This is a genomic window from Cytobacillus sp. Hm23, assembly GCF_051842895.1.
Lineage (GTDB): Bacteria > Bacillota > Bacilli > Bacillales > SM2101 > Nanhaiella.
On record NZ_JBPXRQ010000018.1, the window covers coordinates 1 to 57671 of the forward strand.

At 34.5% G+C, this 57671-nt stretch carries 43 protein-coding genes, 1 pseudogene and 1 riboswitch (1 of these 45 running past the window's edge); of the genes and pseudogenes, 31 read left to right on the forward strand and 13 right to left on the reverse strand.

Features of this window, described 5'->3' with window-relative positions:
* Nucleotides 1-136: 136 nt before the first annotated feature.
* Nucleotides 137-1645, reverse strand: coding sequence for an MDR family MFS transporter (locus tag ACSVDA_RS13200; protein ID WP_485883894.1), 1509 nt, complete (start codon nt 1643-1645; stop codon nt 137-139).
* An 813-nt stretch (nt 1646-2458) separates the two neighbouring features.
* Between ACSVDA_RS13200 and ACSVDA_RS13205 the strand changes: the two genes are divergently transcribed.
* The 3 genes from ACSVDA_RS13205 (at nt 2459) to ACSVDA_RS13215 (ending at nt 6223) form a co-directional block, all read left to right on the forward strand.
* Complete coding sequence (locus ACSVDA_RS13205) at nt 2459-3349, forward strand: TetR/AcrR family transcriptional regulator (protein ID WP_485883833.1); 891 nt, start codon at nt 2459-2461, stop codon at nt 3347-3349.
* A 682-nt stretch (nt 3350-4031) separates the two neighbouring features.
* Nucleotides 4032-5105: a Gfo/Idh/MocA family protein gene (locus ACSVDA_RS13210; RefSeq protein ID WP_485883835.1), complete on the forward strand. Its 1074-nt coding sequence runs from the start codon at nt 4032-4034 to the stop codon at nt 5103-5105.
* Between the two features lie 617 nt (nt 5106-5722).
* Nucleotides 5723-6223 carry a YehS family protein gene (locus ACSVDA_RS13215; RefSeq protein ID WP_485883836.1) on the forward strand — a complete coding sequence of 167 codons (501 nt, stop codon included), beginning with the start codon at nt 5723-5725 and terminating at the stop codon, nt 6221-6223.
* Nucleotides 6224-6541: 318 nt separating this feature from the next.
* Here the strand turns inward: ACSVDA_RS13215 and ACSVDA_RS13220 are convergent, their stop codons facing one another.
* The gene (locus ACSVDA_RS13220; RefSeq protein ID WP_485883838.1) at nt 6542-7078 is read right to left on the reverse strand and encodes a hypothetical protein; all 537 of its coding nucleotides are present in this window, start codon (nt 7076-7078) and stop codon (nt 6542-6544) included.
* A 145-nt stretch (nt 7079-7223) separates the two neighbouring features.
* Between ACSVDA_RS13220 and ACSVDA_RS13225 the strand changes: the two genes are divergently transcribed.
* The 5 genes from ACSVDA_RS13225 (at nt 7224) to ACSVDA_RS13245 (ending at nt 13387) form a co-directional block, all read left to right on the forward strand.
* The gene (locus tag ACSVDA_RS13225) at nt 7224-7571 is read left to right on the forward strand and encodes an NUDIX domain-containing protein (RefSeq protein WP_485883840.1); all 348 of its coding nucleotides are present in this window, start codon (nt 7224-7226) and stop codon (nt 7569-7571) included.
* 693 nt (nt 7572-8264) lie between these two features.
* Nucleotides 8265-8966, forward strand: a complete 702-nt coding sequence (locus ACSVDA_RS13230; RefSeq protein ID WP_485883842.1) for a class I SAM-dependent methyltransferase — start codon at nt 8265-8267, stop codon at nt 8964-8966.
* A gap of 628 nt (nt 8967-9594) precedes the next feature.
* A complete protein-coding gene (abc-f, locus tag ACSVDA_RS13235) occupies nt 9595-11232 on the forward strand; it encodes a ribosomal protection-like ABC-F family protein (protein WP_485883843.1) in 1638 nt (545 codons plus the stop codon).
* Between the two features lie 528 nt (nt 11233-11760).
* Nucleotides 11761-12699 carry an aminoglycoside phosphotransferase family protein gene (locus ACSVDA_RS13240; RefSeq protein ID WP_485883844.1) on the forward strand — a complete coding sequence of 313 codons (939 nt, stop codon included), beginning with the start codon at nt 11761-11763 and terminating at the stop codon, nt 12697-12699.
* A 67-nt stretch (nt 12700-12766) separates the two neighbouring features.
* Complete coding sequence (locus tag ACSVDA_RS13245; RefSeq protein ID WP_485883845.1) at nt 12767-13387, forward strand: class I SAM-dependent methyltransferase; 621 nt, start codon at nt 12767-12769, stop codon at nt 13385-13387.
* Nucleotides 13388-13459: 72 nt separating this feature from the next.
* On the opposite strand, the gene ACSVDA_RS13250 is transcribed toward ACSVDA_RS13245, so the two are convergent.
* Nucleotides 13460-14014 (reverse strand): pyridoxamine 5'-phosphate oxidase family protein, encoded by a 555-nt coding sequence (locus ACSVDA_RS13250; protein ID WP_485883896.1) that lies wholly within the window; start codon nt 14012-14014, stop codon nt 13460-13462.
* Nucleotides 14015-14126: 112 nt separating this feature from the next.
* On the opposite strand from ACSVDA_RS13250, the gene pdxR reads away from it, so the two are divergent.
* A complete protein-coding gene (gene pdxR, locus ACSVDA_RS13255) occupies nt 14127-15536 on the forward strand; it encodes a MocR-like pyridoxine biosynthesis transcription factor PdxR (protein ID WP_485883847.1) in 1410 nt (469 codons plus the stop codon).
* A 1095-nt stretch (nt 15537-16631) separates the two neighbouring features.
* Here pdxR and ACSVDA_RS13260 read toward each other — a convergent pair.
* Both ACSVDA_RS13260 and ACSVDA_RS13265 read right to left on the reverse strand, forming a co-directional pair.
* Complete coding sequence (locus ACSVDA_RS13260; RefSeq protein ID WP_485883849.1) at nt 16632-17270, reverse strand: hypothetical protein; 639 nt, start codon at nt 17268-17270, stop codon at nt 16632-16634.
* A gap of 14 nt (nt 17271-17284) precedes the next feature.
* A complete protein-coding gene (locus ACSVDA_RS13265) occupies nt 17285-17875 on the reverse strand; it encodes a matrixin family metalloprotease (protein WP_485883851.1) in 591 nt (196 codons plus the stop codon).
* Nucleotides 17876-18686: 811 nt separating this feature from the next.
* Here ACSVDA_RS13265 and ACSVDA_RS13270 point away from each other — a divergent pair.
* Nucleotides 18687-19670 carry an alpha/beta fold hydrolase gene (locus ACSVDA_RS13270; RefSeq protein WP_485883853.1) on the forward strand — a complete coding sequence of 328 codons (984 nt, stop codon included), beginning with the start codon at nt 18687-18689 and terminating at the stop codon, nt 19668-19670.
* Nucleotides 19671-19755: 85 nt separating this feature from the next.
* Here the strand turns inward: ACSVDA_RS13270 and metH are convergent, their stop codons facing one another.
* The 4 genes from metH to ACSVDA_RS13290 are packed head-to-tail and all read right to left on the reverse strand — an operon-like array spanning nt 19756 to nt 27358.
* Nucleotides 19756-23217: a methionine synthase gene (metH, locus tag ACSVDA_RS13275; RefSeq protein ID WP_485883855.1), complete on the reverse strand. Its 3462-nt coding sequence runs from the start codon at nt 23215-23217 to the stop codon at nt 19756-19758.
* Entirely contained in the window at nt 23207-25060 is a 1854-nt protein-coding gene (locus ACSVDA_RS13280) for a bifunctional homocysteine S-methyltransferase/methylenetetrahydrofolate reductase (protein WP_485883857.1), read from the reverse strand. The genes metH and ACSVDA_RS13280 overlap by 11 nt, the downstream gene beginning before the upstream one ends.
* Nucleotides 25057-26241, reverse strand: coding sequence for a cystathionine beta-lyase (gene metC, locus ACSVDA_RS13285; RefSeq protein ID WP_485883859.1), 1185 nt, complete (start codon nt 26239-26241; stop codon nt 25057-25059). The genes ACSVDA_RS13280 and metC overlap by 4 nt, the downstream gene beginning before the upstream one ends.
* A complete protein-coding gene (locus ACSVDA_RS13290) occupies nt 26234-27358 on the reverse strand; it encodes a methionine biosynthesis PLP-dependent protein (protein ID WP_485883861.1) in 1125 nt (374 codons plus the stop codon). Before ACSVDA_RS13290 ends, metC begins: the two co-directional genes overlap by 8 nt.
* 155 nt (nt 27359-27513) lie before the next feature.
* Nucleotides 27514-27632: riboswitch (SAM riboswitch) on the reverse strand.
* Nucleotides 27633-28096: 464 nt separating this feature from the next.
* Between ACSVDA_RS13290 and ACSVDA_RS13295 the strand changes: the two genes are divergently transcribed.
* From ACSVDA_RS13295 to ACSVDA_RS13385, 19 genes and pseudogenes are all read left to right on the forward strand, one after another.
* Nucleotides 28097-29020 (forward strand): sensor histidine kinase, encoded by a 924-nt coding sequence (locus ACSVDA_RS13295; RefSeq protein ID WP_485883863.1) that lies wholly within the window; start codon nt 28097-28099, stop codon nt 29018-29020.
* A gap of 2 nt (nt 29021-29022) precedes the next feature.
* Complete coding sequence (locus ACSVDA_RS13300) at nt 29023-29655, forward strand: response regulator transcription factor (protein ID WP_485883864.1); 633 nt, start codon at nt 29023-29025, stop codon at nt 29653-29655.
* 24 nt (nt 29656-29679) lie between these two features.
* The gene (locus ACSVDA_RS13305) at nt 29680-30075 is read left to right on the forward strand and encodes a GNAT family N-acetyltransferase (RefSeq protein ID WP_485883866.1); all 396 of its coding nucleotides are present in this window, start codon (nt 29680-29682) and stop codon (nt 30073-30075) included.
* Between the two features lie 311 nt (nt 30076-30386).
* Nucleotides 30387-31319, forward strand: a complete 933-nt coding sequence (locus ACSVDA_RS13310) for an ABC transporter ATP-binding protein (RefSeq protein WP_485883868.1) — start codon at nt 30387-30389, stop codon at nt 31317-31319.
* A gap of 10 nt (nt 31320-31329) precedes the next feature.
* Nucleotides 31330-32598 (forward strand): ABC transporter permease, encoded by a 1269-nt coding sequence (locus ACSVDA_RS13315; RefSeq protein ID WP_485883870.1) that lies wholly within the window; start codon nt 31330-31332, stop codon nt 32596-32598.
* Nucleotides 32595-33704, forward strand: a complete 1110-nt coding sequence (locus ACSVDA_RS13320; RefSeq protein ID WP_485883872.1) for an ABC transporter permease — start codon at nt 32595-32597, stop codon at nt 33702-33704. Before ACSVDA_RS13315 ends, ACSVDA_RS13320 begins: the two co-directional genes overlap by 4 nt.
* Nucleotides 33705-33922: 218 nt before the next feature.
* Entirely contained in the window at nt 33923-34498 is a 576-nt protein-coding gene (locus ACSVDA_RS13325; protein WP_485883898.1) for an NAD(P)H-dependent oxidoreductase, read from the forward strand.
* A 292-nt stretch (nt 34499-34790) separates the two neighbouring features.
* Nucleotides 34791-36986: a DNA topoisomerase III gene (locus ACSVDA_RS13330; RefSeq protein WP_485883874.1), complete on the forward strand. Its 2196-nt coding sequence runs from the start codon at nt 34791-34793 to the stop codon at nt 36984-36986.
* 65 nt (nt 36987-37051) lie between these two features.
* Entirely contained in the window at nt 37052-37426 is a 375-nt protein-coding gene (locus ACSVDA_RS13335) for a DnaJ family domain-containing protein (RefSeq protein WP_485883876.1), read from the forward strand.
* A gap of 341 nt (nt 37427-37767) precedes the next feature.
* Nucleotides 37768-38739, forward strand: a complete 972-nt coding sequence (locus ACSVDA_RS13340; RefSeq protein WP_320210843.1) for an ABC transporter permease — start codon at nt 37768-37770, stop codon at nt 38737-38739.
* A gap of 14 nt (nt 38740-38753) precedes the next feature.
* Nucleotides 38754-39653 (forward strand): carbohydrate ABC transporter permease, encoded by a 900-nt coding sequence (locus ACSVDA_RS13345; RefSeq protein ID WP_320210842.1) that lies wholly within the window; start codon nt 38754-38756, stop codon nt 39651-39653.
* 198 nt (nt 39654-39851) lie between these two features.
* Nucleotides 39852-41510, forward strand: coding sequence for a type 2 periplasmic-binding domain-containing protein (locus ACSVDA_RS13350; protein WP_485883879.1), 1659 nt, complete (start codon nt 39852-39854; stop codon nt 41508-41510).
* 710 nt (nt 41511-42220) lie between these two features.
* Nucleotides 42221-44050 carry a sensor histidine kinase gene (locus tag ACSVDA_RS13355; protein WP_485883881.1) on the forward strand — a complete coding sequence of 610 codons (1830 nt, stop codon included), beginning with the start codon at nt 42221-42223 and terminating at the stop codon, nt 44048-44050.
* Nucleotides 44051-44071: 21 nt separating this feature from the next.
* Nucleotides 44072-45598 carry a response regulator gene (locus ACSVDA_RS13360; protein ID WP_485883883.1) on the forward strand — a complete coding sequence of 509 codons (1527 nt, stop codon included), beginning with the start codon at nt 44072-44074 and terminating at the stop codon, nt 45596-45598.
* Nucleotides 45599-45779: 181 nt separating this feature from the next.
* Nucleotides 45780-49091 carry a cellobiose phosphorylase gene (locus tag ACSVDA_RS13365; RefSeq protein WP_485883885.1) on the forward strand — a complete coding sequence of 1104 codons (3312 nt, stop codon included), beginning with the start codon at nt 45780-45782 and terminating at the stop codon, nt 49089-49091.
* A gap of 18 nt (nt 49092-49109) precedes the next feature.
* Nucleotides 49110-50441 (forward strand): glycoside hydrolase family 30 protein, encoded by a 1332-nt coding sequence (locus ACSVDA_RS13370; RefSeq protein WP_485883886.1) that lies wholly within the window; start codon nt 49110-49112, stop codon nt 50439-50441.
* Between the two features lie 141 nt (nt 50442-50582).
* Complete coding sequence (locus ACSVDA_RS13375) at nt 50583-51518, forward strand: aldo/keto reductase (protein WP_485883888.1); 936 nt, start codon at nt 50583-50585, stop codon at nt 51516-51518.
* A 488-nt stretch (nt 51519-52006) separates the two neighbouring features.
* On the forward strand, nt 52007-52843 hold the full coding sequence (locus ACSVDA_RS13380) for a GNAT family N-acetyltransferase (RefSeq protein ID WP_485883899.1): 837 nt from the start codon (nt 52007-52009) through the stop codon (nt 52841-52843).
* Nucleotides 52844-53189: 346 nt separating this feature from the next.
* A pseudogene (locus ACSVDA_RS13385) lies at nt 53190-53593 on the forward strand (GNAT family N-acetyltransferase).
* A gap of 115 nt (nt 53594-53708) precedes the next feature.
* Here ACSVDA_RS13385 and ACSVDA_RS13390 read toward each other — a convergent pair.
* The gene (locus tag ACSVDA_RS13390; RefSeq protein ID WP_485883901.1) at nt 53709-54530 is read right to left on the reverse strand and encodes a Cof-type HAD-IIB family hydrolase; all 822 of its coding nucleotides are present in this window, start codon (nt 54528-54530) and stop codon (nt 53709-53711) included.
* 396 nt (nt 54531-54926) lie between these two features.
* Here ACSVDA_RS13390 and ACSVDA_RS13395 point away from each other — a divergent pair, with 396 nt between their 5' ends.
* Nucleotides 54927-55424 (forward strand): DoxX family protein, encoded by a 498-nt coding sequence (locus tag ACSVDA_RS13395; RefSeq protein ID WP_410625695.1) that lies wholly within the window; start codon nt 54927-54929, stop codon nt 55422-55424.
* Between the two features lie 133 nt (nt 55425-55557).
* Here the strand turns inward: ACSVDA_RS13395 and ACSVDA_RS13400 are convergent, their stop codons facing one another.
* The 3 genes from ACSVDA_RS13400 to ACSVDA_RS13410 form a co-directional block, all read right to left on the reverse strand.
* A complete protein-coding gene (locus tag ACSVDA_RS13400; protein ID WP_485883890.1) occupies nt 55558-55749 on the reverse strand; it encodes a YfhD family protein in 192 nt (63 codons plus the stop codon).
* Nucleotides 55750-56017: 268 nt separating this feature from the next.
* A complete protein-coding gene (locus ACSVDA_RS13405) occupies nt 56018-56149 on the reverse strand; it encodes a YfhE family protein (protein ID WP_214480500.1) in 132 nt (43 codons plus the stop codon).
* 103 nt (nt 56150-56252) lie between these two features.
* Nucleotides 56253-57161: a TIGR01777 family oxidoreductase gene (locus tag ACSVDA_RS13410; protein ID WP_485883892.1), complete on the reverse strand. Its 909-nt coding sequence runs from the start codon at nt 57159-57161 to the stop codon at nt 56253-56255.
* Between the two features lie 100 nt (nt 57162-57261).
* Here ACSVDA_RS13410 and recX point away from each other — a divergent pair, with 100 nt between their 5' ends.
* On the forward strand, nt 57262-57671 hold the 5' portion of the coding sequence (recX, locus tag ACSVDA_RS13415; protein ID WP_485883893.1) for a recombination regulator RecX. It continues 409 nt past the right edge of the window; only the first 410 of its 819 coding nucleotides appear in the window; the start codon lies at nt 57262-57264; the stop codon falls past the right edge of the window.

The following is a 57671-nucleotide window of genomic DNA, read 5'->3' on the forward strand; positions in this document are numbered from 1 at the left end:
TTTTACTCATAGTTTTCTCCAATCCGAAGTATTTCTCTAGTTGTGTTTCTCCATTATACAAAAATGTACCCTATAGGGAGACTTTTTTTAAGTGTCTACTCTATAGGGTACATTTTAGTATAGATGGGGCTTTAATTTAAGAAGCTTTTACTTTTTCGTTCTTTTTATCTCTTTCAATCTTTCCACTTCCTACCGATAATGCAACGATTATTCCAAGACCAATGAAGATAAGACCTGTTAAGAAGACGGTGGAAAAGGATTGTGTCCACACTGATTGAATTGTGTTAACAACTATATTACTTACATCTTCTGGCAAGTCAGGTGTCATAGGTGCAAGCATAGTTTTAAGTAAATCATCTGTTTTTCCAACTAAACTATCGAGAATACCAGAAGCAACCTTATTAGTTTCAGTTGAAGCTGCAGCAGCTAACTTTGTTTCGATTGATTTATTCATCACCGCATTTAAAACGGTGATCCCGATTGTTCCGCCAATTGAACGGAAAAAGGTTGAGGCTGAAGTAACAGCACCTAATCGAGATTTAGGAAATTCATTTTGGACAGCAATCATGAGTGTTGGCATGACAAGCCCCATTCCAAACCCCATGACAATCATATAACCATATGCTATTGATTGATTCGATTCTACTCCCATCGTACTCATTAGATAAAAGCCAGTCATCGTAATCGCCATGCCAGCAGTTAATACTGTACGGTAGCGAAGGCGAAGCAGTAATCTTCCTCCGATAATACTTGCAACGATAAGGGAGATCATCATTGGTGTCATTGTAGATCCAGCTTCTGTTGGGCTCACACCAAAAATATATTGCATAAACATTGGAACGAACATAATTGCTCCGAACATTCCTAAACCTAATAAGAAACCTAAACCACTTGTTGTTGCAAAGACACGGTTTTTAAATAACTGTAAATCTAATATTGGCTCCTTCGCCTTTCTTTCAATAAATATGAAAATAATGAGTAATATTAATGAACCACTAAATATGATATAACTAGTACTTGAAGCCCAATCAAATTTATCTCCACCAAATGTTAAACCTAGTAGTAGCAGTACAACAGATGGAATTAATGTGAAAATCCCTAAAAAGTCGATATTTACTTTTTCTTTCCTTGAAAAATCCTCTTGCTTTAAGCCGATAAAAATGAGTACAGCTGATAGTATTCCAAATGGGACATTAATGAGAAAAATCCAGTGCCAGCTAATTGTATCCACGATAAATCCACCAATGAATGGCCCAATGACTGAGCTTAAGCCGAAGATAGCCCCAAAAACACCTTGCCATTTAGCACGTTGTTCGGCTGTGAAAATATCACCAACGATTGTTTGTGATAACGGCATAATCATACCGCCGCCAATTCCTTGTATTCCTCGATAAATAATAAGTTGCTCCATAGATGAAGCAGTGGCACAGAGTGCAGAACCTATCATGAAGATAATAACTCCTAACAAATATAAGCCTCTTCTTCCGTATAAGTCGGCTAGCTTACCTACAATTGGAATGACTGTTGTCGAAGTGATTAAATAAGCTGTTGTCACCCATGCAAATATTGAAAAACCATTTAGTTCATGGATAATGGTTGGCATGGCTGTTCCAACAACAGTTTGCTCGAGTGCACTAAAAAACATCCCAATGATTAAGCCAGTTAAGACTAACTTTGTATTAATACCTTGTTGTGTGCCCAATTTTCTCCCCGCCTTTTTGTTTAATATATACAATGTGTTTAATTCATCATTAGTATGCCAAAATTAAAGTATTAATGGTAATGATGGTTAGAATGATATTATATAATAAAAGTTAAACACAAACGACCATTCGGTCGTTTGTGCAGATTTAATGAATAATGAGGATGCTTTTTTATTCTTAATGTATCGAAAATTAGAAACCAATTTATAAATGGGCAGTTATGTTATACTTTTCTTACATAAAATGTATTCATTTAAATATAACGACCATTCGGTCATAGTATATGATAATCATCTTCATAAGTCAAATATAAAGCTGTTAATACAACCTTGTTGAAATTGTATAACTATTAGGATAAGATGTAAGAAAACGACCATTCGGTCATATTAATATGAATTATTTTAAGCTTTTTTGCGTAAGGTTCTTTTCGTAATCTTTGTCGCTATTCCAAGAAAATTTGAGCTACTAAATGTTGGTTTTAGCCATTTTCAATGTTATAGAGAAGGGAAGATGCTACGAACACTATATGAATACGTGTTTAAGTTATAGTGAGAAAAACAGCCTATATGAAGTATCTAAATGAGAACCAATATATTTGCGTTTAATATGAATGATTAAACTTGTTGAACTTCTGTACAAAGCTCCTCGAAATTAACTTGGTGGCTTGAGGAGAAAATATTAATAAATTTCCTTCGTTTACGAACGAAGGCTACGATCTTCCATTTCATGATCAATAATTAGGGAGAGGAATCAAATTGAAGAGTAGAAAGCAAGAAATTGTGAATTCAGCAATGAAGTTATTTGCTAGAAAAGGCTATCATGCTACATCTATGCAAGAAATAGCGGTTCAGAGTGGAATTGCAAAAAGCTCATTATACAATTATTTTAGTTCTAAAGAAGAATTGTTAATGACTATTTTTAAGCATTACTATGACGTTCTGTTTGAAAAAGTTTCGATGGTAGAAAGAAACTCAAATCTAACTCCAAAAGAAATACTCATTGAGCAAATTAGTGTGCAACTCCAAGAAGCAGTGAATTATAAGGATTTTATGCGACTGCAAATGAGAGAACAAATCATTCAAGTCAATGATGAAATTCGTCAATATATCTTTCGTATGAGATCGCAATTTTTAAGTTGGTACAGATTGCGTTTACTTGAAGTATATGGTGATAAAATAGAAAAACATTTATTAGATTGTGTAACGATGCTAAATGGAATTCAAAAAGAATATACATTTAATTTACTTGTTGGCGAAGCAGAATTGGATGTTAAGAGGATGGGCGCTTTCATTGTGCGTAGACTTGATGCCATCGTTGAGAGCATGATGGCTGATGAAGAGCCCTTATTGACAAAATCTATTTTTGACCATGAAATGATAGGGGAACGAACTGCAAAAGAGCATTTAATAGATCAAATTATTCATAGCATTCATAAGATGAGAGAGCATATACAAGAGACGTCACTTGGAGAGACAGAGAAAGAAAGGTATGATTCGACACTCCTTGCACTTGAAGAGGAAATGAACAAGCAAGAGCTTAAAGTGGTGTTAATTGAAAGCCTCCTATTTTTCTTAAAAAACCAGCATGATTCGCTAATCAATAGTGAAGTGAAAAAAATTGAAAAACTCCTTGAGATTTATTTGTAAAGGCTCATTTCGTAAATTTTGTTGGTATTTTTTATTAAAAATGGTTAGTTGTAGAATTAAAATAAAGTCACGTTGTTTATAAAAAAGATGCGACGGTATTCTTCTTTGGATAAGGCTTTATAAAGACCTAAATTAAACAGAAAGATAAATTAAGGAGGCTGGGACATAACTTAAGTGTTTAACTAAAATTCCGAACAAAGTAATAACTTAGCGGATGAAATATACGTAGACTCCTGCGGGATGAAAAGCAACGGCTAGACCCCGCAGAGCGTAGCACGAGGAGGCTTGCCAGTTTCCCGTGGAAAGCGGAGTATATTTCAGGAGCGGCGTAACTAGAACTACAACCATTGTTCGGCTTTTATTTAGTTAAAATATTTTTGTCCCAGCCTCTTTCTTATTCCCAAATTGGGCCATATTGTGTAATAACAAGTTTGTTAATTAATCATTTTTTTAGTTATAAATAGTAGGAAAATTCCTATATTTAGCAGACTTAATTAGTTGAAAAAACAATATAAAAAATAGACAAATCCCTTTTCCGATAAAGGAGGCGTGATTTTAAAATTCTATACGACACGATAGACAATATGTTAAGTAGCACCTTCTATATATGTATGAAAAAGAAAGGACTATAATTAACTAATATCGAATGTATAGTATAAATAACAGAGAAGGTGGGATGTTGGTGTCTAGGATTATACAAGTAGGAGTTATTGGGACTGGTTTCGGTGCGAAAATTCATACGCCTATAATAAATTTTCACCCTAATTATAAAGTTTCTGCAATTTCAAGTGTTTCTAGAGGGAATGTTCAAGAAATTAGAGAGAAAACCGGTATAAATAATGTTTATACAAATTGGGAGAATATGATAAAGGATGAAAACTTGGATCTTATTGTAGTAGCATCTGCACCAGATCAACATTCACAGATGGTTTGTGAACTACTAAAAAATCATAGCGTATTATGTGAAAAACCTATGGCAATGAATGAAGAACAAGCGTTAGAAATGATCCAAACTAGGAATCAACTAGGTAGTTATGGAGCTATAAATTTTGAATTTAGATTTAAACCTGTTCGAAAGAAAATTAAGGAGATTATAAATAGTGGACTGTTAGGTAGAATAATGCATGTTAGGTATGCTGGACATATCTTAAATTATCAAGATCACCACTCCGGAAGAAAAAGTTGGAAAGAAGATAAAAAACGTGGGGGAGGATTATTAATAGCTATTGGGTCTCATATGATAGATTCATTACATTGGTGGCTAAATGATCCAATTCAATCTGTTTTAAGTCAAACGCCCATTCATGTTGAAAAATTAAATGATAGAGAAGGAAATGAGTATATTAGAACTGCAGATGACTCTTTCCAAGTCCTTGGGCAATTAAATAGTGGAACTACTGTGACAATGGAGTTCATTTCAAGAGGTAGACATATATTAAATGAATGGGAATTAGAGATTTACGGGACAAATGGAACACTTTTTATGAAAGATGATAAGGAACTATTTCTTGGTATAAAGAATGGTCCTCTAGAAAAAGTTCAAATACATATAACAGAAGCACCTTCTGACTTACCTAAAGATTGTCAATTCTTTTATGATGGGATAACTGAAACATTGAATCAAATGCTGAATTGGTTTAATAATAAAAAGACTGAAAATTTAGCAACTTTCGAAGATGGATATTATGTACAAAAAGTACTTGGTAAAATCCAGAAGTCAGCAGATACAGGGAAGAAAGAATATATAAAATTATAAAGCATGAGAATTTTCATCAATATATTCGCACATTTTTCTAAGTAACATAAGGGAGAAATGGCAACATAAAGCTGAGAATAATATGTAACCTCCCTATTCCGTTCATGAAAGGAGGGTGACTAGGGAGGTTGGCGGAAGGATCTTATAAAATATGGTATGCCAATTATTTGAATGAGCTGTATGTGTGTGCTAGGTAAATTACATCAATTTTATATACATTTTTGAATGTAAATTGCATCTGGAATAGTTCTTTATTCAACAAAATGGCGCGATGATTTAACATCGCGTTTTTTGTAGAAAAGTCAATGTGTATTTTAGAAATTTTTGGAAAAATAGGTATCAAAATATAAGCAATATTGTGGAACGAATTTGGAGAGGGCTCTTTTTTAATTATGCAATTAAATTGTCAAAACTATGTTATTTAGGGAATATTTTGAATACACACATCTAAAAGGAATCCCTTGTAAATAGACAAACAGATTTTTACATTCAAGTCATACTATAAAACATGTCCATAAAGTGGTAAGCTAATGATTCAGTGTCACGATTTAAAATACATCCCTGATATAAGATTAATCTTAGAGATGGACACATGAAAAATTTCAGGAGGTCTATACATGAATATAGATAATAACGATATTTTAATTCGATTACGATACGCGCTGGATATCAAGAATATAGAGATGGTGGAGATATTCAAGCTTGGTGGAATAAATCTCTCAAAAGAAGAAGTGCTGAAGGTGCTCACAAAAACAGAGGATAGCGACGTTTTTGATGACAATGAAGATCAAATACCATGTGATGATGAGATGTTTGAGTCTTTTTTAAACGGCTTTATCACGTTTAAAAGGGGAAAGCAAGATCCAAAGCCGGGACAGCCAGAACGACCAGCATTAACGTATGAACATGCGAATAATCTTCTTCTAAAGAAAGTGAAAATCGCTCTCTCTTTGACAAGTGAGGATATGATCGAGATATTGGAAGACGCTGGAGTGATCATAACAAAAGGGGAATTAGGTGCACTATTACGTAAAGAAGGCCATAAGAATTACAAAGTGTGCGGTGATCGGTACGCGCGGAATTTCTTAAAAGGACTAACGATAAGATACAGGGGATAAGACTTTAACCATACTTCTTGCTAAGCTTATATTACGAAGGTTAATCAACCAGGATAACCTGATTCTTTTATAAGTATTGCCATTATTTTTCTAAAAACACTGGAACATTCAGGACAATGACTGGATCCATACTTTATCACTTTTCCTTTTTTATTAAATAAAATATCATTCTGGATGACCTTATAATACGATATGGCGCATTTTTGTAATGAAACGTAGACTCTACTTAAATTTTTAATTTTTGTACATAAATTAGGGACTTTAGACTTTAAACAAAATCCCCTAATTCTTCAATCATATTAGTTTCATGATAGAAGGTTAATTAATTGAATTAGCTATATCAACCAATATTTCAGGAGTCACCTTGTCAGAAACCCTTTTATCTATACTAAGCATATATTGCCAATGATCTTTATCAAAAACTAATACATTAAATCCACTTATATTCATATGTGTGGCCTGAATGTCATTTTTTAACTTATAACAATCTAAAACATACTTATCTCTAATATGGATTTTATGCTCAACAGGTCGTACATTAATTTTGTAATGATTTTCAGGGGATTTATCACTAACAAATTCCACATCGAATGAGTCGTTTATTTCACCTTCCAAATCACTAAATCTTCCAAAATAGTGTGTGAATTCAATAGGGGGAACTCTAAGTGGTATTTTCAAGTCTTGATTAAAATGCTTTTCAACTTCATTTACAGCTTCTTCAACAGTTGTATATCCTATTTCTAAATATAATTGTTCAAGAGGTTGGGGCTTATCATTCGAATTTGCAAATACGGTACTTACAGTAAAAATTTGGAAAGAAGCAAATGATATTAAAATGTGCAAAACTCTATTCATTGAAACCACCCTAAATATTGTTAGAGGTATCTTTCCCAATGATTAGCTATATATCCCATTTAATGCGTGAGAAATAAGTTTTTTCTAAGTTATTCCACAATATGGCGCTGTTCAGTAATAATACTGAGAGCGTCTTTCTTTATGTATGGCTCTTCTCGTAAAGATTGTTTCTTTAGAAAACACAAAGAATAATTTACTTGGTATTATGAATGTAAGGACTTATTTTAATGAGACTGAGTATAGCTTAGACATAGATACAATCAACCGAGGAGATAAAAATGAAGAAGAACAAAAAGATTATGCTGTATATTTTAAGTGCTGGTTGTTGGAGATTCAGTTTATTATGTATTCCGGAGGAATAGAAATCGAAGAGACACCTGAAGAAGGAGCAAAAAGAGAAGCCATAGAAGAGTTGGGTGTAACAGTTAATATAAGTGAATGCTTTGCAATAGTTCAATATAATGGTACACAATACTTTCCCTTGCTGAGATAACAGAAGGGAACTTTGATACAGGGAAAGGTGTAGAATATACAGATAAGAATAGAAATTCAGGAACTTATCTTCCTATGTGGATTGAAATAAATCAGTTATCATCAGTTGTTGTTAAACCAAAAGAAGTTGCTAATAAAATTCAATCGGTATTCAACTAAATGGAGCTGTTAAGAATATTGAAAGCATCTTTCTTTATGTGTTGGGCAATATTATCGCATTACTTTGTTAATAGCCTTTTAATTGAATTCGGGGATTCTAATTCTAAGGTTGTTTGAAGAAGACTAGTTTAAAGATCTCTTTTTAATAGTATGAGAATCTATAATACTGTATTTTTTTCTTTTTAGGAGTATATTCCGAAGAGGTTTCCTAATTATTGAATATTAAACAATTGACATGTTGAGTAAGGACATTACAATTTTGTTGCTAATATGACGAAGATTATCTCGATTAGAGAAAATACAGTGCCTTGAAATTGTTGTAGAAGGTAATACAACGATTATAATTCCATAAATGTATTTAGATTTAAAAAAGAGTTAGCGTACTGTATCAACCAAAATATAGTGTCTAAAAGCTATTTAGCAGCAGGTTTCCCTTCGTCATAACCACAATTTAGACGTATTTTAATGATGTTGTAACACGCTCTCTCTATAGTTATAGTAAAATTTTAGTAGAGTATTTTAGGAGGGATTTATTGTGGAAAAAAAGATCTTAAATTATGAAGATTTGTTTGAAATGTTAGATGATTCATTAAGAGAACCAAAGACATTTTGGGAAAACTTTTATAAAGATAGAACAAAAGAAATTCCATTTTTTAAGGTGAAAGGGCCTGATGAAAACTTAGTTGAATATTTTAGTAAAGGCCTTTCTCCAAAAAAGGTTTTAGAATTAGGTTCTGGACCCGGGAGGAATGCTATTTTTATGGCTAAGCAAGGATGTAGTGTTAGTGCATTAGATTTATCTGAAAAAGCGATTGAATGGGCAAAAGAAAGGGCTAATAAAGAAGAAGTAAACCTTGTATTTCATTGTGTTTCTCTGTTTGATTTTGAATTTGAACCGAATTCATATGATTTTATTTACGATTGTGGGATGTTCCATCATTTAGCTCCTCATCGCCGTTTAACATATATAGAGATTTTAAAAAAAGCACTCAAAAAAGGTGGACATTTTGGAATTGTTTGCTTCAATACTGAAGGTGCTTTAGATACTCCAGATTGGGAAGTTTACAAAGAAGGAAGCTTAAATGGTGGCATAGGCTACACAGAAAAGCGATTAAAAGAAATATTTGAAAAGGATTTTATAATAAAAGAGTTTAGACAGATGAAAAAAGTTGTTCAGCCAGATGATTTATTTGGAGAAGATTTTCTTTGGTCAAGCTTAATGCAAATAAAAATGTAGTTTTCTCTAATTAACTAACGGTTCCTGGTAAAACAGAAGTACTTCACGAAGGTGATATTAAAAATGACTGTAGGATGAGAGATGAAAGGTGAATTGAGCTTCTATGGACAAACACTGATCTCGAATCATAAATTTAGAGTTTTAGTATTTTTTATATGATAGATAAGTCTTCTAACCACAATAGAAATTGAGTAGTGAAGCTGCTGGAGACTCTTCGCTTTGTTCCCTCATTGATGTCAAGGAAAAAATGTGGTTGACAATAATTACATAATTATGTAATGATAAAAATAATTAAAGTGGAAAGGAACGGTACTTAAGCTAATGTGGAATTAATCCTATTTTATTAGACATTATTTAAATAGTTTATTTTTAATAAATGTTGTCTAGATAGGATTAGTCTATGCATTTTTAGGTACTATTTTTATATGCGTTATAATTGGAGCATTAATATGGTTGAAATTATAGCAGGAATGATGTGTTCAAAAAATGATGAAGAATAATTGGAGTAAATGTGCCAATTTCTAATCTTTTTGAAAAACTGAGCCGTTTTTACTGAGCTTTTTTTTAACATCATTACATACCTAAATATTACAGCTAATCCTCTCTAGAATTGTAGGGAGGATTTTTTATGCTATTGTTAGATGCGAATAAAATTGAAAAGTCATATGGAGACCGTACGATATTAAATATTCAACAATTACAAGTGTTTAATGGTGAAAAAATAGGGGTTGTCGGTAAGAATGGGGAAGGGAAAACTACGTTATTGAAAATTTTAATGGAACAACTTGAGCCAGATAGTGGAATTGTCAACGTATATTGTCCGATTGCTTATATACCGCAGCTTGAAGCTCCAGAAGTTAACGATATTTCTCAAAAAATGAATGGCCATTGGAGGATTCCTAAAGAAAGGAAGCAATTCTTAAGTGGGGGAGAAGAAACGAGAAAGAAAATAGCATCAGCTTTGTCTGTAAATGCCAAATTAATCGTTGCTGACGAACCAACAAGTCATTTAGATGTAGAAGGAATAGAACAATTTGAAAGAGAGTTAAAAGCATTTGCTGGAAGTGTCATTATTATTTCTCATGATCAACAACTTCTTAATCAAGTTTGTACCACGATCTGGGAATTGGATAAAGGAAAGGTTCATTGCTATGATGGCAACTATGAAGCTTATCTTGAGCAAAAGAAACATTTGAAAGATAGACAGCAGTTTGAGTACGAGCAATATGTGAAGGAGAAACAACGTCTAGAACAAGCTGCAGTGGAAAGAAGCCAAAAATCAAAATCATTGAAAAAAGCACCAAGCCGCATGGGTAATTCTGAAGCGAGATTGCATAAAAGAAGTGTTGGTCAAAAGAAAGCGAAATTAGATAAAGGTGTCCATGCAATTAGGTCGAGAATTGATCAACTTGAGAAAAAGGAAAAACCAAAGCAAGAAGAAGATATCACCTTTGACATTAGTCAGTTTAAGCAAATTCATAGCAAAAGGGCAATTACATTTAACGAAGTAAGTGTAAAAATGGGAAATCGTTTGTTATTTAGTGACTTAAACGGTGCAATTAAACCAGGAGCAAGAGTTGCTATAACTGGAAGAAACGGTGTAGGCAAAACAACATTATTAAATATGATAGCAACAAGGCATGACGATATTTCTATTGCTAAACCTGCCTCCATAGGATATTTCCACCAAAAATTAGAAAGTCTAGATGAAAATAAAACGATCTTAGAAAATGTAAAAGAATCCAGTCATTATTCAGAGCAATTTATTAGAACCGTGTTATCGAGGCTACGATTTAAACGTGAAAATGTCCATAAAAAAGTTTCTATGTTAAGTGGAGGAGAACGGGTAAAAACTGAATTAGTAAAAGTCTTTTTAGGAGATTATAATGTTCTGCTATTAGATGAACCGACCAATTACCTTGATCTTCAAACAAAAGAAGCGTTACAAATGGTGTTAAAATCTTATCCAGGAACAATATTGTTTGTAACTCATGATCGTTATTTCGTCAAAGAATTGGCGACACATATTTTACAAATTGAGCATGACAAAGGTGTTTTGAAAGATATTGAATTATTAGAGTCAAATGATTCTGTTGAACACCAACAAGAAGAAACGAATTTGTTAGCTGTTGAAATGGAGTTAACAGAGGTGGTAAGTAGATTATCACTAATCGCAAATGAAGATGAAAAACAAATGCTTGAAGCTAGGTTTTCGAATTTACTAGCACAAAAGAAGCGGTTAGTGAATAAGAAATCTCAAAAATAGTCTTGACTGTTACCTTGGGGGGGAGTTGAAACTAGAATAGAGGTGATCGTATGTTCATAAATGAAGCTTGTAAACAGTGTGGATTAACAAAGAAACAAAAGTGATTATAAACGTTGCTGTTGTTACTAAATTATTACCATAAAAAGTCGTTTTATATGTTAGTCTTCGTTGTACAGATGAACAGATGCCTCGAACGTTAGTTATTATCGTATTTAGCCCTAATTACGAAAAAAAACAATTAATGTGAAAACAGTCTTAGTAAGATGGACATTTGGAAACTTAGTTGTAGAGTTCCATCATTAAAATACTAATCAGCTTGTTATGCTTGTGCCACATTTCTTAATACGAATACTAACAACTAAAATTATATAAAAATACCAAAATATGAAACTATTCTATGAATTTTCCGTATATATATTAAGTTGAATAAAATGCTATCAGATTAAGGATAAAACTTCTTCGTTAATGGGGCTTGAAAGGGATAGACCTTAATTAATCACATGGAATATTGTAGAGACGGGGGCATACATGGAATTACAAGATCACTTTGTTAAAACAGTTCATTTATATTTTAAAGAAGAAGGAGCAGCTTGGTTACAAAGGCTACCTGAATTAATCCGTGATTGCGAGCAAAAGTGGCATTTGAATATAAAAGAACCTTTTACCCTTTCGATAAATTACGTTGCCTCTGCGATTATGAATGATGAGAGGGAAGTAGTAGTGAAAATTTGCATTCCGGGAGAAGGTTTTCTTGATGAGATTGAAGCGTTAACGTTATTCGGTGGCAAAGGCATGGTTCAACTAATCGATTTCGACAAAGACAAAGGAATAATGATACTGGAAAAAGTCTCACCTGGACACACTTTAGCAGAAATTGAAGATGATGCTAAAGCTTGTCGACTAGCTGCTAACGTAATCAAAAAACTATCTATACGTGCTCCAAAGGAAACTAGAATCCCATCAACACTTGGTAGAGAAGAAAAGCTTCGGAACCTGATAAAAGAACACCCAAAAGGATTTGGCCCTATTTCGCAACATACACTAGAAGTAGCTTTGAAAGTTTTTACATATTTAAATCGAACGATAGAACAACACTTTCTCCTTCATGGAGATTTTCATCATTACAATGTTCTATCATTTACAGATGAAATATGGACAGCAATTGATCCTAAAGGGTTAGTGGGTGAAATCGAATATGATTTAATTCAATTTCTGCTAAATAAATTACCTGACCAAAACGCTTACGACGTAGTAGCAAAAAGAGTTGATATTCTTACGAAGGAATTGAAGCTTAATAAAGAACGCTTACTGCTCTGGGGCTACTGTCATACCGTGTTAGCTACTTCATGGACAGTTGATGATGATGGAACTTATTTTGATAAATTTTATCAAGCAATTGACATATTTCACAAGCTGTATGAAGCTAATTATGGAATGAAAATTGAAGCATTAAAATATGTAAACTAAAACAAATAATGAGTTATTTCATAAGCTAAAACTTAGTTATAGTTTATTACTATAAAGGACGGGTAACATGAAAGGTTATTGGGATGAACGTTTTAGTAAAGGAAAGATATGGGGGGAACAGCCAAGTAATACAGTAGAGATGGCTACTAAACTTTTCTTGAACAATGGTGCAAAAACTGTTTTAGTACCAGGCGCAGGCTATGGAAGAAACTCGAAAGCACTTGCGACTACTTTTAAAGTTGATGCAATAGAACTTTCACAGCAAGCTATAGCTACTGCTAAAGACCAGGATAAGTTGACAACGTATATTGAAGGCTCAGTATTCGATCTGCCTATTCCTCATAAAAAATATGATGGGATTTATTGTTATAATCTATTGCACTTGTTTTTGTTATCTGAAAGAGTGACATTTATTCAGAAGTGCATTGATCAGTTAGCTGAAGATGGAATGATTTTTTTAACCTGCTTTTCGAACGAAGATACTTCTTACGGTCAAGGTGTTGAGGTAGAAAAGGACACATTTGAATATAAGCCAGGAAAAGTCGCTCATTTTTTTAGTGAGGAAGACTTATTAAACCATTTCAAACATGCTGAAGTCATTCAAACAGGTTCAATAGATGAAAAGCTAGTGTATATAGATCAAACTGAAAGAACTTACAAGCTAAGATACATCGTTGCTAAAAAATAGATGAAATTGAAATGTAACCTCCCTGTACATAAAGAAAAGTCAACATAGGGAGGTTATTTTCATAAATTTTTGTTATTCAGATAACCTTCCCTCTAAATCTTGCTCTCGTGTACGACCATTGTAAAATAGTGCTTCATCTATTAATTTGTTTTCTTTCGCTGTAACCTGTTCAGCACGAAGGCGGTACACAACTGTTTTACTATTTTTAGAAGAGCGATATGAAGATACGTGATGCTTTGATAGTTTATCACTAAAATAGCCTGGGACATATTTATCAAGCATGACTTGCATAGCATCGGTTGCTTCCACAATGTCATGTACGATTTCGAGTTTACCGAAGATCATAACGCTGTAATATCCAGTGCTTGTATGTGCTGGTACAGTATTTGTAATTGTACCCTGATCTTCTGCAATTGTGAAGCAGGCTTGTGGGTTTTCTTCAATGATACGTTGTTTTCTCCCTTCTTCAGCTCCGTGGAAATATATACAATCATTCATCCATACATAATTAAGTGGAACGACATACGGTAAATGACCATCTGCTAAACCTAAATACCCCGCTTTGATACGGTGACAAAATTCATTAACTTTTTGTCGATTAACCCTTTCTTTTTCTTCTCTTCTCATTGTATACAATTGATGCCCCTCCTTTTATTTAGTAAAGTAATTGTATTAACAATCTGACTATTCGAAAAGGTACAGTTTTTACATTTCACTAGGGGATAGATTGGAGGAACACATGCTTGAAGTCACGTTAAGCTTAGATAAGGAAAGTGAAACGCCATTATATATGCAAGTGTATCAATACTTTATAAAAGAGATAGAAACGGGTAAAATCCCACCAGAAGCAAAACTTCCATCGATTCGTAGCCTTGCCGACCACTTAAGTGTCGGTAGAAATACGATAGAGTATGCGTATCAACAATTGATTACAGAAGGATACGTAAGAAGTGAGCCACGGAAAAGACTAATTGTTAACCAACTGGACAAAGATCTTCTATCTCAAATACATACTATACCTACTAAAAAAGATACCGCAGATGTTCAACAGGAAAAGCCTTTTACGTACGATTTTCGATATGGAAATGTTGACCTTGAACATATTCCTTATAAGCTGTGGAAAAGACACATGAATGAAGTGTTGGCAACTAATGATGATCAGCTCATATTTTATGGTGATAAAAAAGGTGATATACAGTTACGACAGCAGCTTGTTCATTATTTGTATCAAGCAAGAGGAATTTCTTGTACGACTGACGAGATTATTATCGGAGCTGGCATGTATCAAATGTTAAGTGTCATAAGTCAAATACTTATGAAGACAAATGATACGGTTGCCGTAGAAAACCCTTGTTATGATGGTGCACAGCGGGTTTTTGCAAATCATGGCTTTAATTTAGAAGCTATTTCACTCGAAGAGGATGGTTTAAATATAGATCAATTGGCAAAGGGAAGCGCTAAAACTGTATATGTCACACCGTCACATCAATTCCCAATGGGGATGGTTCTACCTATTCAAAAACGTCTTCGCCTCATACAATGGGCGATCCAAAATAATGGCTTTATTATTGAGGATGATTATGACAGTGAATTTCGTTTTCAGGGAAATCCGATTCCTGCATTAAAAGCACTGGATCGAGATGAACGTGTCATTTATATTGGCACATTTTCTAAATCTTTTATGCCAGCCATCAGAGTGAATTATATGGTCTTACCAACAAGGTTATTACATACATATCATTCTCATTTTGTAACGTATAGCCAACCAGCTGCTGCACTTATTCAAAAAACATTAGCACATTTTTTAGCAAAGGGTCATTTTGAACGTCATATCCGGAAAATGCGTAAAGTGTATGCTCAAAAGCATCATGTATTAATTGAAGCAATCAATAACTATATGGGTAATAAAGTGATGGTACAAGGTACACATGCAGGAGTTCATGTAATTATTAGCATTCCATATCGTAATGAAACTGAACTACATGAAAAAGCAGTTTCTGCTGGAGTTAATATATATTCAGCTGAAAAATATTGGGTGGGTGAGTCAACAACAGATACCGCTCATTTTATCCTTGGCTTTGGAGGGATGTCATCAGAAAAAATTGATGAAGGGATAAAACACTTAAGTAAAGTTTGGTTTGGAGATTAAATGCATTTATTTAGATATTAAAAACCTTGCTATTTTAAAATGGTTGATAGTCAAGGCTTTGGAGTATTAATCATTGTTATTAGTACACATGTAATATAAATAACATAAAGGCTCAAAAATGGGGGATATCAATTTTATTAAATATAATCGGTTTCTTTAAATTTGTTACTACTTTACTGGTATTTTTCATCTTTACTATCAAATTAATAATCTTCTTTGTTAAAAAGAAACAATTTCCTACAAAATTATTACTTGCAACTTTGTCAGGGACTATCTTGTTTCTTGGATTATTTTTTTATAGGAACTATTTCTTTACATTTGATAACCTCAAGGGTGAGTCTTACTTTATTCCAGTGACTTCTCCAACAATGAAATACACTGCAAATGCCTACTATATGGCATACGGTGGCACAGCTGGTGGTGTGAAAATATAGGTAGATGTTACATATCATGATGAGAATGATAAAATACAAACAGTTTATTATAGTGAGGCAAAAAGTGGTTTTTCTGTGAGCTGGAATGACGAGGATATTCTATTTATAAAAAATGAAAACTCAAAAGTTCCAAATTCAAGCAGGTGTATCATGTTGTAAATTGGTAAAGAGATCTATCATGAATATGGTTTAGCTTGTAGAAGTTGGTTAATGAAGGATGAGTATGAGACTTGCTATCAATATGAATAGTTATCGGGATAGCGGGTGTTCACTAGATAGTATCCAATATATAAAGGATTAAACAATATGCGAATGAATAGTTCTAATATGAATGGATCTTGTCGCTAACTTTGTTGCTATTGTTACTAATTAGATTACCAGGTAGTAATTTTATTCTGTTGTCTTCATTTTAATGGAAAAAAATGTGGCTTGTCGGGAAAACAACAATAATATGAAGACAGACTATGTAAAAGAACCTGTTTTGATCAACCTTAGATCAAAACAGGTGTGGTTAACGTCGGTGTTTTTAGGACTCTTCTCATAAACTTTGTTTGAGGTTTATTAAAAACTAGAAGAACCTTAATAGGATTGTATGTTTTAATGTTGTAAATAACTACTATCTGTGAGGTAAAAGCGTTTATTAAAAGTTGTTATTGATATATTAGTTGTTATTATCATGCTCTTCTTTTAGTTTTCTTTCTTCTTCATTTGCTTTCTCAATCTCTTCTGCAGTCATTACGTCTAATTCAATCGGTACGTATGGAGAATCTTCTAACATAGCATTAAGATCTGAAGTTAATAGCCCTTCTACACCTTCTAATTTTTTACTACCGACAGAAACAATTTCTCCATCTTTTTTGACTTTGTAATGACCTTGATAAAGTCCCATAAATCTGTAAGCATCATCAATAACTGGACCTTCATAGCTCTTTAAGAAGAATAAGACTTTTTCATTTTTTTTGACAAGAGGGTCCAATTCACCAATATCATTCTGTAATAGTGTAATTGTGTCTCCTTTCGAAAGACGATTATCATGATCTCGGTAAATGTCTTTAATCTGAATTGTAGATTCATAGAAGTTGATCCCCTTATAATCAAATGCCTTGCCTTTAGTTTTTACTTGCCCAACTATTACGATAGGTGTATTTTGGGCTAATTCATTCACATCTGCGAAAATCTCTGAAGGGTTAGCATCCACGCCTTGTTGACTAGGAGCCTTAGCAGGATTAGAACTTTGAATAATATTGTTACAACCTACTAATGTAATTACCGTAACCAATGCAATGAGGCATCTTTTCATGTTCATTCCTCCTTTTAATAGATACTTCTAATACCACTAATATCTCCATCACCAAGATCAACTTGACTAATATCTCTATTAGAGTTATTACTCATAATTTCAGTTGTACAACTAGTATGGCTTAATCCATGAGTATGACCATACTCGTGAATGGCAGTACGTTCATATTCAACAAATCCGTACCAAGAATAATTTTTATGGTAATATTCATTTAAATATATATCCTTTGGTGAACGTGCATAATAAGCAGCACCGACCCATCCAGTATCCCCATAATCATCACTTTCTATTGCAAGATTATTTCCTCTGGATACTTCAGTGAAATTAAAGAAACTAAAATGTTCGTTCCATTCCTCACCAGCGAGATCAATGCGATAACTGTAATCATAAGATCCATTCTGAGTGTACGTGAAATTAATGTTAATTTGTTGATTGTTATCATATTCCCATCCACTATAACGAGAAATCTTTTTATAGCAATTTGAGGAGGGGTGTTCATCTGTTGGAGCAGCATTTGTCGAACCTATAACTATTCCAAAAAGCATCAATATCGTCAAGGCTGATAGAAATAACACTCTAACTTTAGAGCTAATACGAGAAGACATAAAAAATTTCTCCCTTCTAATTTAAATGGCCAACAAACTACTAACATTGTTAACATTTGAAGTAATGTCTAATTTTAATTTTCACCTCACCTTCTAGCTTTTTCTGATGTATACGATCGTTATTTTACAAAAAACACTCTTTTTAATATTGAAATAGCAAAATGATATTAAATGCCTAAGTAAGTGCTTATCCACTTTATTGACATACTGTCTATTTGTAAAGATAAAGACTCATTGACAACTCATTTGGGAGGGGAATCTTTGCTGTAGTGTCCAATCACTTTGTAGAATATTTTTGTAAATTGAATGGGTAACAACATAGATTATATTTTACAATTTTATACAGTTTAAAAACTAAATCTGTTCATTATAAGCGGCTCTCGAATAACAATTTGTTTTCGTACGATAAATAAACATATCGTGGCATGTATACATTTATAAAACAGTAAGTAGGAAATAACCTTGTCTTGCTATCCTATTTTAATAACAATCGTGGCAAAGTTTACGGTAAGAGCCCTTTAAACTAGTTTTATATCAATAGTACTTTATCTATTAATTTGGAATTAATATTTATTCTGTAAGAAATCGGATGATTTTTTTGCTCGACGTTGTGGAGATGTCATATCAAAAATTTTTCAGATAGTAGGAGGTTGGACTAGACTTAGTTGGTATATAATCCTCCCCTAGGTGGAAGCAATAACCTGCTAAAGGCTGTTACTTAAACATTCGTTATCAAGTATAGTCAAAGGGTAACAGTACTTGGCAGTAAATTATAGTATTCGTATATTAAGAAGACTAGGGGAGGATACACATGATTAAAAGTAGAACGCCTAGTTTTAAAGATTTAAATGGTAGACTTATTGAAGAGAGCGTCGCATCTATTGAAATGTTGCAACTAGGAAAAATTCAACAATGTGTCTTAATGAGAGGGAAGAATAAAAAGAATCCAATACTACTTTTTTTACACGGGGGTCCAGGTACTGCCCAAATAGGTTTTGCACCGAAGTTTCAGAGAGAATTAGAAGAACATTTTGTAGTAGTGAATTGGGATCAAAGGGGGGCTGGTAAATCTTTTGCTAGTAATATCCCAATTTCTAGCATGAATATAGATCAGTTTTTGCTGGATCTTCATGAACTAATTCAAGAGCTTCTACACCGCTTTAATCGAGAAAAACTCTATTTAGTTGGTCATTCATGGGGGAGTGTATTAGGATCTCTGTTCATTTCGAAGTATCCTGAGTTAATTCACGCATATATTGGTGTTGGTCAAGTAGTCAATATGGAGAGAAATGAAGAAATCTCGTATGAATATACGTTACATAAAGCAAATGAAACGAATAATAAAAAAGCGCATGAACAGTTGATGAAAATTGGCAATCCCCCATATAAAAATCAAGTAGATTTATTTTTACAAAGAAAATGGTTACGGAAATTTGGTGGCTCATTTCACAATATGTCATTAAGTAAGTTTATTCTCTCGTCGATATCATTTCGTGAATATTCATTATTCGATTTAGTAAAGTATATGGCAAATGGAGAACGTTTTTCTATTAATAACCTTTGGGATGAGTTGATGGAAGTAAATTTAATTAAACAAGCACATACATTTAAAGTTCCAGTGTATTATTGTGTCGGGCGTTATGATTATCAGACGCCTCACGAATTAGTTGTGGATTATTTTAATATAGTAGAAGCACCCAAAAAAGAGCTTATATGGTTTGAGAATTCTGCTCATTCTCCAAATTTTGAAGAACCTAATAAGTTTTATGAAGTTTGCATGTCTGTCGCTCAATAAATTTTATTGAAAATGGTAGTTGAACATATTAGGGAAACCTCTACAATAATTGAGGTTTCCCTTAACTTACTTCACTTTCATACAATTATCCATTTTCGATTACGTTAAAATATTTCGCTTCAGGATGTGAGAAAACAATAGCTGAGACAGATGCTTCAGGTTCCATCATAAAGCCATCAGTTAAAGAAATACCAATGTCATCTGGCTTTAGCAAGCGAAACAGCTTTTCCTGATCGTCTAAATTTGGACATGCTGGATAGCCAAATGAAAAACGTTGACCTTGATATTTGGCTGCAAAGCGCTGCTGCATTGTAAAGTCAGCTGGGTCAGGAAACCCCCATTGATCTCTCATCATTTGATGAATACGTTCGGCAAATCCTTCTGCTAGCTCAAGGGCGAGTGCTTGAATGGCATGACTTTGTAAAAACTCGCCCTTTTCTTTTAGCAGATTTGCCTTGTCTCTCACATCAAAGCCAGCTGAAACGACGAAGAAGCCAACATAATCCATTTCACCACTATCGACTGAACGAATATAATCAGCCAAACATAAATATGGCTTTTTACGTTGTCGAGGAAACGTAAAACGTTCTAGGATTGTTGTTTTATCAATTGGGTCGTAAATGATGACATCATCGTCTTTTGATTGAGCAGGGAAAAATTGATAAACAGCTGCAGTTCGTAATAGGTTAGCTGTTTTTGCTTCAAGAAGTAAGTTATCAACTACTTCTTTTAAGGCAAGTGCTCGCTCATCTTGTTCAGCTATTAACTGATCTACCTTTCCTTTGAGACCTAAATGATGTCCTAATAACATGCGCATGTTAATATATGGCTCAAGATGACCTATAGGATAACCTTTTAAGACATGCCTTTTTAAATCATTTGGCAAAGTTATTGGAACATTAGTCGCTACACTAGATTTAATTTTTTTTAATACGGCTACAGCAGTTTCTTTTTTAGTAGCTGTATTGATCTGTTTATAAGCTTCTTTCTTCGTTGCTACATCTGATAAAATTTTATTCTTTTCGTCTTCATCTTGAAGGCGGTTGACGATTGAAAGGCCATCCATCGCATCTTTCGCGTATAGGACTGGACCTTCGTATTCGGGAGCAATTTTTCGATCTGTAAACTTTCGAGATAGAGCTGCCCCACCAACTAATATAGGAATTGATATGTTTGATTGGCTCATATCTTGAGCAGTTAAGACCATTTGTTGAGCTGATTTAACGAGTAACCCTGATAAGCCGATGATATCAGGCTGTTCTTGTTGAATGGCTGATATCAGCTGTTGTGGTGTCACTTTGATACCTAGGTCAACGACTTGAAAGCCATTATTGCTTAAAATAATTTCTACAAGGTTTTTACCTATATCGTGGACATCACCTTTGACAGTTGCCAATAATACTTTCCCTTTTCCATGACCAGCTGCATCATTTGTTTCCATATAAGGCTCGAGGAAAGAAACCGAAGCTTTCATCACTTCTGCACTTTGTAATACTTCCGCTACGATCAGCTGATTGTCGTTGAAGAGACGACCGACTTCAGCCATACCTTCCATAAGAGGTCCGTTAATAATATCTAACGGTGTATCATATTTAGTTAAGGCGATTTCTAAGTCAGGAATTAAACCTTCCTTCGTACCTTCAATCACATAGTCAGCGAGTCGTTCTGGAAGGGATCTATTGATGGCTGCTTTTTTCGGTTCTTTCTTTTTCCCGCGATAAAAAGCTGTAAATTCAGCTAGAATGTCATCTGTTGTTTCAAATAATAAATTCTCTGCTAGAGTCACTTCTTCTTGTGGAATGGAAGCAAATCTTTCAAGCTTTTGTGTATTGACAATCGCATAATCTAAACCAGCTACTGTGCAATGATAAAGGAAAACGGCATTTAAAATTTCACGTCCCACACCAGGTAATCCGAAAGAGACGTTGCTTATGCCAAGCATTGTTAAACAATGTGGTAATTTTTCTTTAATAAGCCTAATCCCTTCAACAGTTTCCTTCGCTGAGCCTATATACTGTTCATCACCTGTACCTACAGGGAAGACGAGAGGGTCAAATATAATATTTTCTGGCTTAAGTTTATATTTATTTACTAGTAGATCATAGGAACGCTGTGCGACCTCTAGCTTCCGTTCTCTCGTTACAGCCATACCAATTTCATCAATGGTTCCAACAACAACAGCAGCCCCATATCGATGAATAAGTGGAACGACCTTTTCAAAACGTTCTTCGCCATCTTCTAGGTTAATTGAGTTAATGATCGCCTTTCCTTGTGAATAAGATAGCGCTTTTTCTATCACTGCTTCATCTGTAGAATCAATAACGAGTGGTACTTTCACCTTTTTAACAACTTCTTGAATAAATTGCTCCATGTCATCTAGCTCTTCGCGGTCTGGATCAGCTAGACAAATATCAACTACATGGGCCCCACCTTTTACTTGTGCTCTACCGACTTCAGCAGCTTCTTCAAACTTACCATCAGCAATGAGGTTTTTAAATTTTCTTGAGCCGATTACATTTGTACGCTCTCCAACTAATAACGGTCGCATAGAATCATCGTATATAAGTGGTTCTATCCCAGCTAGAGCGTGTTGATGATTACCTTCCTGGACACTTCGAGGCTTAAGACCTTCTACCTCTTTTGCAATTGCTCGGATATGTTCAGGTGTTGTCCCACAGCACCCTCCGATAATGTTTAGCCAACCATTTTTAGCAAAGCCCGCTATTTTCCTTGCTAATGATTGTGGAGATTCATGATATTGACCTTCTTCATCAGGTAAACCAGCATTAGGGTAACAGCTCACAGCTGTTTGAGATAAATGTGACAATGTGCGCAGATGGTCTGTCATAAATTCAGGGCCTGTCGCACAATTTAAGCCGATTGATACTGGTTGCATGTGCTCTAAAGATAAATAAAATGCTTCAATATTTTGTCCAGCAAGCGTTGTACCCATCGGTTCAATCGTAACTGAAACCATGAGTGGTAAGGTTTTATTTGTTAATGTAAAAGCATTGTTAATACCAAAAAAAGCAGCTTTTACATTAAGCATATCTTGACATGTTTCAAGTAATAAAAGATCACAGCCACCATCAATTAAGCCTTTAGCTTGTGTTTCATACTCATTAACTAATTCAGAAAATGTCGTTCCACCAGTAACAGAAAGTGTTTTTGTTGTTGGTCCCATAGATCCAGCAACAAATCGAGGTTTATCAGTAGTAGAGAAATCCTCGGCTGCTTTTTTGGCAATTTCAGCTGCAATTTTGTTTATATCATAGGCTTTATGTCCGAGTTGGTATTCATTTAGAACGAGTGGGGTTCCTCCAAAAGTGTTCGTTTCAATGATATCAGCACCCGCTTCTAAATAAGATCGGTGAACCCAGTCAATTACATGTGGAGCTGTGATGTTTAAATGTTCGTTACAGCCGTCAAATTCTTCTCCTCCAAAATCTTCAGCTGTAAGGTTTGCTTCTTGAAGCATCGTCCCCATTGCTCCATCAATTATTAAAATTCGCTTGTTGATCTCTTGTTGAAAACGCTCAAAGCACATGATGAATCTTCCTTTCTCTTACTCCATCTTTTTTACGGATATAGTTTGTTAATGCTACAGTCATGTCATAGCGTAAAAATGGTGTAATTAAATAGATTCCTTTAAAGTATTCCATAGCCGTATCTATTAACTCCTGTGCAATTTTCACACCTTCTGCTGAGCATATTTCTCTATCGTCTCCACAGCTCTTCATACGGTGTAATATGTCATCAGCAAGCTTAATACCTGGAACCTCATGGTGTAAAAATTGGGCATTACGATAGTTTGTTAACGGCATAATACCAAGAAAGATAGGAACTTGTAAATGCTTGGTCGCTTTATGAATTTGGATAATTTGCTCTTGGCTAAACACAGGCTGACTAATAAATGAATCAGCACCGAATGCGATTTTCTTTTCAAGCCTTTTTACGGTTGGTTCTAAGTGACGGACATTTGGATTAAAGGCAGCTGAAACGCCGAAGTTCGTCTGTAATTTTAATGACGTTCCTGAGATTGACTGCCCGTTGTTAAATTGTTTGATCATTTGTATTAATTCAAATGATGAAACATCATATACTGAAGTAGCACCAGGAAAATTACCAACCTTAGTCGGATCACCAGTAACAGCCAATACTTGATTAATACCAAGTGTATGAATGCCCATAATATGTGATTGAAGGCCTATGATATTTCGATCACGACAAGTAATATGAACGAGAGGGCGTATATTATATTTTTCTTTTAAAATTGAAGCAACTGCAACATTACTTATGCGTGGAGTTGCTAGAGAGTTATCTGCTAAGGTAATCACATCAACCCCAGCCTGTTGAAGTGCTTGTGCACCTTTGAAAAATGTATCTGTATCCAAATGTTTCGGTGAATCAAGCTCAACAATGACTGTGCGTTTAGATTGTACCATTTCGTGTAAATGGGGTTCAGCAGTAACGGTAGGCTTACTGACTGAAATTGGTTTACGTTCTTTTACACGTTTTTCATCAATTGGAGTTAAACCATTTAATGCTTTCCTCATCGCCTCAATATGCTTTGGTGTCGTTCCGCAACAACCACCTAACAATCTAACTCCTTGCTCGCGCATGCTAATAGCAGCGTCTGCAAAATATTCAGCATCAGATTCATAGATCAGCCTTCCATCAACTAAGTCTGGTAAACTTGCATTAGGATAGGCAGAAAGGTAAGCATTGTTAGGCAAAGGAACTTGCTCAAGTGACTTAATCGTATGATAAGGACCGAGTCGGCAGTTTGTTCCAATCACATTTGCTCCAAGTTGCTCGAGCTTTGAAAATGCTTCATGTAATGGGGTACCATCTTGTAGTACACCAACTTCATGCATAGACACTTGGGCAATGACTGGTTTAGTTGTTCTTTTCCTTACTTCTTGCAGTACGGTGTATAGTTCTTCTATGTCATAATAGGTCTCTAGTAAGATTCCATCAACATTTGCTTCTAACAGTGCATCAAGCTGTTCAATAAAAGCCTCTTTAATTTCCTCAAGTTCGGCAATACTTTTCCTTACACCACGAATTCCACCTATTGTTCCTAATGTATAATGCTCGTCACTTTTCCCGATGGAACGCTTTGCTATTTGAACTGCAGCTTTATTAATTTCTTTTACTTTATTTTCAAGGTCGTATCTAGCTAATTTAACACGATTTGCTCCATACGTATTAGTTTGGATAACATTAGCTCCTGCTTGAATATATGCTTCATGTACTTGTTGGATTCGATTTGGTTGAGTGAGGTTAAGTTCCTCAAAACAATAGTCGACACCGTATGAATAGAGGAGTGTCCCCATCGCACCATCAGCAATTAAAATGTCATTTTTTAAACGTTCTAGTAGTTTCATAGGCTCACCTTATACTCTGAATGATGTGTTGGAAGTTGATCTAATGCTTGTGAGAAATCTGCTATAAGATCAAGAGGATTTTCAAGACCAACAGATAGTCGCAAAAGTCCGTCAGTGATTCCTCTTTTATTTCTTTCTTGAGCTGGCATAGCTGCATGCGACATTTTTGCTGGATAGGATAGAATGGATTCAACAGCACCTAAGCTAACGGCGAATACTGGTATTTTTATATACTTTGAAACAGTACGTACACTTTCCGCATCCTTTAACTTAAAAGATAATACAGCACCTGGGCTAGTAGACTGCTCTTGTTGAAGGGAATATCCTTCATGGTCAGTTAAACCAGGGTAGTAAACCTCCTCAACTTTAGGGTGTCGTTGTAAAAATTGTGCAAGCTGTAATGCACTTTGCGAAGATTGTGTCATGCGCACGTGCAATGTTTTTATGCCCCGTAAGACGAGCCAAGCATCTTGAACCCCAAGGACCGCACCGAACGCGTTTTGAATAAAGGCAAGTTGGGTGGCTAACTGCTCATCTTTGACAACGGCTAGCCCCGCGATGACATCACTATGTCCTGATATGAACTTTGTTGCACTATGCAAAACGATATCTATACCTAAATCCAATGGTCGCTGTAAAATTGGAGTCATAAACGTATTGTCTAAAAATGTGAGGCAACCTTGTTTTTTAGCTAATGTGACAATCGCTCTAATATTAGTCACTTTAAGTAAAGGGTTTGACGGTGTCTCAATATATATTACCTTCGTATTTGTTTGAATAGAGTTTTCAACTTCCTGTAGGTTCGTCATGTCAACAAATGTGTGATCGATGCCGAACTTTGTTAGTACCTCTGTTACAACCCGAAATGTTCCACCATACACATCCTCGCTTATGAGGACATGATCACCTTTTGATAACAGCATAAAAGCACTTGATATGGCAGCCATACCAGAGGAAAAAGCGAAACCTCTCACACCATTTTCTAATTCAGCTATCGTCTCTTCTAAAGCTTCACGGGTGGGATTACCAGAACGACTATAGTCATATTTTGAAAAATTCTCTAAATCAGCTTGATGAAATGTTGATGCATGCTGAATCGCAACACTTACTGCACCTGTATGAGGATCTACTTTATGCTTATTATGAAGTAGCTTAGTTTGATCAGAAAATGAATTAGACATATGTGTTCACCCCTTCCTTAGCCGCTTTTAATGCTGATGTAAGGTCATCTATGAGATCATCAGCATTCTCGATACCAATTGAGAATCTTAATAAACGATTGCAAATTCCGTTTGCAACTCTTATTTCTTCAGGTATATCTGCATGTGTTTGTGTAGCTGGATAGGTGATGAAGCTTTCAACCCCACCAAGGCTTTCAGCGAAAGTGATAAGGCGTAAGTTTTGTAAAAATGGATTAACCCACTTTTCATCTCGGATTTTAAACGACAACATGCCACCACGCTGTGGATAATAGATTTCTACAATATCTTCATGTGCTTTCAAAAATGAAGCAATTTTTTTTGCATTTTCTTCATGCTGTTTTAGACGTAAATGGAGAGTTTTCATTCCACGGATGAGTAACCATGAATCGAAAGGTGATAACACAGCACCAATTGCGTTATGGTAATTACCAAGTTGAGCAGATAGCTCATCTCCTTTTGAAACAATTAACCCTGCTAGCACATCGTTATGACCGCCCAAGTATTTTGTTGCGCTATGGATGACAATGTCTGCCCCTTGAGTTATAGGTTTTTGTAGCAGTGGAGTATAAAATGTATTGTCCACGATTAATAACAAATCATTTTCCTTTGCAACCTCTGCTGCAATTTTTAAATCAACCTCTTGCATAAGTGGATTTGTTGGAGTTTCTATAAATAACGCTTTCGTATTGCTATTTATTAATTCTTTTACAGCATTTATGTTACTAAAATCAGCATAGTGAAAAGTAAAGCCATTTCTTCGAAAAGATTCTTCAAATAACCTGTATGTTCCTCCGTACAAATCATGTGTAACGATCAGCTCATCTCCCTGCTCAAAGAGAGCTAAAACTGTTTGAATCGCAGCCATACCTGAACTACAAGCAAAGCCTTGATCACCTTCCTCAAGCTGTGCTATTGCCTGTTCGACAATTTGTCGAGTGGGATTACCCGTTCGAATGTAATCATACCCTGTAGACTCACCTATACCTGTGTGACGGTAGGCTGTAGACAAATAGACAGGTGGATTGACCGTCCCAGTAACATTTTCACTTCTGTTTCCAATTTGTGCACATGATGTTTCGATATTTATTTTTGTCATATAAATTCCTCCTCATTTCAATTGATTTTCTATACTTGTTTAAAGTGGTAAAGTTTTGTGGTAGTTTTAGAACATTAAGTACGGGCTTTTAAATCTATAAAAGAGTAATAAAAAAAGCCTTCTGATAAGAAGGCTTTGAGTTTAATCATCAGCTCTCCTTATCTTCCAAGCGAAAAGTTTATACATTTCGCTTGCTGGATTTAGCACCTGACCATAAATTTGGCTGGTTGCTGAGGTTTCAAAGGGCCAGTCCCTCCACCTCTCTTGATAAGATGAATTGTTTATTTATCTTAGTTTTTAAGACTCCTACCTCTAAAAGAAGGAGCTATCGGATCACGTGGGCTACATTTACCACCTGATTCATTTTTAAGTTGAATGAGTTAATGTATTAAATATTGATTGCATATAAATTTACAATAGATTTGACTGTTTTGCAAGATATTTTTAGAATTTTTTTATAAGTTAAAAAATGGTATGATCAATATATAATATGTTCAACAAGGATAAAAACTACAGAAAATAATTAGGTAAATTGTATGCAGGTGGTGTGTTAATATGAAAACCTTTTTAATAAGGTTGACTACTTTTTCAGCTTTGTGGGGAGGGTTTCTCTATGTAGAAGTATCTCATTCAACAAGGTGGTACATATCCATTTTGGTTTGTGCTTTGTCGTTCGTCTGTTTCTTTTTCATTCCTATTGTTAAAAAAAAGCTAATATTCTATACTCTGCTTCTTTGCATGTTGTTTGTTTCGAGTGTTTTGTTTATTCAAGACGAAAATACATTTAGTAAATTACTATTTTTGTATATAACATTAGATGCTATTTCATTATTATCGCAAAAGCAATATCAACTATTTTCAGCCGTTAGTATAGGTTTAATGGGTATGCTGCTGATTTTTACTAATGCTATAAATGTTGAATTGGTTGTTATACTCATATTTTTTTATTATTTGAGCATTTTGTTAAATAATAAAATGACGGAGACCAATTATAAACAAGACATGTATGAGGAGCTTTTAGGTGAATATCGAAATCTAAAACGCATTAGTTTACGAAATGAACGGGCAGCACGATTAGAAGAAAGAACAGGAATTGCTCGTGAGATTCATGATTCTGTCGGTCATAAATTAACAGCACTGCTCATGCAAATCGAAATGCTTTCGATGAAAGAAAAACGACAGGAATATGGAATTTTGAAAGAGCTTGTTCGTGAAAGTTTAGAAGAAACGAGGCATGCGGTTAAAACACTTAAAGATGAAGAATTTGAAGGTCTGTCGTCAGTGCTTCAATTAATTAGAAAGTTAGAATCAGAGAGTCATATACTCGTGCATTTTACGACAAAGCAAGGAGCTTTATCTGTGAGCTTATCTAATCAACAAAGCGTTACTTTATATAGAGTTATACAAGAGGCACTAACAAATGCAATGCGCCATGCACAATCTCGTGAAGTATTTGTAACAATTGGTAAGTCAGCTGTTGGAGATCTTTATTTTGAAGTAACGAATAAGATTTTTAAAACCAAATCTTTTACTATTGGATTTGGACTAAGTAACATGCGAAAACGTGTTGAAGAGCTAAATGGGGATATAAACTTCAATCAAACAGAGTCTCATTTTGTTGTTAACGGATCATTTCCTGTATTTGTAAAGGAGGTTATATAAATATGTATAACATTATTGTAGTAGAAGACCAAGCAATTGTTAGGCAGGGACTTGTCATGATGATTGAACAAGAAGAACAATTTCACGTAGTGGCTCAAGCTGGAAATGGTCATGAGGCAATTGAACAATTGGAGAAGCATTTGGTTGACGTTGTTGTAATGGATATACGAATGCCCCAAATGAATGGTCTCGAAGCTACTAGAATAATTAAACAGCGATGGCCACAAGTAAAAATATTAATATTAACGACGTTTAACGATGATGAATACGCAATGCAAGCACTAAAAGACGGTGCCAATGGCTTTATGCTAAAGACAGCTGAACCAGCCAAACTCGTTAGTGCAATACATAGTAGCTTAAACGGAGGTATGACTATCCATGACGAAGTAGCTGCAAAAGTGATGCCTCGGTTGTTGACAGATAGACACCGCGAAAAAATAGACATTCCATTAACAAACCGTGAGCTTGCTGTAACAAAGTTAGTAGGCGAAGGAAAAACAAATAAGGAAATTTCTGAGGAGTTGCACTTGTCGATAGGCACTGTAAAAAACCATATTACGCAAATTCTACAGAAGCTTGATTTACGGGATCGCACACAACTCGCCATCTTTGCTGTCAAAAATGATATTACGTAAGCAGATAAAAAGGAGAAAAGCACGGTGATTAATTACAAGATTAATATACCAATAAGTCCACAAGATATTGCACATGTATTCCAAAGTTCTGGTATAAAGCGACCTTATGATGACCTTGATCGAATTGAGAAGATGTTCTCACATTCTAACATCGTTGTGAGTGCTTGGGGTGGAGATGAGCTTGTGGGTATTGCACGATCAATAACCGATTACTATTATTGTTGTTACTTATCTGATTTAGCTGTGTCAGCACCATATCAACAAAGAGGAATTGGCAAAGAATTAATCGCGATTACCCAACAGTTTGTGGGTGATCAAGTGGCACTTATTTTATTATCTTCAAAACAAGCGATAGATTATTATCCTAACATTGGGTTTACAAAGCTTGATAATGCATTTAGGATTCCGAGAAAACAATGATCAATCGTAGTGTGAAGGTAGGGAGCCGACGAGGCTCTTTTTTTCGTACAGTTTGACTTCGTACAGTAAAAGTGGTGAATTGGACAGTAAACGTATGAATATGGACAGTAAAAGTGGTGAATCCGACAGTAAACGTATGAGCATGGACAGTAAAAGAAGATAATTGGACAGTAAGGCGAAAATTTGCATATTTGAATAATCATGTGACTAAGGTCATGTTTATCATTCAAATTGGTGACGACAGACAGTGTGAAATGTCAGTGAAAGACTGTACGATATAAATAGTTAGTTAGAAAGAGGAGGCGATAATATTGTTAGAAGTTGTAGAGTTGAAGAAGAAATTCAAACAAATCGTCGCTGTGGATGGAGCAAATATGTTTTTAGAGCGAGGAGAAACAATTGGTCTGCTCGGGCCAAATGGAGCAGGAAAATCTACTGCGATTTCGATGATTTCTACACTCATAGCACCTACGAGTGGTGATGTGCGCTTAAACAATACTAGTGTGTTAAAAAATCCGCAGCCGCTTAGAGAAATACTTGGAGTTGTCCCGCAAGACATCGCATTATATCCTGATTTGACTGCGAAAGAAAATCTTGAATTTTTTGGCAGTGTTCATAGATTAAAAGGATCAAAGCTTAAAAAACAAGTTGATGAAGTTCTTCAAATTATTGGACTTGAAGAGAAGAAAAAGGAATTAGTAAAAAACTTTTCAGGTGGGATGAAGCGTCGTTTAAATATTGGTGTAGCCCTTTTACATGAACCAGAAATTATTATCATGGATGAACCTACAGTAGGAATTGATCCACAATCTAGAAACTATATTTTACAGACTGTTAAACATTTAAATAAAGAAAAGCAAATGACGGTTTTATATACGAGTCACTATATGGAGGAGGTCGAATTTATTTGCGATCGAATTTATATTATGGACCAAGGAAGAATTATTGCTTCTGGTACAAAGGATGAAATTAAAAATATTTTATCAAATGAAAAAACGCTAGAAATAAAAGTTGAGAGATTGAAGGATGACTTTATTTATTCACTCAAGAATCACCCTCTTATTAATAAACTATCAACTGAAAATCAATTAGTTACAATTATTGTAACTAAGGAAGTGAATTTATTTAGTGAATTGTTTAGACTCGCTGAGGAAACTGATACGACGATCACTTCGGTTGAAGTAAAAGTCCCTACATTAGAAGATGTTTTTCTTCATTTAACAGGAAGAGCATTAAGGAATTGAGGTGATGAATATGTTTTGGTATTTACTCAAAAAACAATTGTTACTATTTCTTAGAAACCGGCCAGAATTGCTGTTGTTACTTGGTATGCCACTAATATTAATCACGATTTTAGGTTTTGCTTTAAGCGGTGTGATGGATGGTGATCATCTTGAAATCGATGCTAAAGTAGCACTTATTCAAATTGGAAGTGAACAGGATGAAATCGATCGTTTTATTAATGATTTAGCAGAAAAACAATTGCCGGATGAGCAAAAAGAAGTCATTACAGCAGCTGCAAGTGAACTGTCACCGATTGACATTATGAAAAATGAAATATTTAGAAATGAGGAGCTTTCATCGTTCTTATCGATTGAAGAATTTGATGAGAACGAGATTGAACAGTTAAAAAGTGATGACACATATGCTGTGATCATTGAAACACCAGAAAACTTTACGTATGACATATTGAATTCAATGTTTTTTAATGCAGATATCATACCAGAGCTGAATTTTTATGTTAATGAAGGCAAAGATATAACATCAAAAATAGTTGAAGACGTAATAATGTTTTTTCAAAATCAGCTTTCTACATTTGTTACTTTGGGAAAACAAGGTGTGATAACAGAACAAGTATATGCCAATCCAAATGATATTGAGGTCAATACGGAAACTGTGACAAAACGGGAGCCCGTTACTTCTCTCGGCTACTATGCGATAGGGATGAGTGTCATGTTCGTTCTGTATATCGCAACAACGATAGGGTCATATGCGCATGTTGAAAAAGAGTCGCTCGTCTTTGATCGTATCATGTTAGCAAACGTATCTAGGTGGGTCTATTTTACAAGTATATTTTGTTCGGCTGTCTTACTAGCATTTTTCCAGTTATGTATATTATATGGTGTCGTCGCCCTTGTTTATCAAGTAACGTGGAGTTCATTAGGAGCATTCTTAGTTGTTACATTGTCAATATGCTTTACGACAGGTGGTCTCGCTGTGCTTATGACATCATTAAATTATCGCTTCAAATCAGAAGAAATATCTACCTTTTTCTCTTCAGTTGGTATTCCAGTTATTGCTTTTTTAGGTGGGAGTATGATGCCTACAGCACAAATGTCTGAGTCTATGGCATTTTTCTCGAAAATCACACCTAATGGAGCAGGTATGACAGCTTATTTGAAAATATTACAAGGGTATTCTTTAACAGATGTAATCCCATCATTACTCACTTTATTAATAATAGGAATTGTTCTTCTATTATGTTCAATCGTGAGCTTTCCGAAAAGGAGAGGTGCATTATGATTACGATATTAAAGACAAAATTCCGGTTGTTAATGCGAAAACCATGGACATATATTATTATGACAGCTGTTTGTATGCTTATTGCATTGTTTATAGGTAAGGGTACTGAACAATCAATTAGCGTACCTGTATATAGTGACATGTCAGAACAAGCAACGACTGATTTTATAAATGAGCTTAAAAAATCTGATGCATTCAGTTTTAATTTAATGAGCAAAGAAGAACTAAATGAAATAGTAGCAGAAGGAAAAGCTGAGGCAGGAGTGATTCTTAAAGAGCGAGGATTCGATCTCATTATTGCTGCAAACACAGAAAACCAAATGGTCATTAAGCAATACGTACAGCAAAAGTATATCAATCATATGCAAAAACAGGCTTTAATAGTGGAAGCTGAACAACAGGATTTCAGCACTGAGCCAATAGTAGAGGCATTTAACTCATTAGAAAATAATCAAGTTTTTACGGTCAATAAAAAATATTTTCATTCAAGTGATGCATTCTTATATGATGCAAATGTGCAAGGTTTGTTTGGAAGTGCCCTTTTCTTTGTTATATTTACGATTGCCATTAATGTATCAAGTATTTTACAAGAAAAAAAAGACGGGGTTTGGGATCGAATGATATTGTCACCTGTACGTAAATGGGAAATGTATGTTGGTAATCTGATGTATACATTTTTAGCAGGTTATTTCCAAGTTGTCATCATATTTCTCGTTTTTCGGTACTTAACAAATATAGATTTTAATGGAGCGTTTTGGAAAGTGCTATTGCTCCTCGTACCTTACGTCTTTTCCATCGTAGCTTTATCAGTGATGTTAACAGGATTTGTAAAAAATATTCAGCATTTTAATGCATTAATTCCAATTGTTTCTGTAAGTATGGCGATGATTAGTGGAGCCTATTGGCCAATTGAAATCGTTACATCTGAAGTTTTATTAGCAATCTCGAAGGTTTTACCGCTAACTTATGGAATGGAGCTCTTAAAGGGAGCAGTTATATATGATTATTCAATGAGTGATTTTATCTTTCCAATAAGTATTTTATGTTTGATGGGTGTGTTGATGATGGGTGTTGGAATTAATTTTATTGAACGAAGACAAACGTAGATAAACGTTTAATGAGCCTTTTATATGAAGATTCTTTTCGTAAGGCTCTTTACGTAAACTGTGTTGCTATAGTTCCTAAGCTACAAGATAAAGATGTCGTATTACTCAGCAGTCAATGTTTTATAGAAGAAAAGCTCCCTGAATGCTACATGTATACGTGTTTAGACGTTAGGTAACAGCTAGAAAAAAGTGTGAATAATTCGTATTGGGAGGGTTTTATTTTGAAGGGTATATTAATTATTAATGGACACCCAAATGGTAATAGTTTCTGTTCAGCGTTAGGGAAAGCCTATAAAGATGGTGCATTAGAAGGTGATAACGAAGTTCGAGAACTTTCTCTTGCTGAGTTGAAATTTAATCCAATTCTTAAAGGGTATGGTCAAACAATGGAGTTTGAGCAAGATTTACAGAAGGCTCAAGAATTCATAAAATGGTCCGATCATATCGTATTTACGTATCCAACATGGTGGGGAACGATGCCTGCATTATTAAAAGGATTTGTAGACCGGGTTTTTTCACCGGGATTTGCTTTTAAATATACTGAAGGTCCACTTCCTGAAAAACTATTAAAAGGGAGGTCTGCGAGGCTAATTGTTACAATGGACTCACCAAAATGGTATTACAATTTAGTTTATGGGAAGCCGGGACATAATGCCATGAAAAAGAGTACGCTTAAGTTTTGCGGAATTAACCCCGTTAAGATTACAACAATCGGACCTATAAGCCAATCAACAGATGACAAAAGACAAACATGGCTAAAAGAAATTAAACAATTAGGCATTTCATCGGCATAATTCACTAAGATTAATTATATTTGCCCCTTTACTTACAGCCAAGTGCTTAAGGTAAAGGGGCTTAATCGTTATAGCTTCTTTAGAAAGTGTAAGTAGCTTGATACGATACAATGGATAGCCAGTGTATTCTGTTAAACTTGTAATGTAAATGAATGTTTCAGTTGTATGTTCGGAAATAATAGCAGAATGGTATTAGCTATATATTTTGTATCGTAGTGCGGTGACCATACAGAGAAATGCTATTAGCAAATATGTTAAACTAAAAGGTAGCAAACAAAGAGAGGATTTTTTGATGAGTAAGACTGTAGTATTAGCCGAAAAGCCTTCAGTAGGCAGAGATATAGCAAGAGTATTAAAATGTCAGAAAAAAGGGAATGGATTTTTTGAAGGAGATAAATATATCGTCACATGGGCACTAGGTCATTTAGTCACATTAGCTGATCCAGAAGCATATGACGTGAAATATAAGTCATGGAAATTAGAAGATTTACCAATGCTTCCTAACCGTGCAAAGCTCGTAGTTATTAAAAAGACGAGTAAGCAATTTAATGCTGTAAAGGCACAATTAAATAGGAAAGATGTTAAGGAAGTAGTTATTGCCACAGATGCTGGTCGAGAGGGTGAGCTTGTAGCTAGGTGGATTCTTGAAAAAGTACGTATTAATAAACCAATCAAGCGCCTTTGGATATCATCTGTTACAGATAAGGCTATTACAGAGGGCTTTCGTAAATTAAGGGATGGAAAAGGTTATGAAAACCTATATGCTTCTGCTGTAGCCCGTGCTGAAGCTGATTGGTATGTAGGTATTAACGCAACGCGTGCATTAACGACAAAATTTAATGCTCAGTTGTCTTGTGGAAGAGTGCAAACACCAACAATTGCAATGATTGCAAAAAGAGAAGAAGAAATTCGTCACTTCAATCCAAAGACATATTATGGAATTCAAGCAGTAACGAAGAATCATTTGAAACTAGTGTGGTTAGATAATAAAACAAAGGACACTAAAACATTTTCTAAAGATAAATGTGAAAACACTCTTTTAGCAGTAAAAAATGAATATGCACAAGTTGTGGACGTGAATAAAATAGCGAAAAAGAGCTATGCACCACAGCTGTATGATTTAACTGAACTACAAAGAGATGCTAATAAGCGCTTTGGATATTCTGCGAAAGAAACGCTGTCTATAATGCAAAAGCTGTACGAACAGCATAAATTATTAACATATCCACGTACAGATTCAAGATATATATCTACAGATATTGTGGCAACATTAAAGGATAGAGTTGATGCTTGTAGTGTTCAGCCATATGCAAAATTAGCAATGAAAATATTGAAACAACCGATTAAGTCGAAGAAATCTTTTGTTGATAATAGTAAGGTTTCTGATCACCATGCCATTATTCCAACTGAGCAATCAGCTATGTTAAGCTCACTGAGTGACAAAGAGAGAAAGATATATGATTTAGTAGTGAAACGGTTTTTAGCTGTACTATTCCCTCCATTTGAATATGAACAAACAACAATAGTTACTTCAATTGCTAGTGAGCAATTTATTGCCAAAGGGAAGCGTATTATAAACCAAGGGTGGAAAGAGGTCTATGAAAACCAATTTGATGACGAAGTAAACGATGTTATTTCTGAACAAACGTTACCTAGCATTTCAAAAGGAGATGTATTGCAAATAACAGCAGTGTCTCAAACAACAGGAGAAACGAAACCTCCTGAACCGTTCACTGAAGCGAGCTTATTGTCTGCAATGGAAAATCCTAAAAAGTATATGACAAAGAACGATAAACAATTAATAAATACAATTGGAAAAACTGGTGGACTTGGTACGGTAGCTACAAGAGCAGATATTATTGAAAAGCTATTTAATAGCTTTTTAATAGAAAAAAGAGGGAAAAGTATCTTTATTACTTCCAAAGGGAAACAACTGCTTGACTTAGTTCCTGAAGATTTAAAATCACCGGAACTTACAGCAGAATGGGAACAAAAACTAGAGGCTATTTCAAAAGGGTCACTCCAAAAAACAGCATTTATAAATGAAATGAAACATTACGCAAAGGATGTTGTTCATAAGATAAAAAATAGTGACAAGAAATTTAAGCACGATAATATAACAGGAAAAAAATGCCCTGATTGTGGAAAACCAATGCTAGAGGTAAACGGAAAGAAAGGGAAGATGCTTGTTTGTCAAGATCGTGAATGTGGTCATCGGAAGAATGTTTCAAAAGTAACGAATGCACGGTGCCCGAACTGCCGAAAAAAACTAGAGCTACGTGGAGAAGGAGAAGGACAAATTTTTGTCTGTAACTGCGGTCATCGTGAAAAACTATCTACTTTTAATGAACGTAAAAAAAGCTCGAAAAATAAAAATGTTTCGAAACGAGAAGTATCGAACTATTTAAAGAAACAAAATAAACAAAGTGATGATTTGAAAAACCCTGCCTTAGCTGAAGCGTTAGCAAAATTAAAATTAAATAAGTAAACATGAGGGAGCTTATAAGATATAATAAGAATATAAAGAATTATTACACAAAGGAGGGATAAAGTATGGATATTGTATCAATCATTGCCGAAGATAAAATAAAACGGGCATATAGCGACGGGGATTTTAAGCACCTTCCGGGTGAGGGAAAGCCCCTAGTCTTAGAAGATTTATCACATATACCAGAACACCTCCGTATGAGCTATAAGATGTTAAAAAATGCTGGAATGATGCAGGAAGCAGATGAATTAAAGAAAGAAATGATGACAATCGAACAGTTGATTGCATCAACTCAAAATGAAGACGACAAAATCAAATTAACAAATAGGTTAAATGAAAAAATGATTCGTTTTAATCAACTGATGGAAAAAAGAACAGTGTCTTCGAATTCCTCTGCTTTTAAACAATATCAGCAACAAATTCATACCAAGCTTTGGTAAGTCATTCTACTAAGTGATTAGAGTTGAAAAATATCTACAACGTTCCTGTAGAATCATATGTTTATTACTAGGACAAGTAACAGGTTACTTGTCCTTTTTGTGCCCTTGATTATTGCCTTGACGAAAACGATTTAGTAAAAAATAAACAACATAGAAGATGAAAATTATAAAATGTGAACAATTTAAGAAAACGATTCCATTGCTTTCATATCAATCCTTTTGAGGGTATGTATATCTAAAATAATGTGACCTAATACAAAATTTCCTTACTTAAAAGGAGCGAAAACATTTCTTACAATATATGTAGAGAGAACACATCGAGTATAAGAGGTGGTGAACATATGGATGCAAAAATTGACCAAGCTTCTGAGGAAGTCATTATCACCAGTACAAAAAAAGAAAAAGTAAAAAAAGTATCCAGAACAATAATTTCACAAAAATATTTACAAGTCATGGCTCTTCTCGGAGTCGTATGGATGTTTATATTTAACTACATCCCTATGTATGGGGCAATTATAGCTTTTAAAGAGTACAGTATTATTAAATCGATTGCAGAAGCACCTTGGGTCGGCTTAATGCATTTCAAGGAATTTTTGCAAGATGAGGAATTTGTAAATGTACTTAAAAACACACTTGGAATTAGTTTAATTAAACTATTTATTGGTTTTCCATTACCGATTATTTTCGCACTATTATTAAATGAGCTGACGTCATTAAAGTTCAAAAAAGCAGTTCAAACAATTACCTACTTACCTCACTTCCTTTCGTGGGTTGTGTTAGGCGGAATTGTCACAACATGGTTAGCTGATATCGGATTTATTAATGATATTCTACTAGGTTTAGGAATCGTCGATGAGCGAGTAAGTTATTTAGCTGATCCGAAATACTTTTGGGGAATTGTTATCACATCCGATATATGGAAAGAGCTAGGTTGGTCAGCGATTATTTATTTAGCAGCAATCGCAGGTGTCTCCCCTGAGCTATACGAATCTGCGAGAATTGATGGGGCAGGTCGCTTGCAAAGAATGTGGCACGTAACTTTACCATCGATTCGTCCAACGATTACAATCTTATTTATCCTAGCTGTCAGTGGTGTGTTAAATTCAAATTTTGACCAAATTTTAATATTACGTAATCAATTAAATGAAAGCGCTAGTAATGTAATAGATATTTACGTGTATTCAACGGGTATCCAAAATGGTCGTTTCTCCTATGCAGCAGCAATTGGGTTATTTAAAGCAGTCATCGCCTTCATATTGTTGTTAGGTGCAAACAAGATTACTAAAAAACTAGACGGAACAACGTTATTCTAGGAGGTGACTGACTTATGTTAAAGCTATTTAAATTGAATCGAAGAACAAAAAGCGAATATATCTTTGATACTTTTAACTTATTATTAATGCTGTTCATATGTTTTATCACCATTTACCCAATTTGGTATGTAATCGTAAATTCTTTAAATGACGGTGTCGATGCGATGCAAGGAGGAATTTACTGGTGGCCACGAGAATTTACGCTAGAAAACTATGCAGCAGTATTTTCTAACCAAGGTATCGTTACATCATTTGGAGTTACAATTGCCAAGACAGTCATTGGAACAATTGCACATGTGTTTTTTACCGCTATGGTAGCGTATGCTTTTTCGAGAAAAGATTTAACTGGTAGAAAGATATACATGTTTATCGGTGTTGTTACGATGTTCTTTAACGGAGGTTTAATCCCTTACTTCCTATTAATAAGAGATATTGGCTTATTTGATAATTTTCTCGTATACATTATCCCGACATTGTTTAATTTCTTCCACCTTATTATTTTCGTCTCTTTCTTTAGACAATTACCACCATCACTAGAGGAAGCAGCAAAAATGGATGGTGCCAATGATTTTATGATATTTATTAAAGTCATTATTCCGTTGTCAATGCCTGTTATTGCGACGATAGCCTTATTCCAAGGTGTTTATCAATGGAACGACTACTTTGCAGGGGTAATATTTGTTAATAATCCTGACTTACAGCCGATACAGACGTATTTATATAGGGTAGTAGCTGAATCCAGTTCTAATCAGATGTTAGCTAATGCGCCTGGTGGCATAACGACAAGAACTGTTACATCACAATCTATTAAACTAGCAACGATGGTCGTTACGACATTGCCTATCGTCCTAGTATATCCATTCCTACAAAAATACTTTGTTAAAGGAATGTTAATTGGATCAGTAAAAGGGTAATATGATTTTGTTTTGAATATCTTTTTACTTAAAAAAGATATTTAAATATATTGGACTCTGAATGGTACTGAGTACTTAATAGAAAGAGGAATGGATGTTATGATAGAATAAATTGTTCCTCTTTCTTTATGAAAGTATTTAACTAACGAGTATCATAAACAGATTCTAACTTATAAAAGGAAAAGAAAGGGGTTTATTATGAAAAGAGTATTTTCTTTAAAGGGCTTATCATTATTATTAGTGTTAGCACTATTTCTTTCCATTATTGCAGGATGTGGAAGTAAGGAAACAAATGAAACCGCTTCCCAGAAAGACGAAGGAGAAAAAACGACAAGAACTGCTGATGAACCTGCATGGCAGGCTGATACATCTCCGATAGAGTTTGATTGGTATGTAAACTTCTCATGGTTTGCTCATAAATGGGGAGAAGATGCTATCTCAAAATATGTAACAGATAAAACTGGAGTATCGATTAACTTCCTTGCGCCAGCAGGTAATGAAATTGAAAAAATGAATACGATGATTGCTTCTGGAAAAATACCTGACTTTATTACAATTGGTTGGTGGGAAGATGCAGTCAAGCAAATGATTGAAGGAGAATTAGTTCTTCCATTAAATGAGCTAGCTGACCAATACGATCCTTACTTCTTTAAAGTAGCAGATGGTGCGAAGCTTGAATGGTATAAACAAGAAGATGGAAACGTTTACGGCTATCCGAATGCATCATCTTCACCGAAAGACTTTGAAAAATATAGTGAGTTTAAATCATCAAACCAAACGTTCTTAGTTAGAAAAGATATGTATGAAGCAATTGGTAGCCCTGACATGAGCACTCCAGAAGGATTCTTAAATGCTCTTGAAGCAGCAAAAGAGAAATTCCCTGAAGTGAACGGCGCACCATTAATTCCACTAGGGTTAAATGAGTTTACAGATGTAGGTAACTCTTCATTAGAAGGTTATTTACAAAATTTTTTAGCAATTCCTTGGGAAAAAGATGGAGAAGTATATGACCGTCGAACAGATGCTGAATACTTAGCTTGGTTAAAAACATTTAGAGAAGCAAGTGACAAAGGTTTACTAGCTGACGATATCTTTATTGATAAACGCCCACAAATGGAAGAAAAAATTGCACAAGGTAGATACTTTGCAATGTTATATCAACGTAGTGATATGGCTGCACAACAGCAAGCATTATATGCTCAAGACCCTGACAGCGTATATATAGCTGTAGACGGACCAGCTAACTCAAACGGTGATGAACCAACACTTGCTGGAGACAGTATCTCTGGATGGACAATAACGTTAATTTCTAAAGAAGTAGAAGACCCTGAGAGAGCGATTGCCTTCTTGAGCTATTTAATTAGTGAAGAAGGTCAAAAAGATACTTTCCTAGGTATAGAAGGTGAAACATATGAGGTTGTTGACGGAAAACCTCAGTTCACAGCTGATGTTCAAGAGTTATTAGATACTGACCGTGCTAAATTTGATTTAGAAATTGGAGCGTCACATAAATATTGGATGCTTATGGATACAAATATGACTCTTCCTTGGATGCCACCAGCTGTAGCACCTTTCAAACAAATGGAAGATTGGACAAGAGGGAAAACAGTTAGCTTTGCTGAGTTTGATGGTATGAATCCAACAGGTACCTCAGAAGAAGGTGTAGCGGCTAATAAGATTGCACAAGAGTGGGGTAAAACATTACCAAAATTAATTCTTGCAGAATCTGATAAAGAATTCGATGAGATTTTTGACGCGTTCTTAAAGAAACGTGATGATTTAGGACAAGACAAAGTTGAAGCTTACCAACAAAAAATATATGAAGAAAATAAAGCGAAAATCGAAGCTTCAAAATAATAATAAAAGAGTAAAAAAGCTGCTTACGAAGGAATTACCCTTTGTAAGCAGTTTTTTTCTTTCTTTTAGACAGGGGGGAGTGACGGTTGTCTTTCTTTATACCATTACATGATGGTAAAATCTTTGAAAACAAAAGGCTCTTTCGGTAAATAAAATAGAAGATAAAGATGTCGTTTTACTCAACAGTCGTCATTTTATAGAAGAAAAGATTCCATGAAATTTAGTTGTTTACTTGTTAATTTTTATAGTGAAAATCAACACTCTATACGATAACAGCTTATTTCTAAAGCAACAATTTATGCGTAAACTGCCAAAGGTGAATCAAAATGGTTTAAGAATTCTTCTACAAAGCAAAATTATCATTTTCACTCGAAGCTATGAGTCAATATTTATGTTGTATTTTTAGAAGGCGAGAGCCAGCTATATAAGCTTATTCTTTGAATGAAGATATCTTTTTAAAATTTGTTTAGCTATCTCCAATTATTTAAACATGTTGCCCATGAAAACCTATATAATAGTGCTTTCATTGTTGTTGCCTTCTATGTCGCTTACTAGTTGAAGAAAGTAAATTCCACATACCTATAGGTGGAACGTAGGGGGTACGAGCTGAAAATTATGGTAGATTTTCATTTCTAATGAAGTTGTCACACTTTTTTATAATAAAATCTTATATAATATAAATAACTATCATTTTTTGGGATGTGTAACAGATGAAAATTTTCAGGAAAATAGCATCCTATCGGTTAAATCACCGTTCATTATCATTACAAACGAAATTAATTATACTCTATATAGTTATTATTATGGTCCCAGTTATCGCATTTACGCTATATTACACTGAACAAATCTCTAACAGTGCAATTAGAGACGCAACAAAAAAGCAAGAGCATTTACTAGAATTAGAGAAAATCAATATTATGAACCATATTGAAACGATGAGAAGAACGGCCGAAATTGTCATTTCAGATCGTGAGTTTTTTGATTTTATTAAAAAAAACCATGATAGTAATACGACCGATTTACTTGATTTTAAGTCGAATGTGTTTTCAAATATTATTAAGTTACAATTTAATAACCCTAATATTAATGATATCCGTATTTATACAGCTAACCCTAATATTAAGGAAATGTGGCCAATTATATTTGATGAAAGTCGTATAAACAATAAGCCATGGTTTGAGGAAGTAATGAACCGAAATGGCATAGAGCTTTGGTGGTTTGATAATGATAACGTTGACATTCTTAATCGCTCTCTCAACATTAGTGATGCGAAAATTTCTGTTATAAGAGAATTAGAATACCCTAAAGGTGAACACTTAGCGATTATTGAAATTAGTATGCTGCAAGAGAATTTTTTTCCGAAAATGTTTAGTAATGTGAATGAAAATGAGTCTGCAATTGTTGTATTTGACCAAAACTTGAATCTAGTTCACAATCCTTTTAATCCGTTTATTCAAGAAAATAATTTGAATATTAATGAATTAAGAGAGAAGTTCGTTGGAACTGATAATCAGTTAACTTCATCCTTTCAATTTATGAATAATGAAAAACGATTCCTCGCAGTGTCGACATATATGGATGAGTTAAACAGTTACATGTTAAGTATTACATCTCTTGAAAGTATATATTCTGAAACAACTAAAACGAGAAATCTAGTATTAAGCGGTATTATCCTTTTAGTAATAATCTTGTCTATTATCACGTATAAATTAATTTCTTATTTATTGAAAAATATGTATTTACTTATTGAGTCGATGAAAAAAGTTGAAAAAGGAAATTTTGAAGTGGATGTTACAGTAGATGAACGTAGTGAATTTGGAGAACTTGCCAACCATTTCCGTAATATGCTGGGAAAAATTAATAGTTTAATTGCAGATGCAGTTAACAAACAAGCTATTACAAAAGAAGCAGAATTAAGGTCATTAAAAACTCAAATAGATGCCCATTTTCTCTATAATACGTTAGAAAATATTAAGATGATGTCTGAAATTGAAGGCAATTTCGAAGTATCTGATGCTGTCACATCATTAGGTGATATTATGCGCTATAACTTAAAATGGAAGAACGATTTTGTAAGTTTATCTGAAGAGTTAAGCCATATTCAAAACTATGTTGATATTATGAACTTACGTCTGGATAATCGTCTTACATTAACACTGACGATCCCACAAGAATTGAAAGAACATGAAGTGTTAAAAATGTCCTTACAGCCTATCGTTGAAAATTCTATTAAACATGGAATTTCACCGATCATATATAACAAACAAGGAATCATTGATATAAGAGCTTCGGTTGAAATGAAAAATATTTATATTGAAATAACGGACAATGGGATAGGTATGACGCAAGAAGAAGTTGCTGAGTTGCATGAGAAGATAAGCTTACCTTCATCACGCGCAGAAGAAACTGAAAATGGAAGCGGTATCGGTCTTAGAAATGTACATGAAAGAATTAAAATACATTATGGAAACGAATACGGGATGTCAATTCAAAGTGTGAAAGGGCAGCATACAAAAGTAATGATTAAAATACCGTGTTAACTCATCTGGGAGGTAACTACAATGTATAAGTTATTAATAGTAGATGACGAAAAGAATATTAGATTAGGTATTCAAGCGATGATCAAGAGGAAATTCTCTAACTTCATCGATACAATGGTTGCTGCTGACGGAGTAGAAGCATTAGAATTGACTCGTGAAAATAGCATTGACATATTGATTACAGATATAAAAATGCCTCGGATGGATGGTGTAGCACTTATAAAAGAGCTTCATACGAGTGAAGATAAGCCGATCCTATTTATTTTAAGTGGCTATGATGATTTTGAATATACGAAAGCAGCGATTAAATGTAAAGTTAGAGACTATTTATTAAAACCAGTAAATCGTCAAGAATTGTTCGAAGCATTGCAACATACAATTGATGAACTGGCTACAAATCGCTTAGCTTTACATCAACATTTAGATGATTTTCGGACGAGTCAATTAAATTACATTTTATTAAATCCAAATATACAAGAGGAACAAGTTCAGCACATTTGTACAAAAATGAACATTAATGTTTTTCCGAATGGTTTTTACGTAGGTGTGATTGAACAAGATCGCATAATAAAAGGAGAAGACTTTCTTCAACATATAAGAAACCAAATCACAACATATCGTAAAAATGATGCTGATGATATTTTTTGTTTTTTAGATAAGGACGGTCATACGGTAGTTATAACAGGAAATGAGAGTATATTTACTTTTATAAAAGATCAATTTAAGAAAGAAAAATATCCTTCATTTTCTATTGGTGTAAGTGAGAAGAGAGCAGAGATTAAGCACTTGAAGAAGTCCTATCTTGAAGCTTGCTATGCTGTGAAATATCAGTTTTTATTTCCTCAAAGGCAAGTGATTTTGTATAAAGAAATAAAAAATAGGAAAGAAAATATTGCGCCACCTATAGAAGCAATTAATAAAATATCGAATATGTTAGGGACAGAGAGAGAAAAAGAAATTAAAACACTTCTTTTTGCTGTTCTTGATTACGAAAAAATATCAAAATATGATATTAGTTACATGGAAACGATAGGTAAAAAGTTGAATACACTTGTTTTCGAGAAATCTTTTGCAAAGCTTGGGGAAGAATCTATTGAGAATTTTCAGCTCGTTCACAAAGTTGCAGATATATACAATTTTAACGATTTCCATCAGTATTTTCATGCGATTGAAGATTTGACGATGCGTTTACATGAATATATTAAACAAGTTAAATCTGTTTATTCTGAACAAAAGTATATGGATAAGGCACTTCAGTATATTGAAGATAATTTTCATAAGGATTTAAATTTGGCTGTAGTATCGAATTATATCTCTTTAAATTATTCATACTTCAGTCATGTCTTTAAAGAATACACAGGGCTTAATTTTGTTGATTATTTAAAAAAGGTACGCATTCGCCGGGCAAAATTGCTCTTGGTAGATACTGGAGAAAAGGTTTATGAAATTAGTAAACAAGTAGGTTATAAGAATCCAAAACAATTTACACGAGTTTTCCGTGAAATTGAAGGCATATCACCAAAGGAATATCGTGAAAAAATAAAATAAATTGACTTTTAAATATTCCTTAAAATCATTATGTAAACAGTGATTAACTGAACAAAATAGTTCGTTATTTCTCTTAATTATTATAGGTTTATAGCTTTCCCTAAAATTTTGTAACCGAATACAAAATTATATATCTAAAGATGTGCTTATAGCAAAGGTAAAATAATGATGAGAAATAAAAATGATGGTTGAAGGAAAAGGAATTTTTCCTACGACTAGTAGGTATGTACAAAATGGAGGTCTACGATATTTTGTACTATGGGGACAAGTAATTTCAATAACATTAATTGAGGTGTTAATTATGGAAAAATACAAATTTGATAATGAAGGCTATTTTGTCATTCAAGATTACGATAACGCAAAAAACTTTTCAAGTTTCTTACCTGGGGTAGCAGGTCTGTACGGTGTTCCGATGTGGGCATTTTATGTAAATCGTGGACAAGCAATGGTGTCTTTTGGTGTTCAAGATAAAAACCATGCGATTACAGAATTTTTTCCGGCAAATCAAGCATACCAACGCGTATCAATGAATGGTTTTCGTACATTTATTAAGGTTAAAAGTGAAGCTGGTGAATCTATCATTGAGCCGTTCTCTTCCTATGGGGGTTCGAATGGTAAAGGTAGGAGCATGAAAATAAAAGAAAACGAATTAAAGATTGAAGAGATTAACGAAGTAAGTGGAATTAAAACGGTAGTCACATATTTCACTCTTCCAAATGAAAACTTTGGTGCATTAATCCGTAAAGTTGAGATTGAGAACATTTCTGACAAAGCGGTGCAAATGGAAGTTCTTGATGGCCTTCCAGCAATTATTCCATTTGGAATAGATGATGCAGCTTATAAAGCAGTTGGTAATACGCTAAAAAGCTGGATGGATGTATTTAATCTTGAGAATAACATCCCATATTATCGTGTACGTTCATCAACTAATGATACTGCAGAAGTTGAAGAAATTACAAAGGGTCATTTTTATTTAAGCTTTGTAAATGATGGTGAGCTGTTATCCCCTATTGTAGATGGAAATTTAATCTTCGGTCACAATAGTTCAATGTCATATCCTAATATGTTTGAACAGTATACTGTTTCGCAATTAGTGGATAAGACTCCAATTACAAGCAACAAAGTGCCGTGTGGATTCTCTGCTTTTGAGGCTTCGTTGCAACCAAATGAAAACGTTGTCTTAAATACAATCATTGGTCATGTGAACGACATAGAAATTGTTAATAACAAAAAAGATGAGATCGTTACTTCCCAATTTATTAATTTAAAATATGAAGAAGCAAAAACGATCGTGAATGATATTACAGAAGATGTTACGACTAAAACTGCTTATCCGTTATTTGATGCATACAGCAAGCAAAGCTATTTAGATAATATTTTACGTGGAGGATACCCGATTACACTTGGAACTGATCAAAATCCATTTGTTTACTACGTGTACTCTCGTAAGCATGGAGATTTAGAACGAGATTATAACTTTTTCTCCCTTGCACCAGAATTTTTCTCTCAAGGAAACGGGAATTTTCGTGATGTGAATCAAAATAGAAGAAATGATGTATTCTTCCATCCAGAGGTTGGGGATTACAATATTAAGCTATTTATGAGCCTTGTCCAAGCTGACGGTTACAACCCATTAGTAGTAAAAGGTGCAAGCTTTGAGTTAGTTGATAACACTGATATGGAGTGGCTAAGCGAGTTGTTTACTTCTCTAGAAGATAGTCAATTTATGAAGCAAAAGCTAAATAAGACGTTCACACCAGGCGATGTATTACAAACAATTGTAGATAAACAACTGTCTCTATCAACTTCTCTAGATGGATTTTTAACGGTCATACTTTCTAAAAGTAAACAAAATATTGAAGCTGAATTTGGTGAAGGTTATTGGATGGATCACTGGACGTACAACCTTGATTTAATAGAAAACTATTTAAAAATATTCCCAGAAAATAAAGCTTCCTTACTGTTTAAAGACCAATCATATAAATATTTTTATAGCCCTGTGTTCGTCAAGCCAAGGTCTGAAAAGTACGTACTTGCGAACGATAAAGTTCGACAGTATGGAGCGATACTTGAAGAAGAACAAGCCTCAAGTGGAAATTGGTTAACAACGAAAAGTGGAGAAGAATATACAACAAACTTGTTTGTGAAATTATTTAATTTGAGCCTCGTGAAATTTGCTACATTAGATCCATACGGCATGGGAGTTGAGATGGAGGCTAACAAGCCAGGTTGGAATGATTCAATGAACGGCTTGCCAGGGCTTTTTGGATCAGGTATGAGTGAGACATTTGAATTGAAACGACTGCTCCAATTTGTGAAGGTTGCTGCTGCAACATCTGAACAGAGCTCGATTTCACTTCCAGTTGAAGTGCATAAATTATTTGAAAGTGTGAACAAGGCAATAAATGAGTCTATAACAAATAATGTAGATGATTATCATTATTGGAATGCTGTTACATTTGCACGCGAACAGTATCGAGAAGCTATTCGCTCAGGCTTTAGTGGGGAAGAAGCAGCTGTTTCTTTAGCTTCTATAGAGGAAATGGTCACGATTTATTTAACTAAAATACAGAAGGGGATCACTAAAGCGAAAGAGCTTGGAAATGGTCTCGTACCAACATATTTCTACTTTGAGGCAGAACAATATGTTGTGAGAACGGCAGCTGATGGATCATTACTTCTTAATGACAAAGGTCAACAGCTAGTAGAAGTAACGTCATTTACGGTTCACACATTACCACATTTCTTAGAAGGTCCTGCAAGAGCATTAAAGAGTATGACAAAACAAGAAGCATCAGATACTTATACAAAAGTGAAGGCTTCTGACATGTTTGACCGAGACTTGAAAATGTACAAAACATCAAGCTCACTTGAAGATGAAACATTCGAAATTGGTCGTTCTAGAGCATTTACCCCTGGTTGGCTAGAACGTGAATCTATCTTTATGCATATGGAGTTCAAGTATATACTGAGTGCATTAAAAGCAGGTCTATATGTTGAGTTTTTCGAGGATTTAAGAACTGCCTTGCCACCATTTATGAATCCTGAGGTGTATGGAAGAAGTGTCCTAGAGCATTCATCATTTATTGCTAGTAGTTGTAATCCAGATCCAACTGTACACGGACAAGGATTTGTAGCGAGATTAAGTGGAACAACAGCTGAATATTTAACGATGTGGCAAATGATGATGACAGGTAAAACATTATTTACTGTCGAGGAAGGGCAATTGATGTTAACGCTACAGCCTATACTTCCAGAATGGCTATTTGATAATTATAATCAAGTTGAATTTACTTTCTTAGGGAAGACAAAAGTTACTTATCATAACCCGAATCGCAAGGATACATTTGGTGAGAACGGTGCAAAAATAACAAAGTATGTGTTACACAGTGATAGCTCATCTGTCGAAGTACAAGGTGAGAAGGTGGAAGAGCAATATGCACTGCTAATCCGTGAAGGAAATATTAACAAAATAGACGTACATTTAAACTAAATTTGAGGTGTAAATACTATGCAAATGAAAGTCATACAAACAGCAAAGAACAGTAACGAGCGTTTTGAAGATAAAGGAACAATAGAGCTTTTAGCTGGTCAACCGAAGTCTAATAATGTCCTAACGATTGACAAAAGTACAAAATATCAAAAAATCATTGGATTCGGAGGAGCCTTTACAGAGGCTGCTGCTTATACATTGTCCCAAATTCCAGAAGAAGAACGTAGGAGCATCATTGAAAGCTATTTTCATCCTGAGAAGGGTTTAGGGTACTCACTTGGAAGAACACATATCCATAGCTGTGATTTTGCACTTGAGAACTATACGTATGTAGAAGAAAATGATAAAGAATTGACAACATTTTCAATTGATCGTGAACATAAATATGTTCTTCCATTAATTAAGGATGCTATTAATTCAAGAGGTGAAGAGTTGACAATACTATCTTCACCTTGGAGTCCACCAGCGTGGATGAAAACAAATAATGACATGAATCATGGGGGCAAATTAAAAGAAGAATACTACAAAACATGGGCTCTTTATTACACAAAATATATTAAAGCAATGGAAGAAGAAGGTATTAACATTTGGGGTATTACTGTCCAAAATGAACCAGAAGCTACTCAGGTTTGGGATTCATGTCGTTATACTGCTGAGGAAGAAAGAGATTTTGTTAAAAATTATCTAGGTCCTACAATGGAAGAAGAAGGTCTAGGGCACAAAAAGATTATCATTTGGGATCATAACAGGGATATTGCATATGAACGTGCAAAAACAATTCTTTCAGATTCTGGTGCTGCAAATTATATTTGGGGAACAGGCATCCATTGGTATGTTTCAGAGGAATTTGCAAACTTATCAAAAATTCATGATGATTTTCCTGATAAGCATCTTATTTTTACAGAAGGATGTATCGAAGGTGGCGTACAGCTTGGTGCATGGCATACAGGGGAACGTTATGCTCGCAATATGATTGGTGATTTTAATAATTGGCTTGAAGGCTGGCTTGACTGGAATATCGTGCTAAATGAACAAGGTGGGCCAAATCATGTAGGTAATTATTGTGATGCACCTATTATCGTTAATACAAAAACAGGTGAAGTTCATTATAATAGCTCATATTATTATATTGGTCATTTCAGTAAATACGTTAAGTCAAATGCAACAAGAATTGGACATGAATTAAATAATGATTCACTACAAACAGTTGCATTTCAAAATGAAGACGGTTCAATTGCAGTAGTAATGATGAACGCTACTGACAAAGATGAAAGAATTAGTATTTTATTAGATGGTAAACATTCAGAGCTAGTATTACCAGAGCATTCAATTACAACAGTACTTATATAAACAACTGGGGCTATCATATAGAGTTAATAATAAATCGGGAGAAAGTAACTATACGTGAAATAATAGTACTTTCACCCGTTTTTCTTGTTATATTCGACAAACCTACGAAAAAGAGCCTAATAGAATGAAAGGTGATTTAATATGAACTATAGAGAGCTAGGGAAGACAGGAATACAAGTATCAGAGGTAGGCTTCGGTGCATGGCAATTAGGCAACAAACAAGATTGGGGGGAAATGAGTGAAAAGTATGCGGTTCAACTAATTCATGAAGCAATTAGTCAAGGTTGTAATTTTTTTGATACAGCTCCTAACTATGGGTTAGGGAAAAGCGAAGAGTTACTCGGCAAAGCGTTGGAGGGCAAGCGAGATCAAGTAATTATTAATACTAAATTTGGTCACCATCCTAATAATGTTCAAGATTTTGATGTGAGTTTATTAAGACAATCTCTTGAAGCTAGCTTAAAACGTTTAAATACTGATTATGTCGATTCGATCTTATTGCATAATCCGCCATTTGAATTTCTAAATGGAAATAGTCCACATTATGAATTGCTAGAATGTTTAAAAGAAGAAGGAAAAATACGTGCTTATGGTGCATCGGTTGATTCCAGCCGTGAATTATTTGAATTACTAGAAACAACAAACAGCCAAGTGATTGAAGTCATGTATAACATCTTCCATCAGGAGCCTGCAAAAGCATTTCAACTAGCGAAAGACAAAGGTGTTGGCCTTATTATTAAAGTCCCACTAGATTCTGGTTGGCTTTCTGGCAAATATAATGCACATAGTACATTTGAAGGTGTACGCAGCCGTTGGTCGAAAGAACAAATTGAAACAAGAGCAAACTTATTGACTCAGCTATCATTTTTAACAGCTGATGGAGCAACTATGGCACAGGCTGCCTTACGTTTTATTCTAGCTAGGTCTGAAGTATCAACCGTAATCCCAGGGTGTAAAAATATTGAGCAATTGACAGAAAACGTATTAGCAACTGAGATGGTATTGTCGGAAGAGGATGTAAAACAAATCCGACACCTTTGGGAGAAAGAACTTAAAAATGAGCCGTTACCTTGGTAATTTTATGGTTAGGTTTTTTCAGCTAGCTGTTTTCGACTTGATTATTTCTTTTCGTACTAAGAAATAAATACGAATACACAAAGCATTCGTAGTATCTTTTCAAATGAGATCAATTGCATGAAATTATTTATTGCTGTTTTATATTAGTCTCAAATACAACAAAGTTTATGAAAAGAGCCTTATTTATCTAATGACCCTAACCTATACAGGTGGGGTCATTTTAATTAGTTAGGGCAGAGTCTTCACTAGTTTCCTTCATGTTTTGCTTTTTAACTAGAGAGATAATACTTAGAAAATATTTTATATAAAGACGCTTCTCGTAAATTTTGTTACTGAGAAAGAAAAGATGCAAAGAATGGTAGTTATATTCGAGTTTAACTCGTATTACGAAAAGCAACAATTATAGCGAGGTAAAAAACAATTATACTAATTTCTTATATATATCATTTTATTGATGCAGATATAATTGTAAGACAGGAGGAGACGCTATAATTACTGAATTAGATAAGGTTGATTTTATTAAATGTAAATCGTTAGTTAGTGAACAAGGACAGGTAGAGGCTTCAGCTATTATTGAAGGAAATAATCCAGGGCGCATATTTGTAGATAATACCATATCTCCTTCATCTGGGGTTATTTGGTTAGGGAACAATGATGGATTTATCTTTTTTGGAAACCCTCATAATGAAGAATTTAATTTGAACCTTAATAAATTTATAGATACTAAGATTTTACCAGAAGCTGTTGGATTAGGGTTGGATTACTTTGAGGCAATGGCGATACACTCTGATTGGAATAAGAGGCTAGAAAATGTATTTAAAAGAAGAAAATTGGTGAGTTGGAATCAAAGAGTATATAAGCTGCGAAAGGATCACTTCAAACTAGAGAATGAACCAACTGTCGATCAAGATTATATGACAATCAAAGTGACAAAATCTATGTTAGATAACAGAGAAGTCCCTATTAAAAACATTGAATTTTTACAAGCTAAAATCTTGGAGTTTTGGGAAACACTAACTGATTTTTTTAATAAGGGAATTGGTTATTGTATTGTTTATCAAAATAAAATTGTCAGTTTATGTATATCAGGATTTGTAGGTCATAACGTTCATGGCATAGCTATTGAAACACTAACTGCGTATCAAGGAAAAAAGCTTGCGCAAAAAGTAGCACATCAATTTGCTAATCACTGTCTTAAAAATAATATCGTGCCTTATTGGGATTGCATGGAAATGAATAAACCTTCAATTGCTGTAGCAGAAAGTGTTGGCTTTACATTAGAGTGCGATTATATCGGTTACGAATTTTTATTAGTTAAAAATTGAAATGAAAGAAGGAAAGAGTAGGTATGATAGAATGTGTAATTACAAAAATTTCTCCAACCTAGAGACGGAAAGACTGTTTTTAAGACAAGTAAATGAAAAAGATGTAGCGTTTGTATATAAGCTATTTAGTTAGGCTCTTTTCGTAAGGAAAGTTATTATTAATACAAAACTACAACAACAAAAAGGTTTTCTGAAATTGTCACCGTTTTATAGAAGAAAAGATGCCCCAAACGTTATTCATATTCGTGTTTAGTTCTTTTTACGAAAAGGAACAACTAATGCGTAAGTAGCCTCTAGTAACGAAGAAGTATGTAAATATCTATATGATGAAGAATTGTATACGAGTATGGATGATGCAAAAGAGTTTATAAGAGATTATAGTCATGCTGAGGCAAAAGGTCGAAATAGAGGGTGTATCGTTAGAAAAGAAGATAATCAACAATTAGGTACATGTGGATTCCATTGCTGGGACCGTTATAATCATATTGCGGAAATTGGCTATGATTTATGGCTTGATTTGTGGGGCAAGGATATATGAAGGAAGCCTTGACTACTACGATTGATAGTGCCTTTAACAATATGAATCTAATTAGAATTAATGCATTTGTGGCGATAGAGAATGATCAATCTAAATATTTACTAAAATCTTTAGGGTTCCAAAATGAAGGAATCCATCGTGAAAAACACTTATATCGTGGGAAGTACTATGATCATTACTCATATTCACTATTAAAAAGAGAGTGGGTGTGAACACTACACTGCTCATTAACTTGCAACCTATGTCACTTCGCCATATCATCTAAAGAAATGAACCTTCCAGTGATATGGCGAAGAATAGGGTGTATACACTCTGATAGTTCGTATTCTATACGAGTGAAACTTTATTGATAACATATTCCTCTACAACCTGTGCTACACCATCATTCATATTTGTATCGGTAACAAGGTCTGCTTTTGCTTTGATGTCTTCAGGAGCATTACCCATGGCTACGCCAAGACCAGCAAAGTCAATCATCGTAAGGTCATTATAGCTATCGCCAAAGGAGATCACTTCTTCTTGCTTTATTCCGAGCTGCTTAATGAGGAAATCTAAACTGGCTCCTTTTGTAACACCTAAAGATGTAAATTCTAAGAAAAAAGGTTTTGATCGCAGGACACATAATTCCCCAGCTAGCTCAGCTTGTAGCTTGTTCTCTACTTGTATTAACCTTTCAGGCTCTGCTAACATTAATGTTTTCACGACAGAATCACTGACTGCCTCTTTGAAACTGCTTACTTGTTGCACTGGTAATCCTGTTAACTGACTTTCGATGGCGGAAAATTTATTTGGTGTTTCTGTCACAATTGAATTTCCCACATACGTTAAGATTGCAACTTCTTCCCGGGCACTTAAATCGTACAAACGGTGAGCCGTTTCTGGTGAAAGTACATTGCTATATAATTCTTCTTTTGTATGGCAATCAATGATTTTTGCTCCATTATATGACAGAATATAACTTCTGAATTTTTCTAGCTGAAGCTCTGATGCAATTGGAAGCATTCCAAATGTTGGCCGTCCAGAAGCAAGAACGACTTTTACGCCAATTTCTTGTGCCATCATTAATGCATTTTTGGTGCGGGGGGATATAGTTTGATCATCTCTGAGCAAGGTATCGTCTAAATCAAGTACAATCATTTTATATTGAATAGTCATCTTGGTAGTTCCTTTCTTGTTTGCTTGAACTCTATTATACTACTACAATTAAACAATTATTAGAAATGAAAAAAATAGTACATTTTTATAGTAATGAAAATGTATTAAAAGCAATATAATGTATTAGCGTATACACTTATGTTTCCTAGGATCTTATACTTGTACAGTTGTACATAATGAAAAATATATAACAAGTTGAGTGATGTTATGAAGAAACTGTGAAATGATGTTACATTATATTGTAGATATAATGCTAATGGTATATATTAGAAATGAGGAAGATAAAATAATAAACTTTCTCTTTTTCAAGGGTATTGGTTTAGTCGTATATTGAGTGGTTTAGTAAGATTACATGTGAAAACATTCACAAACCAAAGGAGTTGAATAATGATGTCTTGGATAAAGGGTCCTAAAATGGCTGTTTTATGGACATTACTTAGAATTTGGTTAGGGGTACAATGGATACAAGCAGGTTGGGAGAAAGTTACAGGTGAATTTGATGCGTCTGGTTATCTGCAAGGTGCTATCGGTAAAGCTTCAGGAGATCATCCAGCTGTACAAGGGTGGTATGCAACATTTTTAGAAAATGTGGCGGTTCCTAATGTAGGGTTATTTAACTTTTTAGTAGCTTGGGGGGAACTATTAGTTGGCATAGGACTAATCTTAGGTGCTGCAACTATTCCAGCACTCATTGCAGGAGCATTTATGAACCTAAATTTTTTATTAGCTGGAACAACTAGTACAAATCCGATTCTATATACTGTAGCATTTATATTATTAGGCGTAGGGACAGCAAGCTATTATTGGGGTGTCGATCGGTTTGTAATTAATTATGTTAGAAACCGACAAGGAAAAGAGAGCATTAATTTTAAGCAATTACCTAAATAGTCGTGTAAAAAATTGCTTTAAGTTTACAAGGTCTGAACCTTTAATTAGTACACAAAGTGTACCGTTAAGATCAGACCTTTTGTATGATTTATCAAAGTAAACTAACCCATTTGTGAGTTAGAGCGTTTAGCACTTAACCTTTTTGTCTAGCTTTACTTTGTCTTATGCCTGCTGCATCGGCACGGGCTTGAGCTTCTAAATCCTCTTGATCAGCCAACTCTCGTGAAAATTCCTCGTTAATCCCATCAAACTTCAAATTTTTAGGGACTTGTGGAAGACCTGCCTTGTTCTTATCTCGAGAATTTTGTCCACGACTTCTACCCATAATACGATCACTCCTTTTAATTATTTTAAGAACTAAACTTTCAAATTTAACTGTAAAGCTGTTTCGTTGTGTTGACCTTTTTGTTGTTAACAATTAAATCCGTATACATGTAGTATTCATAGCGACTTCTCTTTATTAACGATAACAGTCTCTTAAATAACACTACAAATAAGATTCTTTAACAAACATTAATAGGGTGAACAGGTTTAGGTAAAATATGCATGATAAAATAACAGTTTTTTGTCAGGGCTGTTTTCCATAGTCTTTGTCAATGATGGGCTTGTTTACTTGTGAATCCACCAGCTTGATCAGCCATTTTGAAATCTCTAGCATATGAGACTTCTTGGGCATTACTTAATGTGCTCTTTGTCTTATCGCGTCTTTTTTTTCTGTCTACCATCATTCAACCCCCTTTTTAAGGTATGTATTTTTAGTTTCACCATACATATGATAATCAATGCATAAATCATTGAATCCTTTTTCTTGTAGGTGATGGTAAGTAGCTATTTCACTAGTAGTGCTGACAACGCATCCTCTAAATGCTGATAACGAAATGTAAAACCTTCTGCTGTAAGGACATCTGGCAAAACTTTCTGTCCTTCAACAATAAGCATACTCATTTCGCCAAGAAGTAGCTTAAGGGCGATAGCTGGCATAGGGAGCCAATGAGGCTTTCTCAAAGCTTCTCCTATTTTAATGCCAAACCCTTTCATCGTTTCGGGGTTAGGGGCAGTAATATTAACTGGCCCGCTTACGCTTTTATTACTAATAACGTAAGCGATAGCTCGACATACATCATCAATATGAACCCAAGAAAGCCATTGCTTTCCTGAACCGACTGTCCCTCCGATAAACAGCTTGTATGGAGTCGTCATCTTAGGTAATGCACCTTCACTTTTTCCGAGGATAATTCCGAACCGAGCAAATACTGTTCGGACATTATATGACTGTAAATCATTAGCCGAGTTTTCCCATGCTGAAACTGTCTTTGCTAGGAAATCAGTTCCGATGTTTTCATCCTGTTCTGTAAAAGTAAGATCTTCAGATGTACCGTAGATACCGATTCCACTTGCATTTACTAAGATATCAGGTTTTATTTCTAGATTTGTAATGATTCTAATTATTTCATTCGTGGCATTGAGCCGACTATTAACAATTCTTTTTTTACGATTTTCAGTCCATCGACCACTATTAAGAGACTCACCTGCTAAGTTTATAAAAGCAGTCATTCCGTTCAACTGACTCTCAGGGTTACAATCATCATTAAGCCATGTCACATAGTGTATAAGCGGATTATTATGGATTAGATTTTCCTTTCTAGTTAAAATGAAGCATTCATGTCCTTGATCAACAAAATATTGCGTAATTGCTTTACCAACAAATCCTGTACCACCAGCAATAGCTATTTTCACTCTGCTCACTCCTAACCATTAAATACCATTTCCTTCATTATAAATCGTATACTCCTTTTAACACTAATTTTTTGCTAAAATTAAATGAGGGGTGATAAGTTTGGCTTTTATTACAAAAATAGTTACGCAAAAGAAGAACTCGGAGCGATATAATGTTTATCTTGATCGAGGAAAAGGTGAAGAATATGCATTTAGCGTCGATCAAGATGTTCTTATAAAATATAATCTTACAAAAGGCAAAGAAGTGGATGAGCTAGATGTTGGAGAAATTCAGTTTGCAGATGATGTGAAAAAAGCTCATAACGTTGCATTACGGTATTTGTCATATCGAATAAGGTCGATTAAAGAAATTGATGATTATTTGAAAAAAAATGAAGTTCAAGAGCAAATCATTCAAGAGGTAGTACATAAGTTACAAGAAGCTAATTATGTAGATGATGAGAAATTTGCGTTGTCTTACGTACAAACACAAATTAAAGCGTCTATAAAAGGTCCTGACAGAATAAAAAG

What these genes read in the sequence shown, in the direction of transcription:
- ACSVDA_RS13200 (WP_485883894.1), bottom strand. Translation starts at nt 1,645, where the DNA reads ATGTTTTTTAGTGCACTCGAGCAAACTGTTGTTGGAACAGCCATGCCA.
- ACSVDA_RS13215 (WP_485883836.1), top strand. Translation starts at nt 5,723, where the DNA reads ATGAATATAGATAATAACGATATTTTAATTCGATTACGATACGCGCTG.
- ACSVDA_RS13220 (WP_485883838.1), bottom strand. Translation starts at nt 7,078, where the DNA reads ATGAATAGAGTTTTGCACATTTTAATATCATTTGCTTCTTTCCAAATT.
- ACSVDA_RS13225 (WP_485883840.1), top strand. Translation starts at nt 7,224, where the DNA reads ATGGCTCTTCTCGTAAAGATTGTTTCTTTAGAAAACACAAAGAATAAT.
- abc-f (WP_485883843.1), top strand. Translation starts at nt 9,595, where the DNA reads ATGCTATTGTTAGATGCGAATAAAATTGAAAAGTCATATGGAGACCGT.
- ACSVDA_RS13240 (WP_485883844.1), top strand. Translation starts at nt 11,761, where the DNA reads ATGGAATTACAAGATCACTTTGTTAAAACAGTTCATTTATATTTTAAA.
- ACSVDA_RS13245 (WP_485883845.1), top strand. Translation starts at nt 12,767, where the DNA reads ATGAAAGGTTATTGGGATGAACGTTTTAGTAAAGGAAAGATATGGGGG.
- ACSVDA_RS13250 (WP_485883896.1), bottom strand. Translation starts at nt 14,014, where the DNA reads ATGAGAAGAGAAGAAAAAGAAAGGGTTAATCGACAAAAAGTTAATGAA.
- pdxR (WP_485883847.1), top strand. Translation starts at nt 14,127, where the DNA reads ATGCTTGAAGTCACGTTAAGCTTAGATAAGGAAAGTGAAACGCCATTA.
- ACSVDA_RS13260 (WP_485883849.1), bottom strand. Translation starts at nt 17,270, where the DNA reads ATGAAAAGATGCCTCATTGCATTGGTTACGGTAATTACATTAGTAGGT.
- ACSVDA_RS13265 (WP_485883851.1), bottom strand. Translation starts at nt 17,875, where the DNA reads ATGTCTTCTCGTATTAGCTCTAAAGTTAGAGTGTTATTTCTATCAGCC.
- ACSVDA_RS13270 (WP_485883853.1), top strand. Translation starts at nt 18,687, where the DNA reads ATGATTAAAAGTAGAACGCCTAGTTTTAAAGATTTAAATGGTAGACTT.
- metH (WP_485883855.1), bottom strand. Translation starts at nt 23,217, where the DNA reads ATGTGCTTTGAGCGTTTTCAACAAGAGATCAACAAGCGAATTTTAATA.
- ACSVDA_RS13280 (WP_485883857.1), bottom strand. Translation starts at nt 25,060, where the DNA reads ATGAAACTACTAGAACGTTTAAAAAATGACATTTTAATTGCTGATGGT.
- metC (WP_485883859.1), bottom strand. Translation starts at nt 26,241, where the DNA reads ATGTCTAATTCATTTTCTGATCAAACTAAGCTACTTCATAATAAGCAT.
- ACSVDA_RS13290 (WP_485883861.1), bottom strand. Translation starts at nt 27,358, where the DNA reads ATGACAAAAATAAATATCGAAACATCATGTGCACAAATTGGAAACAGA.
- ACSVDA_RS13295 (WP_485883863.1), top strand. Translation starts at nt 28,097, where the DNA reads ATGTTGTTTGTTTCGAGTGTTTTGTTTATTCAAGACGAAAATACATTT.
- ACSVDA_RS13300 (WP_485883864.1), top strand. Translation starts at nt 29,023, where the DNA reads ATGTATAACATTATTGTAGTAGAAGACCAAGCAATTGTTAGGCAGGGA.
- ACSVDA_RS13315 (WP_485883870.1), top strand. Translation starts at nt 31,330, where the DNA reads ATGTTTTGGTATTTACTCAAAAAACAATTGTTACTATTTCTTAGAAAC.
- ACSVDA_RS13320 (WP_485883872.1), top strand. Translation starts at nt 32,595, where the DNA reads ATGATTACGATATTAAAGACAAAATTCCGGTTGTTAATGCGAAAACCA.
- ACSVDA_RS13330 (WP_485883874.1), top strand. Translation starts at nt 34,791, where the DNA reads ATGAGTAAGACTGTAGTATTAGCCGAAAAGCCTTCAGTAGGCAGAGAT.
- ACSVDA_RS13335 (WP_485883876.1), top strand. Translation starts at nt 37,052, where the DNA reads ATGGATATTGTATCAATCATTGCCGAAGATAAAATAAAACGGGCATAT.
- ACSVDA_RS13340 (WP_320210843.1), top strand. Translation starts at nt 37,768, where the DNA reads ATGGATGCAAAAATTGACCAAGCTTCTGAGGAAGTCATTATCACCAGT.
- ACSVDA_RS13345 (WP_320210842.1), top strand. Translation starts at nt 38,754, where the DNA reads ATGTTAAAGCTATTTAAATTGAATCGAAGAACAAAAAGCGAATATATC.
- ACSVDA_RS13350 (WP_485883879.1), top strand. Translation starts at nt 39,852, where the DNA reads ATGAAAAGAGTATTTTCTTTAAAGGGCTTATCATTATTATTAGTGTTA.
- ACSVDA_RS13355 (WP_485883881.1), top strand. Translation starts at nt 42,221, where the DNA reads ATGAAAATTTTCAGGAAAATAGCATCCTATCGGTTAAATCACCGTTCA.
- ACSVDA_RS13360 (WP_485883883.1), top strand. Translation starts at nt 44,072, where the DNA reads ATGTATAAGTTATTAATAGTAGATGACGAAAAGAATATTAGATTAGGT.
- ACSVDA_RS13365 (WP_485883885.1), top strand. Translation starts at nt 45,780, where the DNA reads ATGATGGTTGAAGGAAAAGGAATTTTTCCTACGACTAGTAGGTATGTA.
- ACSVDA_RS13370 (WP_485883886.1), top strand. Translation starts at nt 49,110, where the DNA reads ATGCAAATGAAAGTCATACAAACAGCAAAGAACAGTAACGAGCGTTTT.
- ACSVDA_RS13375 (WP_485883888.1), top strand. Translation starts at nt 50,583, where the DNA reads ATGAACTATAGAGAGCTAGGGAAGACAGGAATACAAGTATCAGAGGTA.
- ACSVDA_RS13395 (WP_410625695.1), top strand. Translation starts at nt 54,927, where the DNA reads ATGTCTTGGATAAAGGGTCCTAAAATGGCTGTTTTATGGACATTACTT.
- ACSVDA_RS13400 (WP_485883890.1), bottom strand. Translation starts at nt 55,749, where the DNA reads ATGGGTAGAAGTCGTGGACAAAATTCTCGAGATAAGAACAAGGCAGGT.
- ACSVDA_RS13405 (WP_214480500.1), bottom strand. Translation starts at nt 56,149, where the DNA reads ATGGTAGACAGAAAAAAAAGACGCGATAAGACAAAGAGCACATTAAGT.